The 57,671-nt window shown below is 62.8% G+C and carries 49 protein-coding genes and 5 tRNA genes (1 of these 54 cut by a window edge); 22 read left to right on the top strand and 32 right to left on the bottom strand.

Features of this window, described 5'->3' with window-relative positions; translation table 11 throughout:
* Positions 1 to 304 precede the first annotated feature (304 nt).
* From dapC to cls, 6 genes are all read left to right on the top strand, one after another.
* On the top strand, positions 305 to 1,522 hold the full coding sequence (dapC, locus tag P3T17_RS03300) for a succinyldiaminopimelate transaminase (protein WP_429404679.1): 1,218 nt from the start codon (positions 305 to 307) through the stop codon (positions 1,520 to 1,522).
* A 65-nt stretch (positions 1,523 to 1,587) separates the two neighbouring features.
* Complete coding sequence (gene dapD, locus P3T17_RS03295) at positions 1,588 to 2,415, top strand: 2,3,4,5-tetrahydropyridine-2,6-dicarboxylate N-succinyltransferase (protein WP_074264268.1); 828 nt, start codon at positions 1,588 to 1,590, stop codon at positions 2,413 to 2,415.
* The gene (locus P3T17_RS03290; RefSeq protein WP_429404677.1) at positions 2,415 to 2,780 is read left to right on the top strand and encodes an ArsC family reductase; all 366 of its coding nucleotides are present in this window, start codon (positions 2,415 to 2,417) and stop codon (positions 2,778 to 2,780) included. The genes dapD and P3T17_RS03290 overlap by 1 nt, the downstream gene beginning before the upstream one ends.
* A gap of 136 nt (positions 2,781 to 2,916) precedes the next feature.
* Complete coding sequence (gene dapE, locus P3T17_RS03285) at positions 2,917 to 4,056, top strand: succinyl-diaminopimelate desuccinylase (RefSeq protein ID WP_429404675.1); 1,140 nt, start codon at positions 2,917 to 2,919, stop codon at positions 4,054 to 4,056.
* Between the two features lie 36 nt (positions 4,057 to 4,092).
* The gene (gene prmB / locus P3T17_RS03280; RefSeq protein WP_074264266.1) at positions 4,093 to 4,977 is read left to right on the top strand and encodes a 50S ribosomal protein L3 N(5)-glutamine methyltransferase; all 885 of its coding nucleotides are present in this window, start codon (positions 4,093 to 4,095) and stop codon (positions 4,975 to 4,977) included.
* A gap of 130 nt (positions 4,978 to 5,107) precedes the next feature.
* On the top strand, positions 5,108 to 6,547 hold the full coding sequence (gene cls, locus P3T17_RS03275) for a cardiolipin synthase (RefSeq protein WP_074264265.1): 1,440 nt from the start codon (positions 5,108 to 5,110) through the stop codon (positions 6,545 to 6,547).
* Positions 6,548 to 6,589: 42 nt separating this feature from the next.
* Here cls and P3T17_RS03270 read toward each other — a convergent pair whose 3' ends face one another.
* A complete protein-coding gene (locus P3T17_RS03270; protein WP_429404673.1) occupies positions 6,590 to 7,069 on the bottom strand; it encodes a glutathione peroxidase in 480 nt (159 codons plus the stop codon).
* A 229-nt stretch (positions 7,070 to 7,298) separates the two neighbouring features.
* On the opposite strand from P3T17_RS03270, the gene P3T17_RS03265 reads away from it, so the two are divergent.
* Together P3T17_RS03265 and P3T17_RS03260 are read left to right on the top strand one after the other, a co-directional pair.
* Positions 7,299 to 9,269, top strand: a complete 1,971-nt coding sequence (locus tag P3T17_RS03265) for an ATP-binding cassette domain-containing protein (RefSeq protein ID WP_429404671.1) — start codon at positions 7,299 to 7,301, stop codon at positions 9,267 to 9,269.
* Positions 9,270 to 9,435: 166 nt separating this feature from the next.
* Positions 9,436 to 10,503, top strand: coding sequence for a CaiB/BaiF CoA transferase family protein (locus P3T17_RS03260; RefSeq protein ID WP_429405489.1), 1,068 nt, complete (start codon positions 9,436 to 9,438; stop codon positions 10,501 to 10,503).
* A 76-nt stretch (positions 10,504 to 10,579) separates the two neighbouring features.
* Here P3T17_RS03260 and P3T17_RS03255 read toward each other — a convergent pair whose 3' ends face one another.
* From P3T17_RS03255 to alr, 3 genes are all read right to left on the bottom strand, one after another.
* Positions 10,580 to 10,843, bottom strand: a complete 264-nt coding sequence (locus tag P3T17_RS03255) for a DUF2866 domain-containing protein (RefSeq protein WP_074264262.1) — start codon at positions 10,841 to 10,843, stop codon at positions 10,580 to 10,582.
* A gap of 141 nt (positions 10,844 to 10,984) precedes the next feature.
* The gene (gene radA, locus P3T17_RS03250) at positions 10,985 to 12,361 is read right to left on the bottom strand and encodes a DNA repair protein RadA (protein ID WP_074266025.1); all 1,377 of its coding nucleotides are present in this window, start codon (positions 12,359 to 12,361) and stop codon (positions 10,985 to 10,987) included.
* An 8-nt stretch (positions 12,362 to 12,369) separates the two neighbouring features.
* A complete protein-coding gene (alr, locus tag P3T17_RS03245) occupies positions 12,370 to 13,440 on the bottom strand; it encodes an alanine racemase (protein ID WP_074264261.1) in 1,071 nt (356 codons plus the stop codon).
* 218 nt (positions 13,441 to 13,658) lie between these two features.
* Between alr and lplT the strand changes: the two genes are divergently transcribed.
* Positions 13,659 to 14,966 (top strand): lysophospholipid transporter LplT, encoded by a 1,308-nt coding sequence (gene lplT / locus P3T17_RS03240; protein WP_074264260.1) that lies wholly within the window; start codon positions 13,659 to 13,661, stop codon positions 14,964 to 14,966.
* A gap of 15 nt (positions 14,967 to 14,981) precedes the next feature.
* Positions 14,982 to 15,788 carry a bifunctional hydroxymethylpyrimidine kinase/phosphomethylpyrimidine kinase gene (gene thiD / locus P3T17_RS03235; protein WP_429404669.1) on the top strand — a complete coding sequence of 269 codons (807 nt, stop codon included), beginning with the start codon at positions 14,982 to 14,984 and terminating at the stop codon, positions 15,786 to 15,788.
* A 42-nt stretch (positions 15,789 to 15,830) separates the two neighbouring features.
* Here the strand turns inward: thiD and P3T17_RS03230 are convergent, their stop codons facing one another.
* Genes P3T17_RS03230 through tsaB form a run of 4 tightly spaced genes read right to left on the bottom strand, consistent with a single transcriptional unit; the run spans position 15,831 to position 19,195 of the window.
* On the bottom strand, positions 15,831 to 16,832 hold the full coding sequence (locus P3T17_RS03230) for a DUF1853 family protein (protein ID WP_429404668.1): 1,002 nt from the start codon (positions 16,830 to 16,832) through the stop codon (positions 15,831 to 15,833).
* Positions 16,832 to 17,866: a uracil-DNA glycosylase gene (locus P3T17_RS03225; RefSeq protein WP_429404667.1), complete on the bottom strand. Its 1,035-nt coding sequence runs from the start codon at positions 17,864 to 17,866 to the stop codon at positions 16,832 to 16,834. Before P3T17_RS03225 ends, P3T17_RS03230 begins: the two co-directional genes overlap by 1 nt.
* Positions 17,853 to 18,347, bottom strand: a complete 495-nt coding sequence (rimI, locus tag P3T17_RS03220) for a ribosomal protein S18-alanine N-acetyltransferase (protein ID WP_074264256.1) — start codon at positions 18,345 to 18,347, stop codon at positions 17,853 to 17,855. Before rimI ends, P3T17_RS03225 begins: the two co-directional genes overlap by 14 nt.
* The gene (tsaB, locus tag P3T17_RS03215) at positions 18,344 to 19,195 is read right to left on the bottom strand and encodes a tRNA (adenosine(37)-N6)-threonylcarbamoyltransferase complex dimerization subunit type 1 TsaB (protein WP_429404665.1); all 852 of its coding nucleotides are present in this window, start codon (positions 19,193 to 19,195) and stop codon (positions 18,344 to 18,346) included. Before tsaB ends, rimI begins: the two co-directional genes overlap by 4 nt.
* A 197-nt stretch (positions 19,196 to 19,392) precedes the next feature.
* Here tsaB and P3T17_RS03210 point away from each other — a divergent pair, with 197 nt between their 5' ends.
* Positions 19,393 to 19,662, top strand: coding sequence for an acyl-CoA-binding protein (locus tag P3T17_RS03210; RefSeq protein ID WP_074264255.1), 270 nt, complete (start codon positions 19,393 to 19,395; stop codon positions 19,660 to 19,662).
* Positions 19,663 to 19,712: 50 nt separating this feature from the next.
* Here the strand turns inward: P3T17_RS03210 and P3T17_RS03205 are convergent, their stop codons facing one another.
* Entirely contained in the window at positions 19,713 to 20,081 is a 369-nt protein-coding gene (locus tag P3T17_RS03205; RefSeq protein ID WP_143787492.1) for a hypothetical protein, read from the bottom strand.
* On the opposite strand from P3T17_RS03205, the gene P3T17_RS03200 reads away from it, so the two are divergent.
* Together P3T17_RS03200 and aceA are read left to right on the top strand one after the other, a co-directional pair.
* Entirely contained in the window at positions 20,080 to 21,705 is a 1,626-nt protein-coding gene (locus tag P3T17_RS03200; RefSeq protein WP_429404663.1) for a DEAD/DEAH box helicase, read from the top strand. The two genes, P3T17_RS03205 and P3T17_RS03200, sit on opposite strands and share 2 nt — an antisense overlap.
* 396 nt (positions 21,706 to 22,101) lie before the next feature.
* On the top strand, positions 22,102 to 23,409 hold the full coding sequence (gene aceA, locus P3T17_RS03195) for an isocitrate lyase (protein WP_074264253.1): 1,308 nt from the start codon (positions 22,102 to 22,104) through the stop codon (positions 23,407 to 23,409).
* Positions 23,410 to 23,726: 317 nt separating this feature from the next.
* On the opposite strand, the gene P3T17_RS03190 is transcribed toward aceA, so the two are convergent.
* Both P3T17_RS03190 and P3T17_RS03185 read right to left on the bottom strand, forming a co-directional pair.
* Positions 23,727 to 24,161 carry a universal stress protein gene (locus P3T17_RS03190; RefSeq protein WP_074264252.1) on the bottom strand — a complete coding sequence of 145 codons (435 nt, stop codon included), beginning with the start codon at positions 24,159 to 24,161 and terminating at the stop codon, positions 23,727 to 23,729.
* 245 nt (positions 24,162 to 24,406) lie between these two features.
* A complete protein-coding gene (locus P3T17_RS03185) occupies positions 24,407 to 25,309 on the bottom strand; it encodes a LysR family transcriptional regulator (protein WP_429404661.1) in 903 nt (300 codons plus the stop codon).
* 176 nt (positions 25,310 to 25,485) lie between these two features.
* On the opposite strand from P3T17_RS03185, the gene P3T17_RS03180 reads away from it, so the two are divergent.
* A complete protein-coding gene (locus P3T17_RS03180; RefSeq protein ID WP_429404659.1) occupies positions 25,486 to 26,322 on the top strand; it encodes a (S)-2-haloacid dehalogenase in 837 nt (278 codons plus the stop codon).
* Between the two features lie 122 nt (positions 26,323 to 26,444).
* Entirely contained in the window at positions 26,445 to 28,043 is a 1,599-nt protein-coding gene (aceB, locus tag P3T17_RS03175; protein ID WP_429404658.1) for a malate synthase A, read from the top strand.
* Positions 28,044 to 28,175: 132 nt separating this feature from the next.
* Here aceB and P3T17_RS03170 read toward each other — a convergent pair whose 3' ends face one another.
* Positions 28,176 to 28,577, bottom strand: a complete 402-nt coding sequence (locus P3T17_RS03170) for a gamma-glutamylcyclotransferase family protein (RefSeq protein WP_074264248.1) — start codon at positions 28,575 to 28,577, stop codon at positions 28,176 to 28,178.
* Between the two features lie 196 nt (positions 28,578 to 28,773).
* Here P3T17_RS03170 and P3T17_RS03165 point away from each other — a divergent pair, with 196 nt between their 5' ends.
* Positions 28,774 to 29,670, top strand: a complete 897-nt coding sequence (locus P3T17_RS03165; RefSeq protein ID WP_429287126.1) for an AraC family transcriptional regulator — start codon at positions 28,774 to 28,776, stop codon at positions 29,668 to 29,670.
* Between the two features lie 95 nt (positions 29,671 to 29,765).
* Here P3T17_RS03165 and P3T17_RS03160 read toward each other — a convergent pair whose 3' ends face one another.
* The 6 genes from P3T17_RS03160 to xylA form a co-directional block, all read right to left on the bottom strand.
* Positions 29,766 to 30,230, bottom strand: a complete 465-nt coding sequence (locus tag P3T17_RS03160) for a GNAT family N-acetyltransferase (protein WP_074264247.1) — start codon at positions 30,228 to 30,230, stop codon at positions 29,766 to 29,768.
* 299 nt (positions 30,231 to 30,529) lie between these two features.
* Positions 30,530 to 31,729, bottom strand: coding sequence for a sugar ABC transporter permease (locus tag P3T17_RS03155; RefSeq protein ID WP_429404656.1), 1,200 nt, complete (start codon positions 31,727 to 31,729; stop codon positions 30,530 to 30,532).
* Entirely contained in the window at positions 31,726 to 33,285 is a 1,560-nt protein-coding gene (gene xylG / locus P3T17_RS03150) for a D-xylose ABC transporter ATP-binding protein (protein WP_429404655.1), read from the bottom strand. Before xylG ends, P3T17_RS03155 begins: the two co-directional genes overlap by 4 nt.
* Positions 33,286 to 33,400: 115 nt before the next feature.
* Positions 33,401 to 34,429 carry a D-xylose ABC transporter substrate-binding protein gene (gene xylF, locus P3T17_RS03145; RefSeq protein ID WP_122155180.1) on the bottom strand — a complete coding sequence of 343 codons (1,029 nt, stop codon included), beginning with the start codon at positions 34,427 to 34,429 and terminating at the stop codon, positions 33,401 to 33,403.
* A 279-nt stretch (positions 34,430 to 34,708) separates the two neighbouring features.
* Entirely contained in the window at positions 34,709 to 36,187 is a 1,479-nt protein-coding gene (gene xylB, locus P3T17_RS03140) for a xylulokinase (protein ID WP_429404653.1), read from the bottom strand.
* Positions 36,188 to 36,355: 168 nt separating this feature from the next.
* Positions 36,356 to 37,678 carry a xylose isomerase gene (gene xylA / locus P3T17_RS03135; RefSeq protein WP_429404650.1) on the bottom strand — a complete coding sequence of 441 codons (1,323 nt, stop codon included), beginning with the start codon at positions 37,676 to 37,678 and terminating at the stop codon, positions 36,356 to 36,358.
* A 274-nt stretch (positions 37,679 to 37,952) separates the two neighbouring features.
* On the opposite strand from xylA, the gene P3T17_RS03130 reads away from it, so the two are divergent.
* The 4 genes from P3T17_RS03130 to P3T17_RS03115 all read left to right on the top strand — a co-directional run bounded on the left by P3T17_RS03130 (position 37,953) and on the right by P3T17_RS03115 (position 42,915).
* Positions 37,953 to 39,170, top strand: coding sequence for a XylR family transcriptional regulator (locus tag P3T17_RS03130; RefSeq protein ID WP_074264241.1), 1,218 nt, complete (start codon positions 37,953 to 37,955; stop codon positions 39,168 to 39,170).
* A 73-nt stretch (positions 39,171 to 39,243) separates the two neighbouring features.
* Positions 39,244 to 40,314: an aldose epimerase family protein gene (locus tag P3T17_RS03125; RefSeq protein WP_074264240.1), complete on the top strand. Its 1,071-nt coding sequence runs from the start codon at positions 39,244 to 39,246 to the stop codon at positions 40,312 to 40,314.
* Between the two features lie 93 nt (positions 40,315 to 40,407).
* Positions 40,408 to 40,947 (top strand): hypothetical protein, encoded by a 540-nt coding sequence (locus P3T17_RS03120; protein WP_429404649.1) that lies wholly within the window; start codon positions 40,408 to 40,410, stop codon positions 40,945 to 40,947.
* Between the two features lie 249 nt (positions 40,948 to 41,196).
* On the top strand, positions 41,197 to 42,915 hold the full coding sequence (locus P3T17_RS03115; RefSeq protein WP_429404647.1) for a fibronectin type III domain-containing protein: 1,719 nt from the start codon (positions 41,197 to 41,199) through the stop codon (positions 42,913 to 42,915).
* A gap of 46 nt (positions 42,916 to 42,961) precedes the next feature.
* On the opposite strand, the gene P3T17_RS03110 is transcribed toward P3T17_RS03115, so the two are convergent.
* From P3T17_RS03110 to P3T17_RS03075, 8 genes are all read right to left on the bottom strand, one after another.
* Entirely contained in the window at positions 42,962 to 43,906 is a 945-nt protein-coding gene (locus tag P3T17_RS03110; RefSeq protein WP_074264237.1) for an AEC family transporter, read from the bottom strand.
* Positions 43,907 to 44,142: 236 nt separating this feature from the next.
* Positions 44,143 to 45,861 carry an NAD-dependent malic enzyme gene (locus P3T17_RS03105; protein WP_429404645.1) on the bottom strand — a complete coding sequence of 573 codons (1,719 nt, stop codon included), beginning with the start codon at positions 45,859 to 45,861 and terminating at the stop codon, positions 44,143 to 44,145.
* 293 nt (positions 45,862 to 46,154) lie between these two features.
* The gene (locus P3T17_RS03100) at positions 46,155 to 47,330 is read right to left on the bottom strand and encodes a diguanylate cyclase domain-containing protein (RefSeq protein WP_429404643.1); all 1,176 of its coding nucleotides are present in this window, start codon (positions 47,328 to 47,330) and stop codon (positions 46,155 to 46,157) included.
* Positions 47,284 to 48,072, bottom strand: a complete 789-nt coding sequence (locus tag P3T17_RS03095) for a hypothetical protein (protein ID WP_429404641.1) — start codon at positions 48,070 to 48,072, stop codon at positions 47,284 to 47,286. Before P3T17_RS03095 ends, P3T17_RS03100 begins: the two co-directional genes overlap by 47 nt.
* 156 nt (positions 48,073 to 48,228) lie before the next feature.
* Complete coding sequence (locus tag P3T17_RS03090; protein WP_429404639.1) at positions 48,229 to 48,942, bottom strand: hypothetical protein; 714 nt, start codon at positions 48,940 to 48,942, stop codon at positions 48,229 to 48,231.
* A 396-nt stretch (positions 48,943 to 49,338) separates the two neighbouring features.
* Entirely contained in the window at positions 49,339 to 50,853 is a 1,515-nt protein-coding gene (locus tag P3T17_RS03085) for an aldehyde dehydrogenase (RefSeq protein ID WP_429404637.1), read from the bottom strand.
* 16 nt (positions 50,854 to 50,869) lie between these two features.
* The gene (locus tag P3T17_RS03080) at positions 50,870 to 52,261 is read right to left on the bottom strand and encodes an MFS transporter (protein ID WP_429404636.1); all 1,392 of its coding nucleotides are present in this window, start codon (positions 52,259 to 52,261) and stop codon (positions 50,870 to 50,872) included.
* 51 nt (positions 52,262 to 52,312) lie between these two features.
* A complete protein-coding gene (locus P3T17_RS03075; RefSeq protein ID WP_429404634.1) occupies positions 52,313 to 53,041 on the bottom strand; it encodes an enoyl-CoA hydratase/isomerase family protein in 729 nt (242 codons plus the stop codon).
* Between the two features lie 69 nt (positions 53,042 to 53,110).
* Between P3T17_RS03075 and P3T17_RS03070 the strand changes: the two genes are divergently transcribed.
* A complete protein-coding gene (locus P3T17_RS03070) occupies positions 53,111 to 53,869 on the top strand; it encodes a GntR family transcriptional regulator (RefSeq protein WP_083611391.1) in 759 nt (252 codons plus the stop codon).
* Between the two features lie 200 nt (positions 53,870 to 54,069).
* Here P3T17_RS03070 and P3T17_RS03065 read toward each other — a convergent pair.
* The 6 genes from P3T17_RS03065 to gltX form a co-directional block, all read right to left on the bottom strand.
* Positions 54,070 to 54,146 (bottom strand) — tRNA-Asp (locus P3T17_RS03065).
* A 19-nt stretch (positions 54,147 to 54,165) separates the two neighbouring features.
* Positions 54,166 to 54,241 (bottom strand) — tRNA-Glu (locus P3T17_RS03060).
* 60 nt (positions 54,242 to 54,301) lie between these two features.
* A tRNA-Asp gene (locus P3T17_RS03055) sits at positions 54,302 to 54,378 on the bottom strand.
* A 106-nt stretch (positions 54,379 to 54,484) separates the two neighbouring features.
* Positions 54,485 to 54,560 (bottom strand) — tRNA-Glu (locus P3T17_RS03050).
* A 155-nt stretch (positions 54,561 to 54,715) separates the two neighbouring features.
* A tRNA-Ala gene (locus P3T17_RS03045) sits at positions 54,716 to 54,791 on the bottom strand.
* 109 nt (positions 54,792 to 54,900) lie between these two features.
* A complete protein-coding gene (gene gltX, locus P3T17_RS03040) occupies positions 54,901 to 56,310 on the bottom strand; it encodes a glutamate--tRNA ligase (protein ID WP_429404632.1) in 1,410 nt (469 codons plus the stop codon).
* Positions 56,311 to 56,699: 389 nt separating this feature from the next.
* Between gltX and P3T17_RS03035 the strand changes: the two genes are divergently transcribed.
* Positions 56,700 to 57,671, top strand: partial view of a patatin-like phospholipase family protein gene (locus P3T17_RS03035; protein WP_429404630.1) — the 5' portion only. Its footprint extends 3 nt past the window's final position; only the first 972 of its 975 coding nucleotides appear in the window; its start codon is at positions 56,700 to 56,702; its stop codon lies beyond the right edge, outside the window.

Genomic DNA, 57,671 nt, shown 5'->3' with positions numbered 1-57,671 from the left:
GTTAGCTGACCCGCCGCTTGAGCTGTCACCCGAACTGCCGCCTGAACTACCACCTGCATTCTGTCTCCCGGTATCTATTTGCGCGGCCGTCTGAGATAGGCCGCTTCGCCTGCAGTCTTCGCGCGCGGCGCCCGAGTGATCCAGCGGGGCCCGCCAGGCGCCAGGCCCGTCGCACCACGCTATAATCACCGATCCGCCGCCTGTGCCGTCATTTCACCGTCCCGATCGATGCGACGATGATTGCCGCCGCCGCGCGTGCCCCTCACCTGTCTCCGCCCGTTTTCGATCAGGCTCGATCCGCCAAGTGAACCCGCTACTCGACACCCTCCAGTCCTATCCGTTCGAAAAGCTGCGTCTGCTTTTCAAGGACGTCACGCCGCCAGCCGCTCTCTCGCACATCAGCTTCGGCATTGGCGAACCGAAACATCCGACCCCGGCGCTGATCCGCGACGCGGTGATCGCTTCGCTCGGCGGCCTGGCGGTGTATCCGGCCACGCTCGGTTCACCGGCGTTGCGCGAGTCGATTGCGAACTGGATCACGCAGCGCTACAACCTGCCGCCCGTCGATCCGGCCACTGAAGTGCTGCCGGTTGCCGGCTCCCGCGAGGCCTTGTTTGCGCTCGCGCAGACCGTGATCGACCCGAAGCGAAACGCAACGGGCGAGCCCGCGATCGTACTCTGCCCGAACCCGTTCTACCAGATCTACGAAGGCGCAGCTTTGCTGGCCGGCGCGCAGCCGTATTTCGTCAACAGCGATCCGGCCCGCAATTTCGCCTGTGATTATTCGGCCGTGCCAGCCGACATCTGGGCACGCACGCAACTGCTCTACGTCTGTTCGCCGGGCAACCCGACCGGCGCGGTGCTGACGCTCGAGGACTGGCGCGAACTGTTTGCACTGTCCGACCGTTATGGCTTCGTGATTGCCTCCGACGAGTGCTACTCGGAAATCTATTTCGACGAAGCCAAACCGCCGCTTGGCGCGCTCGAGGCAGCGCACAAGCTGGGCCGCGGCTTCGAGCGCATCGTGATGCTCTCGAGCCTGTCGAAGCGCTCTAACGTGCCGGGCATGCGCTCGGGCTTCGTCGCCGGCGACGCGGCGATCCTCAAGCAGTTCCTGCTATACCGGACATACCACGGCGCCGCCTTGTCGACCGTGTACCAGACTGCGAGTATCGCGGCCTGGAACGACGAGACGCATGTGCGCGAGAACCGCGCGAAATACGTGCAGAAATTTGCCACCGTTACGCCGATGATTGCCGACGTGCTCGACGTGCGCCTGCCCGATGCCGCCTTCTACCTGTGGTGCAATGTAGCGCGCACTGGCCTGACGGATACCGAGTTCGCCCAGCGTCTCTACGCCGACTATAATGTGACGGTTCTGCCGGGCTCGTACCTCGCGCGCACTGCGCACGACACGAACCCCGGCCGCAATTTCGTGCGCCTCGCGCTGGTCGCCGATGTCGACGAGTGTACGGAAGGCGCGCAGCGGATCGTCGATTTTTGCCATGCGTTCGCGCGCTAAACGCGCCCGGCATGCAGCCCCTCTTCCTCAGACTTCAACTCTTTAATCCTCGATAAGCCACGAATATGTCGCAACAACTTCAGCAGATCATCGATACCGCCTGGGAAAACCGCGCAGACCTGTCGCCGAAGGCCGCCCCCGCCGACGTGCGTGAGGCCGTCGCACACGCCATCGAGCAACTCGACAAGGGTCTGCTGCGCGTCGCCGAAAAGAAAAACGGCGAATGGGTCGTCAATCAATGGCTGAAGAAAGCGGTGCTGCTATCGTTCCGTCTGGAAGACAACGCGCCGATGCCGGCTGGTGGCTATTCGCAGTTCTACGACAAGGTGCCCTCGAAGTTTGCGAACTACACCGCTGAAGACTTCGCCGCCGGCGGCTTCCGCGTGGTGCCGCCCGCCATCGCGCGCCGTGGCTCGTTCATCGCCAAGAACGTCGTGCTGATGCCGTCGTACACCAACATCGGCGCATACGTCGACGAAGGGACGATGGTCGATACGTGGGCCACCGTCGGCTCGTGTGCGCAGATCGGCAAGAACGTTCACCTGTCGGGTGGCGTGGGCATCGGCGGCGTGCTGGAGCCGCTGCAGGCCAACCCGGTCATCATCGAAGACAACTGCTTTATCGGCGCACGCTCGGAAGTCGTGGAAGGCGTGATCGTCGAAGAAAACTCGGTGATCTCGATGGGCGTGTACCTCGGCCAGAGCACCAAGATTTACGACCGAGAAACCGGCGAAGTCACGTATGGCCGCATCCCGGCAGGTTCGGTGGTGGTGGCCGGCAACCTGCCGTCGAAGGACGGCTCGCATAGCCTCTACTGCGCGGTGATCGTCAAGAAGGTCGACGCGAAAACGCGCGCCAAGGTCGGTCTCAACGAGTTGCTGCGAGGCGATTGATGGCACGCGCCAACAAGACTGTCGTCTACGGCATCCCGAACTGCGACACCGTGAAGAAAGCCCGCGTGTGGCTGGAAGAGCACGGCGTCGAGTTCGAGTTTCACGATTTCAAGAAGGCCGGCGTCACCGCACCGCTCGTGCAGGACTGGCTCAAAGACGTCAAGCTCGACGCCTTGCTGAACCGGCGCGGTACGACATGGCGTGGTCTGTCGGACGACATGAAGGTCGCCGCGGACACGGAGTCGGGCGCGATTGCGTTGATGATCCACAAGCCTTCGGTGATCAAGCGGCCGGTGGTCGTGGTCAACGGGCGAGTCAAGACGCTCGGTTTTTCTGCGGAAGAGTACGAGACGTTGTTCGGCTGAGGTTGTTTTTTCGCCTGAGCGTTGACGAACGGACGCCCGTGACCTCTGGCGCCGCATGCACAAGAAGCTGTTGCCGGCTGCGGCGGTTCACTCGCAGCCGGCATTTTTTCATTTCAAAGTGGCTAGTACTGAATCCATGTCCGGCACCCTTGCCCTTACCGAACAACTGATCGCGCGCGCTTCCGTTACGCCCGACGACCAGCATTGCCAGCGCATCCTGATCGAGCGCCTCGCGGCGCTCGGCTTCGAGTGCGAGACCATCGAATCGCATGGCGTGACGAACCTCTGGGCTGTCAAACGCGGCGTCGACGGCACGCGCGGCAAGCTGCTCGTGTTCGCCGGCCACACCGACGTGGTGCCGACCGGCCCTCTCGAACAATGGAGCTCGCCGCCCTTCGAGCCGACCCATCGCGACGGCATGCTCTACGGACGCGGTGCGGCTGACATGAAGACCTCGATTGCAGGCTTCGTGGTGGCAAGCGAAGAGTTCGTGGCGGCGCATCCGGCGCATCGCGGCTCGATCGCGTTTCTGATTACGAGCGACGAGGAAGGTCCCGCCACCGACGGCACCGTGAAGGTCGTCGAAGCGCTGAAGGAGCGTGGCGAGCGACTCGACTACTGCATCGTGGGCGAGCCGACTTCGAGCGCACAGTTCGGCGACATGGTGAAGAACGGCCGGCGCGGCTCGATGTCCGGCAAGCTCACGGTCAAAGGTGTGCAAGGGCATATCGCCTATCCGCATCTGGCGAAGAACCCGGTGCATCTGCTGGCGCCCGCGCTGGCGGAACTCGTGGCCGAGCGCTGGGACGATGGCAACGAATACTTCCCGCCCACCACATGGCAGGTGTCGAACATCCACAGCGGCACGGGCGCGAGCAACGTGATTCCGGGCCACGCGGAGGTAATGTTCAACTTCCGTTTTTCGACAGCGAGCACGGTTGAAGGGCTGCAAAGCCGCGTGCACGCCATCCTCGACAAACACGGTCTCGAATACGATCTGCAATGGTCGGTGAGCGGTCTGCCGTTCCTGACACCGCGCGGCGACCTGTCGAACGCACTCGCCAAGGCAATCAAGGACGAAACCGGCGTAAGCACCGAACTGTCGACCACGGGTGGCACCTCCGACGGCCGTTTCATTGCCCGCATCTGCGAACAGGTGGTCGAGTTCGGCCCGCTGAACGCCACCATCCACAAGATCGACGAGCATATCGACGTCTCCCATATCGAGCCGCTCAAGAACGTGTACCGGCGCGTACTCGAACAACTGATCGCTTAAGCCGCTTAACCCAGGCCCGCCAAGGACACCCCCGCGATGACGCTCCCGTTTTCCACCGTCCGCGATCTGCTGCGTTTCGCAGTGACGCGCTTTAACCAGGCCGAACTGTCGTTCGGCCACGTGTCGGCCAACGCTTACGACGAAGCCGCCTACCTCGTGCTGCACTCGCTGCATCTGCCGCTGGATCTGCTCGAGCCGTTTCTCGATGCGAAGCTGACCGCGGCGGAAATCGACGCCGTGTTGAGCGTGATCGAGCGCCGTGCCGCCGAACGCGTGCCGGCCGCCTACATCACGCAGGAAGCGTGGATGCATGGTTTCCGTTTCCACGTGGACGAACGCGTGATCGTGCCGCGCTCGTTCATCGGAGAACTGCTGCAGGACGGCTTGCAGCCGTATGTCGAAGATCCCGAGCAGGTCGGCGCGGTGCTTGAGTTGTGCACCGGTTCCGGGTGCCTCGCGATTCTCGCCGCGCATGCATTCCCGAACGCCGATATCGACGCCGTCGATCTGTCGAAGCCAGCGCTCGAAGTGGCGACGCGCAATGTCGACGAGTACAAGCTCGACGATCGCATTGCCCTGTTTGAAGGCGACCTGTTCGAACCGTTGCCTGAGCGCCGCTACGATGTGATCATCGCCAATCCGCCGTACGTCAACGCGGAGTCCATGGCGACGCTGCCGGCCGAGTACCGGCATGAACCGGAGATGGCGCTGGCGGGCGGCGCGGACGGCATGGACATCGTGCGCCGGATTATTGGCGAGGCACGCAACTGGCTGACCGAGGATGGCGTGCTGGTGATCGAGATCGGCAACGAGCGCGCGAATGTGGAAGCGGCGTTTGGCGGCCTCGACCTCGTCTGGCTGTCGACCAGCGCCGGAGACGACAACGTGTTTCTGATTCAGGCGGCTGATCTGCCGGGGTAATTTGCCCGGAACAGCAAAGAATCCACCGAACCCGACCGCAAGGCGAACGGGTTCGGTAAGATGAGCGCGATCGACTTCCCTGCCCTCATGCCGAACCATCGGGAAGCGCATAAAAATTCCCCGCGCGCCTATGCAATTCGACCTCCTTCATATCGCACCGCTCGTCCTTCTCGCCCATCTGCTGGGCGTGATCGCGGCGTGCCATGCCATTCTCAACACGCGTACCTCCCAGGGCGCGGTGGCATGGGCGGTATCGCTGGTAGCCATGCCGTACCTGACGGTAGTGCCTTACCTGTTCCTCGGACGCAGCAAGTTCCGCGGTTACGCCGACGCGCGCCGTATCGAAAACGAGTCACTGCGCACCCAGGCCCATCCCCACGCGTGGGACGAGCAGGCCTCGTCAGCCGGGCGGCCAACCGACGAGCTCGGCCCCCGGCTCGTAAGCTCGCTGACGCGTCTGGGCGGCATGCCATTCCTGCCTGGCAACTCCGTGCGCACGCTGGTGAACGGCGAGGCAACCTTTGCCGCGATCCTCGAAGCCATCGACCAGGCACGCAGCTACATCGTCGTGCAGTTCTTCATCGTGCGCGACGATTCGCTCGGCGAGATGCTGAAGGACGCGCTGCTCGCCAAAGCAGCACAAGGTGTGCGCATCTATTTTCTCTACGACAGCATCGGCAGCTTCGATCTGCCGCACAGCTATGTGGCCAGGCTACGGGCCGGTGGCGTCGAAGTGCATCCGTTCGCCACCAACCGGCGCTTCGTCAACCGCTTCCAGCTCAACTTCCGCAATCACCGCAAGATCGTCTCGGTGGACGGCGAGCGAGCGTTTGTCGGCGGACATAACGTCGGCGTGGAATATCTCGGCGCCAAGCCACCGCTTTCGCCGTGGCGCGATACGCATATCGAGGTGCGCGGGCCGGTGGTCGCCAGCATCCAGTTCGTGTTCACGGAAGACTGGTACTGGGCCACCCAGACGCTCCCGCCGCTCGATATGCCGTCTTACGAAGCGACCGATGAGGGCATGCATTGCATCGTCATGCCTACCGGTCCCGCCGACAAGCAGGAAACCTGTTCGCTATTCTTCGTCGAAGCAATCAACGCGGCGCGCGAGCGGATCTGGATCACCACGCCTTATCTCGTGCCAGACGAAGCGGTGTTTTCAGCACTGCGGCTCGCGGTGCTGCGCGGCGTGGACGTGCGCATCCTGATTCCGAGCCGGCGCGACCACTACGTCGTGTTCGAAGCATCAAAGCTCTATGCCTACGACTCGGTCAACGCCGGCATCCGCATCTTCCGCTACCGGCCTGGCTTCCTGCATCAGAAGGTGGTGCTGATCGATACGGTCGCCGCGGCAATCGGCAGCGCGAATCTCGACAACCGCTCGTTCCGGTTGAACTTCGAGATCATGGTGCTGACCGTGGACCGCGGCTTCGCCACCGAAGTCGAAGCGATGCTCACGCGCGATTTCGCCGAATCCTACGAGATCGACCGTAACGAGTACCGCCAGGCGCCTGCATTCAGACGCGTGACGATGCACGTTGCAAGGTTGTTCTCGCCGATTCTTTAGGAGCCGGGATCGCCTGTGTTGCGCAGGCGCCGCCGCCCGCCCCTAAAGCAGCTTTTCGATCTCGCCGGTGATCGATTCGGGTTTGGTCACAGGCGCATAGCGTTTGACGACCGTGCCATCACGGCTCACCAGAAACTTGGTGAAATTCCACTTGATACCCTCTAGCCCCAGCAGACCGGGCGCCTCACCGGTCAGATAGCGGTACAGCGGGTGCGCGTTGGCACCGTTCACGTCGATCTTGTCGAACATCGGGAAGCTCACGCCGTAGTTCTTCTCGCAGAAGCTGCCGATCTGCGTTGCGTCACCTGGCTCCTGTTTGCCGAACTGGTTGCACGGGAAGCCGAGAATCTCGAAGTCGCGCCCCGCGTAGGTTTCGTACAGTTTCTGGAGTCCCGCATATTGCGGAGTGAAGCCGCATTCGCTCGCCGTATTGACGATCAGCAGCACCTTGCCGCTATATCGGTCAAGGCTCACTTCCTCGCCGCCGAGCGTGCGCGCCGAGAACGAATAAATTGACGTCATGGTCCCCTCCGTTGTCGACCGGATTCTAGCGCTTCAGATGCCCCCCGAGTTCGCTCTTTAGCGCGCTACTCCGGTCCCATGCAAAGCGCTGACTCCAGTCCCATGCAACATAGTGGTGAAAGGCGTCAGTCTAAGCTAAAACCCCCACTGGCACAGTTAGCCGAATGGCCGATGCCTGGCTCGCCTCCGGCGGTCTAAAATAGCGTTTTTTCCAAGCCGGCCCCTCTTAGTGATCCGCTTTAACCAGTTCAGTCTCGCGCGCGGCACCAAGCCGCTCTTCGAACAAACCACCTTCACCCTGAACCCCGGCGAGAAAGCCGGGCTGGTCGGGGCGAACGGCGCGGGCAAGTCGACCCTGTTTGCCGTGCTGCTCGGCGAACTGCACGCGGACGGCGGCGACTTTTCCATGCCACCCGCCTGGCAGATCGCCCATGTGGCGCAGGAAACCCCCGCCGTCGACAAGACCGCGCTCGCCTACACGCTGGACGGCGACGCCGCGCTGCGCGCCATCGAGGCAGCGATTGCTGCCGCCTCGGCCGCACACGACGGGGCCGCGGAAGGCGAAGCACACGCGGCCTTTGCCGACGCCGACGGCTATACCGCCCCGGCGCGCGCCGAAGCGCTGCTGCTTGGCCTGGGCTTCACGCTCGAGCAGACGCGCTTGCCGGTGACAAGCTTCTCCGGCGGCTGGCGCATGCGCCTGAACCTGGCTCAGGCGCTGATGTGCCGCTCCGACCTGCTGCTGCTCGACGAGCCGACCAACCACCTGGACCTCGACGCCATCGTCTGGCTCGAAGACTGGCTGCATCGCTATCCGGGCACGCTGATCGTGATTTCGCACGACCGGGAATTTCTCGATTCGGTCTGCAATGTCACGCTGCATCTGGAGCAACAGCAGATCAAGCGCTACGGCGGCAACTATTCGCAGTTCGAAATCCTGCGCGCCCAGCAGATCGCCCTGCAGCAAAGCGCGTATGAGAAGCAGCGGCGCACAGTCGAACATCTGCAGAGCTACATCAACCGCTTCAAGGCGCAGGCTACCAAGGCACGCCAGGCGCAGAGCCGGGTGAAGGCACTTGAAAAGATGGAACTGATCGCGCCGGCCCATGCTTCATCGCCGTTCACGTTCGAGTTCCGTACACCTGACTCCGCCCCCAACCCGATGATGGTGATGGAGAGCGTGCGCTGCGGCTATCGCAACGAAAGCGGCGAGATTCCGATTGTCGAGCACGTCACGCTGTCGATCCAGAACGGCCAGCGCATCGGCCTGCTCGGCGCGAACGGCCAGGGTAAATCGACGCTCATCAAGACGCTCGCGGGCACGCTCGAAGCGCTCGGCGGCGACGTTCGCGAAGGCAAGGGGCTGCGCATCGGCTACTTCGCGCAGCATCAACTCGAAACGCTGCGCCCGCAAGACTCGGCGCTGCAGCATCTGGCCCGGCTTGCGCCCGACACGCGAGAGCAGGAGTTGCGCGACTACCTCGGCGGCTTCAACTTCTCCGGGGAAATGGCGACTGCCGCGATCGCACCGTTTTCGGGCGGCGAGAAAGCGCGTCTCGCGCTGGCGTTGGTTATCTGGCAAAAGCCGAATCTGCTGCTGCTCGACGAACCGACCAATCACCTGGATCTGGAAACGCGTCACGCGTTGACCATGGCGCTTGCCCAGTTCGAAGGCACGCTAATCCTCGTCTCGCACGATCGCCACCTGTTGCGCGCTACCACCGATCAATTCATGCTGGTGGCGAAACACCGGCTGCAACCGTTCGACGGCGACCTCGACGATTACCGCGACTGGCTGCTGCAGCATGCTGCCGAACAGCGCGCCGCGCTGAAGGCCGGGAGTGCCGGCAACGCGGCAGGCGCAGCGAATAGCGGCAGTGGCAGCAATAGCGGCAATGGCGAAGACAACGCTGCAAACCGCAAGGAGCAGCGCCGTCAGGACGCCGAAACGCGCCAGAAGCTCTCGCAGCTGAAAAAGCCGCTGCAGAATCGCATTGGCAAGATCGAAAAGGAAATGGACGCGCTGAACGCCGAAAAAGCGACGCTGGATGCGTTCGTCGCGGATCCGGCGAGTTACGATCCTGAACAGAAGACCAGGCTGACGGAGGCGATCCGCCGTCAGGCGGATGTGAATGCGCGCCTCGAAGCGCTCGAAGCCGAATGGCTCGATACTCACGAGGAACTTGAACAGATCGGATGAGGACGCTGCGCTGGGCGCGCCGGCTTCAGAATAAGCGCCCCGCCCTGTCGCTTCGCGCTAGTCCCCGGGGGCGCGCTCCCTAAGGGGACTTACTGCGGGGCGGCAAACTTTGGGTGGTCTGGCGTTTTCCAGAGAGAGGAGGTTGGCATTGACGTCTCCCGCTGCATTGCATGGCCTGCGCGTCCTTGACCTGACGCGCCTGCTGCCCGGCCCGGTCGCGGCTCTGCGTCTGGCGGAAATGGGCGCGGATGTGCTGAAGATCGAAGCCCCGGGCGCCGGAGACCCGACGCGCACGATGCTGCAGGCCTCGAGCGACCGGGTCGCCGGCCGTCCCGGTGCCTTCTATCGCATGGTCAACCGCGGCAAGCGCGAGACGCGTCTCGACCTCAAGTCGGAAGCGGGACGCACCGTACTGCGCGCGCTGGCCCGGGAAGCCGACGTGCTGATCGAGAGCTTCCGGCCGGGCGTGATGGACCGGCTGGACATCGGCTACGACAATCTGAGCGTGCTCAATCCGAAGCTCGTCTACTGCGCTATCACCGGCTACGGTTCGACGGGCCCATTCGCCCGTCAGGCCGGCCACGATCTGAATTACGTCAGCTACGCAGGCGTCCTCGAGCAACTGGCGGCCCGCGACGGCGTACCGATCCTGCCGAACTTCCAGATTGCCGATCTGCTGGGCGGTGCCGCAAGCGCGGTCGAGCAGATTCTCGCGGCGCTGTGGCAGGTGGCGCGTGGCGGCAACGGCCGCTTCGTCGACGTATCGATGACACACGCCACCCACGCGAACAACTTCCTCGCCCGTGTCTCGCTCGCCAACGACGGCGCCGCGCCGCCAGCCGGCGGTGGTCTGCTCAACGGTGGTGTGGCCTGCTACAACCTGTATCGGACGCAGGACGGCCGCTGGCTCGCGGTTGGAGCGCTCGAACTCAAGTTCTGGGAAACGCTGTGCCACGCGCTTGATCGTCCGGAATGGGCGTATCGGCATTGGAGCGTGGGGCAGGCCATCGGCGGACCCGATGCGCTCGCGTTGATACAGGACATGACCACCCTGATCGCTGGCCGCCCGCTGGAAGATTGGGTGCGCTTGCTGGAGCCGCTCGATTGCTGTGTGTCACCGGTGCTGACGCCAGCGGAGGCAGCCCAACATCCGCTATTCAATCCCGAAGCGGAACCGAGCGCGGACGAAGAAGCCAGTGAGGCGGCCGATGACGGAGACGGGCTGTCAGGCTAAAGGCGAATCAAATCGCGGGCCTCAGGCACAGGTCCAGCTCAGGCAGCACCCAGCTCCCGCCCCCGCCCCGCCGCATCTAACGCCGCGGCAAAGTCTGACGTGGCGCCCGTTCGTCGTCGTACAACATGTATTTCCGTCCCTCGACGTGACGGTCGATGGTGGCACGCACTTCATCCGCGGTGACGTTTTCAGCCACGACGCGGCGCGAAATCTGGCCCGTGGTGTCGATCCATTCGACGATCCGGCACGCGCCACCCCAAGGCTGGCGGATGGGCGCAGACACGCGGCAACCGCGGACTTGCATGGGACGCTCGGGCACTGTTTCGTGAGACTGTTTCAAGGCGCGATCCTTTTCCGCTCAAGAGGGATGGCAGACCTGACCAGCTTAGGGAATACGAGTGTTGCGTGGGTTACATCCAATACGCGGTTATTTACGGAGCATTACGCGGCGCCTGCTGCAAAAATGCTCCGCAAACGACGCCTACTCTAGCGTTCTGATACGGTCGATAGCCTGTTCGAGCCGGTCTACCGCAATAACCTGTAAGCCGTCGATCGGCTGTTTCGGCGCATTCGCCTTAGGAATCAACGCGATCGAGAAGCCCAGCTTGGCCGCTTCCTTGAGGCGGTCCTGGCCGCGCGGCGAGGGCCGGATCTCTCCGGCGAGCCCCACTTCGCCGAACACGATCAAACCCTTGGGTAGCGGTTTGTTACGCATCGACGAATGAATCGCCAGCAGCACCGCGAGGTCCGCCGCTGGCTCCGTGATCTTGACGCCGCCCACGGCGTTCAGAAAGACGTCCTGATCGAAGCAGGCAATCCCGGCGTGCCGATGCAGCACCGCCAGCAGCATCGCCAGACGGTTCTGTTCCAGCCCCACCGCGAGGCGGCGTGGGTTCGGCACATTGGCCGCATCCACCAGCGCCTGCACTTCGACGAGCAGCGGCCGCGAGCCTTCCTGCGTCACCAGCACGCACGAGCCCGGCACGACCTGCTCGTGCTGCGAGAGAAACAGCGCCGACGGATTTGCCACGCCGCGCAGTCCGCGCTCGGTCATGGCGAACACACCGAGTTCGTTGACTGCGCCGAAGCGGTTCTTGAACGCGCGCACGAGGCGGAACGACGAATGCGTATCGCCTTCGAAATACAGCACGGTGTCGACGATATGCTCGAGCACTCGCGGGCCCGCCAGATTGCCTTCCTTGGTCACGTGGCCGACCATGATGATCGCGGTGCCGGATTGTTTGGCAATCCGCGTCAATTGCGCCGCGCATTCGCGCACCTGCGCGACCGAGCCTGGTGCCGACGTGAGCGCCTCGGAGTAGACCGTCTGGATAGAATCGATCACGGCGACCTCAGGCCGTTCGCTTTCGATGGTCGCCTGGATTTTTTCGAGCTGGATCTCGGCGAGCAGTCTGAGTTCACTGGCCTTGGAGCCGGGATCGAGCAGCGAAAGCCGTTGCGCCCGCAACGCAATCTGCGCAGCCGATTCTTCGCCGCTGATATAAAGCGCGCGCCGCTCGTGGGCGATTTCCCCGAGCGACTGCAGCAACAAGGTCGATTTGCCGATTCCAGGATCGCCACCGATCAGCACCACCCCGCCCGGCACCAGGCCGCCGCCCAGCACGCGATCGAATTCGCTGACGCCGGTCGAAAAGCGCGGCACGTCCGACGCCTCGATATCCGCGAGGCGCTGCACTGGGGCACTTTTGGCGAGCGACTGGAAACGGTGCGCGGACGGCGACTCGGCCACCGTCTCCACCAGCGTATTCCATGCATGACATGCCGGGCACTGGCCCTGCCACTTGGGCGCCTGCCCGCCACATTCGGTGCAGGTGTACATCGTCTTCGGTTTAGCCACGCGCCCGCCTATTCCGCTCGCACCGGCACGCGCGGCGCCACCGCACACATCAGCTCGTAGCCAATCGTGCCGCACGCCTTGGCGACGTCGTCGATCGGCAGTGCGTTGCCCCACAACTCGACGCGCGAACCGACACCGGCCGTCGGGCACGGCGTCAGGTCGACGGTCAGCATATCCATCGACACCCGGCCGACGACCCGTGTCCGTATCCCATCGACGATCACCGGCGTGCCATCCGGCGCAACTCGCGGATAGCCGTCCGCATAACCGCACGCCACCACGCCGATGCGCATCGGGCTGCGCGCCTTGAAAATCGAGCCATAACCGACGGTCTGGCCCTCGGCGACGTTCTGCACCGCGATCAGCTCCGAGGCGAGCGTCATGGCGGGTTGCAGTCCCGTACCCTCGATCGCAGCGGTGAAGCCCGACGGTGAAGCACCGTACAGAATGATGCCCGGGCGCACCCAGTCGAAATGCGACGACGGGTGCCATAGCGTGGCCGCCGAGTTGGCGAGGCTGCGAGCCCCCGCGATGCCCTGCGCGCCGCGCTCGAACGTGTCCATCTGATGGGCGACGCCGCGGTCGCTGTCAGCGTCCGAGAAATGCGTCATCAGCGTAATCTGACCCACTCCCTGACACGCACGCGCCCTCTCCCACGCCGCCCGGAACCGCTCCGGCGTATAGCCGAGGCGATTCATGCCGCTATTCATTTTCAGCTGGATATTGACGGGTTTAGACAGGCGCGCCATTTCCAGCATGCGCAACTGTTCGTCCGAATGCAGCGCCGTGCTGAGGCTGTAACGATCGATCACATCAATGTCGGTGGGGCGAAAAAAGCCTTCGAGCAAAAGAATTGGCCCGGCCCAGCCCAATTCACGCAACTTCACGGCTTCTTCGAGGTCGAGCAATCCAAAGCCGTCCGTTGCGCGTAAACCGGGAAAGGCTCTTGCGAGGCCATGTCCGTACGCATTGGCTTTGACGACAGCCCAGATTTTCGAATTTGGGGCATAACGACGGACGACGGCGAGGTTATTGGCGAGCGCTGCGGTGTGAATCGTGGCTGAGAGGGGGCGCGGCATGGGATGTTTTCGTAAAGACGCTTGCGAATCAGGAGCTTACAGTGCGTTTTCAGCGCTCAGGAGCCCGCTGGGCGGTGCGATCAAGGATTCTGCTAGTCCGAATCCAGCTATTTTCGTGATATAAAGCCGTGCGCACAACCCATTTCGAACGGCATAAGCCCGGACGCCTTGCACACGGCCGGGGCGGACAGACCGCAGCGAGGACAGCATCGCATCAGATGAAAAAAGGTTTTTACACCATCATGGCCGCGCAGTTTTTTTCGTCGCTGGCCGACAATGCGCTTCTGATCGCTGCAATTGCACTGCTGAAAGATCTTCACGCCCCAAACTGGATGACGCCGCTGCTCAAGTTGTTCTTTGTGCTGTCGTACGTCGTCCTCGCTGCCTTCGTCGGCGCCTTCGCCGATTCGCGTCCGAAAGGGCGTGTCATGTTCGTCACCAATACCATCAAGGTGGTCGGCTGCTTCACGATGCTGATCGGCGCGCATCCATTGATTGCGTACGGTATCGTCGGCTTTGGAGCAGCGGCCTACTCGCCCGCCAAATACGGCATCCTCACCGAACTGCTGCCGCCTGACCGCCTCGTCGCCGCCAACGGCTGGATTGAAGGCACCACGGTCGGTTCGATCATTCTTGGCACCGTATTAGGCGGTGCGTTGATCAGCCCGCATATCGCCTCGCACATTCTCAAGCACCACATTCCGACCGTCGACACGCCAGCCGAAGCGGCCATGCTGGTGATCATGGCGATCTACGTGGTCGCCGCACTCTTCAATCTGCGCATTCCCGACACCGGTGCCCGCTATCCGAAACAGGAGAGAGGCCCAGTCAAGCTCGTCACCGATTTTGCGGACTGCTTCCTGATTCTCTGGCACGACAAGCTGGGACAGATATCGCTCGCGGTCACCACGCTGTTCTGGGGTGCCGGCGCGACGCTGCAGTTCATCGTGCTGAAGTGGGCCGAAGTGTCGCTCGGCATGTCGTTGTCCGAAGGCGCGATCCTGCAGGCGGTCGTGGCCGTCGGCGTGGCAGCGGGCGCGATCTTCGCGGCCTCGCGCGTGCCGCTCAAGAAGTCCCTTTCGGTATTGCCGGTCGGCATCGCGATGGGCATCGCGGTGATGATGATGGCCTTCTATACGCGCAACCTGTTTCCCGCTCATTGGGGCTTTTACTTCGGCCATATGCACGTGTCGGGCTATCTGATCCTTGCGTATATTTTCCTGATGATCGTTGGCGGCCTGTCGGGATTTTTCGTGGTACCGATGAATGCGCTGTTGCAGCATCGCGGCCACGTGCTGCTTTCCGCGGGTCACTCTATCGCTGTGCAAAACTTCAACGAAAACCTCTCGGTGCTCGTAATGCTGTGCCTGTACGCGGTGCTGGTGTGGCTCGACGTGCCGGTGTCGGCGGTTATCGTGCTGTTCGGCACCTTCGTGTGCGTGATGATGTGGTTCGTGATGCGGCGCCACCAGGCGAACCAGCGCGCGTTCGACTCGGTCGCGCTGATCGGCGAAGTGAAACACTGACGCAGCAGCACTTTCATGACTCAACGGATTCCCAACGTCCTGACGATCGCCGGCTCCGACTCCGGCGGCGGCGCCGGCATTCAGGCCGACCTCAAAGCCTTTTCGGCGCTCGGTGCCTACGGCGCGAGCGTGATTACCGCGCTGACGGCGCAAAACACACGCGGCGTGACGGCGATTCATACGCCCGAGCCGGCATTCGTCACGGCGCAACTCGACGCGGTCTTCGACGATATCCGCATCGACGCGGTGAAGATCGGCATGCTAGCGAACGCCCAGGTGGCGCGGGCTGTCGCCGAGGCGCTACGGCGGCATCGGCCGAAGCACGTCGTGCTCGATACCGTGATGATCTCCAAGAGCAATCACGCGCTGCTGTTACCCGACGCGGTGGCCGTGGTGCGCGACGAGTTGCTGCCGCTCGCCGACCTGCTGACGCCGAATCTGCCGGAAGCGGCTGCCTTACTGGGCCTTACCGCTGCCATCGACGAAGCAGGCATGATCGAACAAGGCGAAGCGTTGCGGGCGCTCGGCGCCCGCGCAGTGCTGATGAAAGGCGGCCATCTCGCGGCTTCCGACAGCCCGGACTGGCTCGTGCAGGAGTCGGGCACGCTGCGACTCGGCGCGCGGCGCGTGCCGGTGACGAACACGCATGGGACCGGCTGCACGCTGTCATCGGCGATTGCGGCGCTGATCCCGCAGCGCGACGACCTCGCGGGTGCTGTAGCGGATGCGAAGGCGTATCTGACCGGCGCGCTTGAGGCCAGCGATCAACTCGACGTCGGCCGTGGCGTCGGGCCCGTGCATCATTTTTATCGCTGGTGGTGAGTTGAGCCGGCCGGTGTCGCTGCGAGCGGCACCCGCTGAGGTTCACTGCCGCGCGAATGCCTGCGCTTTCTGCGGCCAGTCGTCCGGCACGATAAAACCACGGGAGCGCTCGACCCAACGGCCCGCGTCGTCGATCCAGAAGGCCGCGACCATGGTCGGGCCGTTTTGATGCGCCACGCGCTCGTTCAGGGCAAGTGCATCGACAAATGCAATACCTTCCGCTTCCGCCGCCCCCGGCTCATGCCTGCGCGGCGCGAGCCACTCTAGCCGCGGCAAAACCCGCCACGCCTGCGCATGGCCGGCCGCGAAAGCCGGCCAGTCCGTGCGCGTCGTCCACCAGCCTCGTGCATGGGCCGGATCGATTTCCGCGGGCTCGCCGGCCGGCTCGTCCCGTTCATGCCGTTGCCATTGCCCTAGCGGGTAGAACAGCCAGCCCTTGATAAACATCTGCGGTTCCCACGGACCCACGTGCCCCAGTGAGGCGAACTCGACGCGCGCGCTGAGCGGCAACTGATGATCGAGCAGGTGGCTCAGTTTCAGATCGAAGCGGTCCTGCAGATTCGGGCCGACATAGTCCGCCAGTTGCGCGCGCGAGTCTCCCGCGTGCAGATAACACTTGACGGCCAGTTCCCAGTGCAGACGCCGACCCGCTTGCGTCTGCACCAGAAAGTCACATTCACCTAAGGTCAGACCCGCGCGCCGCAGAGGTACGTTCGCCGCGATGAGACGCGCGGTGGGGCCATGCTGCAGGAACCATGCGAGCAGACACTCCGCGTAACGGCCAAGACGGGTGAGGCGGGCCGCTGCGATGTCGCGTTGCAACCCGGTCGGATCGGCATCGAGCGCGTGCAACCAGGCGATTGTGGCAGCGAGCTCGTCGGAGGTTTCGAAGGCGCTGGCGAGCATCCCCACTGGTGGTTGCTCGCGCAACAGATCCGCGCTGAACAGTAGCCAGGCGAGATCGCGCACTACCGGCTGGCACAGCGCATCCCATTGCGCCGCAGGCACAGCGGCCGGAAGCGCGGCCGGCCGGATCGCGTTCATCAGTCGGCCGTTGTTCCGGCAGTCGTTTCGGCCGCCTTGAGCCACGTGTCGCGGGCGAGACAAAGATCCGCCCACGCCTTCGACTTGTCGGCCAGGCTGCGCAGCAGATAGGCCGGGTGATAGCTCACGATGACCGGCACGCCCTCATAGGTATGCACGCGGCCGCGCAGCGACGAAATACTCGCATCGGTCTTCAGAAGACTCTGTGCTGCGAAACGGCCGAGCGCAACGATCAGCTTCGGCTTGACGAGCGCGACCTGACGCTGCAGATACGGCTCGCAACGCATGACCTCGTCTGGCTCGGGATTGCGGTTGCCGGGCGGCCGGCATTTGATCACGTTGGCGATGTAGACGTTGGTGTCACGCGCGAGCGTCAGCGAACGCAGCATGTTGTCGAGCAGCTTGCCGGCCTGGCCAACGAACGGCTCGCCCTGACGATCCTCGTTTTCGCCTGGCGCTTCGCCGATCAGCATCCAGTCGGCGTTGCGATCGCCGACGCCAAATACCGTGTTGGTGCGCTTCTCGCACAAGCGGCATTGCTGGCAGCCAGCCACGCGTTCGGCGAGCGCATCCCAGTCGAGGGAGTCGACCGACGACGGCTTCGCGCGCGCCTCGGCGGGTACCAGGGGCGCCCCGGACGGCGGCTGGGTCGGCAGGTCGTCGAACCAGGCGAAATCGTCGTCAGGCGGGGCGGACGATGAGGCAGCGCCGGAGCGGGCGGTATCTACAGTCTGTTCGGGACGCGCAGCGGGTGCACGCGGCGTCGTGGCGGACGTGCCGCGTTCGGGCGCTCGCGGCGGCAGGTCGTCCTGGCGCACCGAAGAACGCGGATCAGCTTCGACACGCTCGGCAGGCACGGTCTCCTGTCTGAGGCTTTGCGGCACACGACTGACGCCTGCAGCAGGCGCTGCAACTGCAGTTTCAGGTGCCGCGGCCGCTGGCGCAGCCTCGCCGTCACTCGCCTGCCCCATTCCGCGACGCACCCACATCGGTGCAAGGCCGAACTCTTCCAAAGCGGATTCATGCAGCGCCATCTGCGCCCTCCCTGACAAAAGAAAAACGCATCACGATGGCATCCTCCCGGCTGCGATGCCGCGCCGGATAATAGTTCTTGCGACGGCCGATCGAAGCGAAGCCGAAGCGTTCATAGAGCCGGATAGCCCGGTGGTTCGAAGGCCGGACTTCGAGCAGCAGCCCGTCAAGTTTTTCGTTGCGCGTGATACGCACCGCTTCGCGCAGCAGCGACAGGCCCGCGCCCACACCTTGCGCGGCGGGCGCCACGCACAGATTCAGCAGATGCATCTCGTCGACCACCGGCATCAGCACGCAGTAGCCGATCAGGCTACCCGTGACATGACGTAGGCACACGCCGAAATAGCCGTTGCGCAGCGAATCTTCAAAATTGCCGCGGCTCCATGGAAATTCGTACGCCGCTTTTTCGATGATAGCGACCTCGTCGAGATCGCCTTCGGTCATTGGCGACATGTAGCGGTCCGCCAGCAACACGCCGCTCATCGTCCGCCCTCGCCTTGCGATGTTGGGTGCGACGATGCCTGGTTCGCTGATTGATTCGCTACCTGAGGCGCCACATGTTTCGCAGCCTGTTCCGCCTTTGCCGCTTTCTCAGCCTTATCCGCCATCCGTTCTGCCGTAGTCTGCGCAACCTTGTTTCGCACATACTCGGGCGCGGCAAGCTCTGCCGGAACCGTACGGCCTGCGCGTAGCGCACGCAGCGCCGCAAACGCGAGCGGCAACGCATGCGGGAGCGCGTCACCGTCGATCACCTGCGCCACCGTTGTGGCCACAAGGCGCGCGCCGAACGCTGCAGCAGCGTTACCCGCCAGCGTAAACGGCTCATCGGGCAAGCTCAGGCGGTCCGGCGCATCAAGTGACGCCGGCTGGACGGTGCGCCATTCGCCTTGTGCGTCATCCCATGCGTAATCGGCCCAATACACCTCGTCCATGCGGGCGTCGAGCGCCGCCAGCACCCGCTTGACGGACGGATCGCGCAAACGCGCGCTCTCGGCGCAGGCGAGCAGCGTACCGATTGGCACCACCGGGCAATTCAGGCCGAAAGCGAGCCCCTGGGCAACACCGGTCGCAGTCCGCAGGCCCGTGAACGATCCAGGCCCCGCCCCGAAGGCAATCGCGTCGCAATCAGCGAGCTTGAGGCCGGCTTCGTCGAACAGTTCGCGGATTGCGGGCAACAGGCGCGTGCTGGACACCGCACCGGTCGCCTCATGACGCACCCACGTGCGCGGTTCGGAGGCGGAGGCGCCCGCCGCGTCGACGGCGGCGGACAGAAGCGCGACCGAGCAGAATTCGGTCGACGTATCGAGGGCAAGCAGCACAGTTCGGGTCATGACCGCTATTGTAATGCGACGTCCCCAGTTGCCGGACAGGCAGCGTGCACGCAGCCGCGCAGAACGGCGCATAGGCTTGCGCGAAGCGCCCCGCTCGCCACGCCGTTTGGAGTAATCGTTCGAGCTTCGTTCGATGCACCGGGCGAGGTCGCTTGTTATGATCGTCGGCCCATCTTGAATTTGCCACGGAGAAACACATGAGCGACGTCGACGCGCAATTCGCGAAAGCCCACGAAGAAGTGCAACAACTGCCGGAACGTCCGGGCAACCTGACGCTGCTGCGCCTGTACGCGCTCTACAAGCAGGCCACCAAGGGCGATGTGCAGGGCGACAAGCCGGGCTTCACCGATATCGTCGGCAAATACAAGTACGACGCATGGGCCGCGCTGAAAGGCACGGCACAGGACACCGCCAAGCAGCAGTACGTCGAACTGGTCGAATCGCTGAAAAGCGGCGCCTCGGCCTGAGAGCGGTCGCCAGTTTAGGTAGAACCGCCGCTTTCCTTCACGGAAATGTCTTAAACATGTGGCGCAGTGCAGCAAAAGCCGTTACAATCCTGCCTGCGCTTCACTGCTTTGCCCGGCTTTCTCCAGCGGCCTTTGCGGCGCAGCGCCTCGTAGCGTTTTGCTCCAATCCAGTTTAGAACCTGTCCCCTCCTGCCTAGCCCCCTACGGGCGATCATGTACCAGGCTGGCGGCACGCCGTGTTGGCATGTCGCAACCGATACAGCTTCTAACGAAAAGCTCGCCTTCATTGTCGCGAGCTGCCCCCGTTTTTCGATTTGCTCGCTGCTTCTTTGCTCGCTGAATCCGACGACTTGGGTATGCCGATTGGCGCCGACGTATTTATTCCGTGCATCACCCAGGATCGTTTCAAGGATTCTCATGACTTCGAGCAATACCCCCAGCAGCCCGTTGAACGCCATCGCCGACCAAGCCCTCGGTCTCGCCGCCAGTGACGCAGCACCCGCACAAGCCGCAGCCGTTGCTGCAGCGCCGGAAGCCGTCGCAGCCGAAACCGCAGCACCGGCCGGCCCGTCGTTCGCGTCGCTCGGTCTGTCCCCGGACGTCGTCTCCGCACTGACCGCCGCTGGCTACCAAAACCCGACCCCGGTTCAGCAACGCGCGATCCCCGCTGGCATCGCCGGCCGCGATCTGATGGTCTCGAGCCCGACCGGCTCGGGCAAGACCGCCGCGTTCATGCTGCCCGCCATCGAGCGTTTCTCGCAACTGCAAAAGGCGCAAGCCAGCCAGCCGCGTGAACCGCGTCCCGCTGACGGCGCCCGCACGCGCCGCCCGCAGCCGGTTGCCCGTCCGACCATGCTCGTTCTGACGCCGACCCGCGAACTCGCAATGCAGGTCACCACCGCCGCTGCCACGTATGGCAAGCACCTGAAGCGCCTGCGCACCGTCAGCATTCTCGGTGGCGTCGCTTATGGCCAGCAGCTGATGCTGCTTGCGAAGAACCCGGAAATTCTGGTTGCTACGCCGGGCCGTCTGATCGACCACCTGGAACGCGGCCGTATCGATCTGTCGCAACTGCAGATCCTCGTGCTCGACGAAGCTGACCGCATGCTCGACATGGGCTTCATCGAAGACATCGAAACGATCGTTGCCGCTACGCCGGCTTCGCGCCAGACCATGCTGTTCTCGGCCACGCTCGACGGCAAGATCACTTCGCTGACCGGCCGTCTGCTGAAGGACCCGGAGCGTATCGAGATCGTCCAGCGTATGGAGCAGCGCACCAACATCGCGCAAACCGTTCACTACGTCGACGACCGCGATCACAAGGACCGTCTGCTCGACCATCTGCTGCGCGACTCCGGCCTCGACCAGGCTATCGTTTTCACGGCAACCAAGATGGACGCCGATCAACTGGCTGGCCGTCTTGCCGACGCTGGCTTCGAATCGGCTGCACTGCACGGCGATCTGCCGCAAGGCGCACGTAACCGCACGATCAAAGCCCTGCGCGAGCGTCGTGTGCGCGTGCTGGTCGCAACTGACGTCGCAGCTCGCGGTATCGACATCCCCGGCATCACGCACGTGTTCAACTACGACCTGCCGAAGTTTGCTGAAGACTACGTGCACCGTATCGGCCGTACCGGCCGTGCTGGCCGCTCGGGTATCGCCGTGAGCCTCGTGCATCACGCGGAACAAGGCGCGTTGAAGCGCATCGAGCGTTTCGTGCGTACGCCGCTGGCGGTCAACGTCGTCGAAGGCTTCGAGCCGCGCAAGTCGGCTCCGTCGGGCAATGGCCGTCCTGGCTTTGGCGGCCGTGGCCGTCCGGGCGGTGGCAACGGCGGTGGCCGTCGCTTCGGCAGCGGCAGCGGTGCTGGCAAGCCGGCCGGTAATGGCGGCGGCGCCCGCACCGGCAACGGTGGCGGCAATGGCGGCGGCTGGGCCGGCAAATCGGCCGGCGGCGGTTCGCGCGAAGGCTTCGGCGGTTCGCGCGACGGTGGCTACGGCGCACGCCGCAGCGACGGTCCGCGTACGGCGCGCCGTGGTAGCTGAATAAGTAGTTAAATGGGCGATGGACGGCCATGCGCCGCCCTCAACCCAGACGAAACCGGTGCTCGTGCACCGGTTTTTTTTCGTCCGGATTTTGGTCGCACACAAAATTTCACGATGTGGAAAATTTTTTTGCCTCGTAAAAAATCGTGCTGCGTGGCACAACGAGACTATTGCAGCAGGGAAAATCACGTTTCTCAATGCGAAACAAATTTAATAAGTAATTGATTTTAAACAATTAAAAATCTCACAGAACATGTGACGTGTATCTATTGCGCGCACTTCGATTTGCCTAGACTCTTATACAAGACTTCCCGAAACGAAACGCCTTCGCGGCACGGCGCTTCGAGAAGAAAGAGTTCACCGATCCACTATCCAGGCAATCCAAGGAGCAAAACCATGACGTCACGCCAACAGCAAGCACAGCAACTCCAGCAGCAATGGGAAACCGATCCGCGCTGGAAGGGCATCAAACGCACCTATAGCGCAGATGACGTGGTGCGCCTGCGTGGCTCGGTGCCGGTTGAGCACACGCTCGCCAGACGTGGCGCGGAAAAACTGTGGGAAAGCGTCAACAACGAGCCGTTCGTGAACTCGCTCGGCGCCCTGACCGGCAACCAGGCCATGCAGCAGGTGAAGGCCGGCCTCAAGGCGATCTATCTGTCGGGCTGGCAGGTGGCGGGCGATGCCAACGTCGCCGGCGAAATGTACCCGGACCAGTCGCTGTATCCGGCCAACTCGGTGCCGCTCGTGGTCAAGCGCATCAACAACACGCTGACGCGCGCCGACCAGATCCAGTGGTCCGAAGGCAAGAACCCCGGCGACGAAGGCTATGTCGACTTCTTCGCGCCGATCGTGGCCGACGCTGAAGCCGGTTTCGGCGGCGTGCTGAACGCGTTCGAACTGATGAAGGCCATGATCGAAGCGGGCGCTGCTGGCGTGCACTTCGAAGACCAGCTCGCCTCGGTGAAGAAGTGCGGCCACATGGGCGGCAAGGTGCTCGTGCCGACCCGCGAAAACATCGCCAAGCTGACCGCGGCGCGTCTGGCCGCGGACGTCTCCGGCACGCCGACCGTCCTGCTCGCCCGCACCGACGCGGAAGCCGCCGACCTGGTCACCTCGGACATCGACGACAACGACAAGCCGTTCCTGACCGGCGAGCGCACCGTCGAAGGCTTCTACCGCACGCGCCCGGGCATCGAACAGGCCATCTCGCGCGGCCTCGCATACGCGCCGTACGCCGACATGATCTGGTGCGAAACCGGCAAGCCTGACCTCGCATTCGCGAAAAAATTCGCCGAGGCGATCCACAAGGAATTCCCGGGCAAGATGCTCGCGTACAACTGCTCGCCGTCGTTCAACTGGAAGAAGAACCTCGATGACGCGACGATCGCGAGGTTCCAGAAGGAACTCGGTGCGATGGGCTACAAGTTCCAGTTCATCACGCTGGCTGGCTTCCACGCGCTCAACTACTCGATGTTCAATCTCGCGCACGGTTATGCCCGCAACCAGATGACCGCGTTCGTCGAAATGCAGCAGGCGGAATTCGCAGCGGCCGAAAAGGGCTTCACCGCGGTCAAGCACCAGCGCGAAGTGGGCACGGGCTACTTCGACGCCGTGACGCAAACGGTCGAACGCGAGGCCTCGACGACTGCGCTGCATGGCTCGACGGAAGACGAACAGTTTTTCGACAAGAAGGTGGCGTAAGGCGTTGGTCGGCACAAACCATGGTTCAAACCAGGTCTGTGCCGGCTAACAACTTGAAACGGGGGCTTGAAAGTAAAAGCCCAGGCGAATCGACAGGCAGGCAGACAGACCGAAAAGTGGTCCCGCCAGAGGACCGCAATCAGGGAGGAGACAGTCAAGCCGGAGAAGGCCTGCAAGCGAGACCCACAAGGTCTCCAGACGGGCCCGGGCGGACCGCGGAATCTGAGAGAAAAGTAGATGGCACAGCTAACTATGATATGCCGCAGGCAGCGCGCCGGCTTCATCCCGCCGGCGCGTTTTTTCCAGGCCGCGTTCATTTACCGATACACGATCACCGGAATCTTCGTGTGCGTGAGCACCCGCTGCGTCTCGCTGCCGATCAACAGGCTGCCGAGTCCGCGGCGTCCATGCGAGGCCATGAAGATCACGTCGCAACCACCCTTTTCGGCCGCCTCGATGATGCCGAGATACGGCGCCGGATGCACGCTGGTGAGGCTTCTGACGATCACCCCAACGTTGCGCCCAGCCCACTCGACCTCCCGCAGATGCACGCGCGCTTCGCGCTCGCTGCGCTCCAGGAAATCGCCGGGCGGCTCGATCACCACTTCGGAGAACGGCGAGTAGGGATATTGCGGCAAGCAGGCATACGCGGTGACATCCGCGCCGATCGCCTGAGCAAGATCGATTGCGCCTTCGATCGCTTTTCGTGACAAGTCTGAACCATCCGTCGGAACCAGGATGTGTCTGAACATGGTGCCTCCGTCGTCGACTGCGGCTGGACCTGCAAAGCGGCGGCAATGTATTGCATCGCATCGGCCACCGCCAAGCAGGTCTTCAGGACAGCGAAAGCCGGGCCGAACCCGAACCTTACGAAACGGAAAACGCGCCGCCCCAATCGATTGTAGTGCGCCTGAGTCGACACGACGCCCGCTTGCGGGTCTGTCCGCATATCGGAAACCCGCGCGGGGCTTCGATCCGGTCTATGGCGGCCCCGCCCTCACCCCCAATAACCGGGATGACCGTAGGTATGTTTAAGAAAGTCCAGGAACAGCCGCACCCGCAACGGCAGATGGCGGCGCTGCGGAAAAACGGCGTGAATACCGATGGGCGGTGCGGCGAACTCATCGAGTACGCTGACGAGCCGTCCGGCCGCGATATCGGTGCCCACTTCCCACCACGAACGCCACGCCAGCCCATAACCCTCGAGACACCACTCGTGCAGCACCGCGCCGTCGGAGCATTCCATCGTGCCGGACACCTTGATCGAGACGACCTTGTCGCCCTGCTGGAACACCCAGCCGCGCTGCTGGTTGGCGCTGGCGCCGAGTGCAAGACAGTTGTGATGGACCAGGTCGGCGAGGCTTTGCGGCGCGCCGCAGCGTGTCAGATAGGCCGGCGACGCCACGCAGACTCGGCGGTTTTCACCGAGCCGCAGCGACACCAGCGACGAATCCGGCAATTCCCCCAGCCGCACTGCGCAATCGAAGCCCTCGTTGACCAGGTCCACCAGCCGGTCGGACAGATCGAGTGTGATCGAGACGTCGGGATGTGCCACGGTAAATGCCGGCACCAGCGGCGCGACATGGCGCCGCCCGAAACCGGCCGGCGCCGATACGCGCAGGTGGCCACTCGCCTTCACGCCGCCCGCCGAGACGCTCGCCTCGGCGTTCTGCATATCGTTGATGACTCGCTGGCAGTCTTCGAGGAACGCCGAGCCCTCGAAGGTCAGCGTGATCTTGCGCGTGGTGCGCACCAGCAGTTTCACGCCCAGCCGCTCTTCGAGCGCATCGATGCGGCGGCCGATGATGGCAGGCGCTACGCCTTCGGCCTGCGCCGCCGCCGACAGGCTACCCTTGGCCGCGACGGTGACAAAAGTCTCGATCTGCTTGAAACGGTCCATGAAGTCGCTGAAGCGGGACGCCGGATGCGGGCAAGAGCCCCGGCGTCCGCACCGAAAGTAGGAACGGGATCCAGATTAGGTGGGTGAAAGTAAAAGATCAAGTGATGTTTAGCCTCTTTTTAAGCGTGAAGTATCACTAATACAATCAGTTTGACCTCGAATTGGAGCGCACGGCAATGTCGGCCACAACGACACTCTCCCCTAAAGCAGTCATTTTCGACGCCTACGGCACGCTGTTCGACGTGCATTCGGTCGTCGCTGCGGCGGAGCAAATGTTCCCCGGCCACGGCGATGCGCTCTCGCAGCTATGGCGGCAGAAGCAGATCGAATACAGCCAGTTGCGCACGCTTGCCGATCCCACCGGCGCACGCTATCAACCGTTCTGGAACATCACGCGCGATGCTCTGCGCTTCGCCGCGCACAAGCTCGGCCTCACGCTCAATCGCTCGGCGGAAAAGCGTCTGATGGATGAATACGCGTGCCTGTCGGCGTTCCCGGATGCAGTGCCCGCGCTGCGCCGGTTGCGTGAGCCGCGCGAGCGGCATGCCGAAGCGGCAAAGGCGCCACAAGCAGTTGCAGACGTTCAAGGCACTCTGGGCGCGCAATCTCAGTCAGCCGCGCTCGGCCTGGCCATTCTGTCCAACGGCAATCCGCAAATGCTCGACATCGCCGTCAAGAGCGCCGGCATGAGCGGACTGTTCGATCACGTCCTTTCAGTCGACACGGTCCGCGCCTACAAGCCAGCACCCGCCGCCTACACACTCGGCACGCAGGCATTCGGCGTCGAGCCGGACGAGATCGTGTTCGTCTCGTCGAACGGCTGGGACGCGGCCGGCGCGAACTGGTTCGGCTACACCACGTTCTGGCTCAACCGGCAAGGCGTCCCCGCTGAAGAGCTAGGCGTCACGCCCCATGGCACGGGCGGGAGCATGAACGATCTGCTCGCTTTTTTGCACACCCTCACAGCACCCGACGAGAGCCGCAGCCGCACGCGCCACAGCCCTGGCGCATGACGGCAACCGCAACCGTACCGGATGCCTGCAACGCAGTTCCACCCAACCTCGCGCATCTCAATCGCTGTTTAACCGCATTTGAAAATTTGCAGCTTTGCAATCTGACCGACCAAGGAGAAAACATGGCGAATCCGCTTTCATCGCAGTTGCCGCAGGGCATGGAAATTACCGGCGAGATCAAGCCCGGCTATGAAGCGATCCTCACCCGCGACGCGCTCGAACTCGTCGCCGCGCTGCATCGCACGTTCGAGCCGCGTCGCCAGGCGCTGCTGAAAGCTCGCGTCGAACGCACCAAACGGCTCGATGCCGGCGAGCGTCCGGACTTCCTCGCCGAAACGAAGAGCATCCGCGAAGGCGACTGGAAGATCGCGCCGCTGCCGCAAGACCTGCAATGCCGCCGCGTGGAAATCACCGGGCCGGTCGAGCGCAAGATGATCATCAACGCGCTGAATTCCGGCGCGGATTCGTACATGACCGACTTCGAAGATTCGAACGCACCGAGCTGGGACAACCAGATCACCGGCCACATCAATCTGAAGGACGCCGTGCGCCGGACCATCTCGCTCGAACAGAACGGCAAGTCGTACAGGCTCAACGACAAGGTTGCGACGCTGATCGTGCGTCCGCGCGGCTGGCACCTCGACGAGAAGCATGTGAAGGTCGACGGTCAGCGCGTCTCGGGCGGCATTTTCGATTTCGCACTGTTCCTGTTCCACAACGCGAAGGAACTGGTCGCACGCGGCTCAGGGCCTTACTTCTATCTGCCGAAGATGGAGAGCCATCTCGAAGCGCGTCTGTGGAACGAGATCTTCGTTGCCGCACAGGAAGCGGTCGGCGTGCCGCGCGGCACGATCCGCGCAACGGTGCTGATCGAAACGATCCTCGCCGCGTTCGAAATGGACGAGATCCTGTACGAACTGCGCGAGCACAGCTCGGGGCTGAACGCCGGCCGTTGGGACTACATATTTTCAGCCATCAAGAAGTTCAAGAGCGACCGCGATTTCTGCCTCGCCGACCGCTCGCAGATCACCATGACGTCGCCGTTCATGCGTGCTTATGCGCTGTTGTTGCTGAAGACGTGCCATCGTCGCAATGCGCCGGCCATCGGCGGCATGAGCGCGCTGATTCCGATCAAGAACGATCCGGCCGCAAACGACAAGGCTATGGGCGGTGTGCGCTCGGACAAGGCGCGCGATGCCGGCGACGGTTACGACGGCGGCTGGGTCGCGCACCCGGGTCTCGTGCCGATCGCGATGGAAGAGTTCGTCAAGGTATTGGGCGACCAGCCGAACCAGATCGGCAAGCAACGCACCGATGTCGAAGTAAGCGCCAGGGATCTGACCGACTTCCGTCCGGAAGCGCCGATCACCGAAGCGGGTCTGCGCAACAACATCAACGTGGGGATTCACTACCTCGGCTCGTGGCTCGCGGGCAATGGCTGCGTGCCGATCCACAACCTGATGGAAGACGCCGCTACCGCGGAAATTTCGCGCTCGCAGGTGTGGCAATGGATTCGCTCGCCGAAGGGCGCGCTCGACGACGGCCGCAAGGTCACCGCAGAACTGGTGCGCGAACTGTCGAAGCAGGAACTCGGGAAGGTGAAGCAGGCGGTGGGCGGCGATACGCAACCGTATGACCGCGCGGCGGAAATCTTTGAGGAGATGTCGACCTCGGAGCAGTTCACCGACTTCCTGACGCTGCCGCTGTACGAAGAGATCTGAAGTACGTTTCCATGCCGCGCTGCTGCCCAATGCAGCAGCGCGGTTCGCAAGGCTGACCGACCGGACGGCCCAGCAGGCTCAGGCTTGCCGGGCCGTTTTTTTATGGCGGCGAGTGCGACTCGTGCGAGCGTTCTAACGCGAGCGGCGATACGCAACCCAGTCGCCCGAACGAATCTCGGGCAAGCCCTCCACCGCTCGTTCCGTGACCGGGTAGAAGCGGCAGGCAAGCGGTACGCCGTCCACGTCGACCGTCACCTCACGGGCCAGAAACAGGCCTTCGACACCCGGATAAATCTCCTCGATTTCATCGAGCACGGCGACCAGATCCGGATCGATTTCATAGACATCGCCATGCACGGGCGAACCCGCCTCGCTGGGCACGAGCCCGGGGTAGGCGCCGAAGTCGAACAGACGGCCGCGCACCGTGGCCGTACCGAGCAGCGTGGGCTCAGCAATGTCGTGCCGGGCAGCGGCCTGGCTGATGTCGTTGATCTCGCCGGCCCGCAAGGTGCCGTACACGAAAACCTTCTGCATCGTAGGGAATCCTCTCGCTTGAATTAAGCCGGGGCCACTGATGCCTCTTCTCGCCCGGCGAAACGGATCGGATGCATTATGCCTGCGCCATCATCGCCAGCGGTCCGCGAAAAAATCACCGCTTAAGAGTCTTGCCGCGCAACGCCCTACAATGGGAGCCAACAAACCGTTCCGGGTTCCGCCCGGTGTCGCCGTCATGAATGCATCAGACGCTCTCCCGCTTTCGACTCAGGTCGAGTTCTCCGATATTCCGCCGGAGTTCGCGCCAACCCGTACCCATCCGATCCGCGTGCGCTCACGGCCCATGGCGGCCGGCGTGCACATCGCCCGTCACACCCATGCCTGGGCCCAGGTTGCGTATGCATCGCGCGGCGTGCTGCGCGTCGGCACGCAGGGCACCACGTGGATGGTGCCGCCGTCGCGCGCGATCTGGATGCCGCCGCACGTGACGCATGAGGTGGTCATCGTCGAGGAGGCGTTCTTGCGGACGCTGTATATCGACGAACACGCGGCGCCGCCGGGACTCGACGCATGCCGCGTCGTCGAAGTATCGAATCTGTTGCGCGAAGTCATCGCCGCGCTCGATGAACCCGGCCTCTCGGCGACCCGCGAACAGGTGCTCGGAGCGCTGGCGCTCGACGAGCTGACCCGCTCCGAGCCGCTGCCGCTGTCTGTGCCGATGCCCAACGAAAAGCGCCTGCGCGCGCTGTGCGAAGCGGTGATTGCCAACCCCGCCAATACGGATTCGCTCGAACAGTGGGCCGCGAGTGTCGGCGCGAGTACCCGCACGATTGCGCGGCTGTTCCGTCAGGAGCTGGGCGTCAGCTTTTCGCAGTGGCGTCAGCAGGCGCTGCTCGCCCGCGCGATTCCGCTGTTGAGCCAAGGCAGGCCACTTGCGCACGTCGCGCAGGAGCTGGGTTATCAGAGCCAGAGCGCGTTTTCGGCGATGTTCCGGCGCGCGTTCGGCAGGAGTCCACGCGCGTTCATGGAGCGGGGTGCGGAACGCGTCGAGAGCGAGCGCGGTGCAGAAGCCAGTGAGGATGACTTGCCGGATGGCGCGCAGATGGCGGATGCGCCGGAGTTCGACCGTTGACTGGCGCTGAATAAACGACTTGCTACAGAAACCAGGCAAGCGGGACTTTGAGCGGTACCCCAACCGGCGCGAGCGGCAACGCCGCCCGCTACACGCTAAACGCGCCTCGCCAGGTGGCGAATCGCGCCCAGTTGCGCCAGGCGCGGCCCGGCAAGCTTGTAACCCATGCGCAGATAAAGCCGCGCAGCGGGATTGTCGACGAACACTCGCAGTTGCAGCTCGCGCAAACCTCGCTCACGCGCCCATTGATGCGAGATCTCCAGCATATAGGTGCCCGCGCCTCGGCGCCGGTAGCCATCGGCGATCTGCACGTCACGGATATGCAGCGAGTCGCCCTCCTCCGTGATACGCAGCACGCCGGCTGCGTGACCGTCCATTTCGAGAATGTAGTTTTCCGACTCGCGCCAGCTTCCAAGAAACAGATCGCTGCGCCAGACGAGGTGGTGCCGTTTGTAGTAGCCGCCCATGTTGTTGCGCGTCAGCGCTTCGGCGAACGCGAAGTCGTCCATGCTGGCCTTGCGCAACTGGAACGGCGACGGAGCTTCGGTAGGGACGAACATGACGCGGCGGGCAAATGATGATCCGCACAAAGGTAAAACACGCCGCGCGCGCTGGCAATGGCTGTTTGTCCCGAGAACGGGGAAGACCGGCGAAATGACGCAAAAAGCCGCCATGAAAGGCCACTAAGACCGCTTGAGGCGCAGTGATTGCGTGAGCGGCAGGTGCAGAAGTTGACGTTATGCTTACACGCGTATCACCGGCGTTCGCGCGGCACGCCATGCAGACGCCCGGCGCGTGCCGTTCGACAATCCGTTGCACCGCATCATGCTACGCGCACTCGCTATGCCTCATGCGCGTATCACCGCCGGTTCGATCCCGACACCACATCGATCCACACCGCCAGCACGAGGATGCTGCCTTTGACGATCATCTGCCAATAGGCATCCACGTCGAGCATGGACATGCCGTTGTCGAGACTCGCCATCACCAGCGCGCCGATCAAGGCCCCGTACACCGTCCCGGAGCCGCCACGCATCGACGTACCGCCGATAAAGCACGCCGCAATCGCATCGAGCTCGCCCATCGATCCCGCCGAGGGCGAGCCCGCCGCCAGGCGCGCCGTATTGACGATGCCGCCGAACGCGCACATCAGCCCCATCAGCGCGAAAATCGCCAGCTTCACCCGGTTCGTGTTCACGCCTGATAGCCGCGTCGCCTCGAGGTTCGAACCGACGGCATAAATGCGTCGGCCGAACACGGTTTGCGTGGCGATCCACGTAAAGATGCCGAGCAACGCCAGCAGCAACAGCACCGGCACGGGAATGCCGCCGTAGCGGTCGAGCGTCGCCACGAACGCCAGCAGGATCACCCCGGCGCCTACGATCTTCGCCGCGTCCTGCCAGACGGGTACGACTGGCAACTGGTAGCGTTGACGGTTGCGCCGCTGCCGCACGGTCAGGAGCGCCAGCAACGCAAACAGCACGACCGCAAGCGTATCGCCCGCAAACTGCGGCAAATAGCCCTGTCCGACGAACACAAAGCTGTCGGACACCGGTGCGATGGTGGAACCGCCCGTCACGCCGAGCAGAATGCCGCGATACGCCAGCATGCCGCCAAGGCCCACGATAAACGACGGCACGCGCCGGTACGTCGACCACCAGCCGTTGAAGAGTCCCACCAGCACACCGAGCACCATCACCACCGGCGCGGTGACACCGATTGGCCAATGCCGGTTGACGTCGAGAATCGCCGCGACGCCGCCGAGCAGACCGAGCAGCGAGCCCACCGACAAATCGATCTCGCCCGCAATGATGACGAACACCATGCCGCACGCCAGCATCCCGGTGATCGACATCTGCCGCAGCAGATTCGACAGATTGCGCGGCGTGATGAACGCGCCGCTGGTGAGGAACGAGAAAAAGATCCAGATTGCTGCTACCGCGAACAGCAGCGCGAGAATCTTGTAGCGTGCGAACAGTTGCTGCACGCGCTGCGCGCCGCCGAACGAAGCGTTCGCCGCAGCGTCTTTGGGAGGTTGGGAAGTGACGTCGGGAGTCATGCTGCGCTCGCTTCGGTTGGGTTCGTGGTTCGCTGCACCGGACGGATCGCCGCCGTGAGAATATCTTCTTGCGTGAGGCCGTCGTTGATGAAATCGCCTCGCAATTCGCCCTCGCCGATCACCAGCACGCGATCGCTGATGCCCAGTACCTCGGGCATCTCCGACGACACCATCACGATCGACATGCCGCGGTGCGCGAGTTGCACGATCAGTTTGTAGATTTCGTATTTGGCACCGACGTCGACGCCGCGGGTCGGCTCGTCGAGGATCAGCACCTTCGGATCGGTTAGCAGCATGCGGGTAAGCACGGCCTTCTGCTGGTTGCCGCCAGAGAGGCTCGCAATCGACAGCATCGGATGCGCCGCGCGCACCGAGAGCCGCTTCATCTCCGTATGAATGGTGTCGAGCTCGGCCGCCGAATCGATTCGCGCGCCCCTGGCAAAGCGCTGCAACACCGACAGCGTGATGTTGTGCCCCACGCTCAGGTGCGGCACGATGCCGTGGCGCTTGCGATCCTCGGGCACCATGCCGATGCCGGCGCGAATCGCATCGGCCGGTGCGCGTATTTTCAGGGGCTTACCGTCGAGCAGCACCGTTGCCTCGCTCACGCCGGGATAGGCGCCGAAGATCGCCTGCATCAGCTCCGTGCGCCCCGCTCCCACCAGGCCCGCCACGCCGAGTATCTCGCCGCGTCTTAAGGTGAACGACACATCGTCGACCCGTTTGCGGCGCGGATTGGTCACGTCGAAACACGTCACGTGGCGTGCCTCGAAGATCACGTCGCCGAGTGGCCGCGGCTCGCGCGGAAACAGATTGGTAATCTCGCGGCCCACCATCATCGCGATGATGCGGTCGGTGGTCAGCGCGCGCATCGGTTCGGTGGCGACATGCCGGCCATCGCGGATCACGGTAATGGTGTCGCAGACGGCTTCCACTTCGTCGAGCTTGTGCGAGATATACACGCAGGCCACACCGCGCCGCTTCAGATCGCGCACGATGTCCAGCAGAATCTGCGTTTCCGAACTGGTGAGAGACGACGACGGTTCGTCGAGAATCAGCAGCTTCGCACGCTTGTTGAGCGCCTTGGCGATCTCGATCAGCTGTTGATGGCCGCCGCCGTAGTTCATCACCGGCTGCGCCACATTGATGCCTTCGATATGCAGCTCGCGCAGCAGTTCGTCGGCGCGCTGGAACATCGCGGCGTAGTTCATGCGGCCGCCCGGCAACGTGATCTCATTGCCAAGAAAGATGTTCTCCGCCACCGAGAGCTCCGGCACCAGCATCAACTCCTGGTGGATGATCACGATCCCGGCGCGCTCCGTGTCGCGCACGTTCATGGCCTTCAGCGGCTGCCCTTCCCAGAGGATCTCGCCATCCCAAGTGCCGTACGGATAGACCCCGGACAGCACCTTCATCAGCGTCGATTTGCCCGCGCCGTTCTCGCCGCACAGGCCGACGCATTCGCCCGGCGACACGGCCAGATCGATACCGTCCAGAGCCTTCACGCCGGAAAACGCTTTGACGATGCCGTGCATCGCCAGCAAAGATTGCGTCATTCGCTTTTGCCTCGCTGCAAAGCGCGCGACGACGCGGTTGCGCTCAACACGCAACAGGCGCCATCGCGCGCGGTCCCGCTTATGGGCCCATTCATTGGCCCACTCATTGACCTGCTTACTGGCTCGCGAGCTGCGCCTGAGTGTAGAAGCCGTCCTTTATGACGACATCCACATTGCTCTTGGTCAACAGCGTCGGCTGTAGCAGAATGGTGTCGACCTTCTTCTTGCCGTTGTCGTACTGCGCGTTGTAGGCAGGCTTGTCGCCCTTCGCGAGTTGCACGGCAAGGTTCGCGGCCTGGCTGGCGATCAGCTTGAGCGGCTTGTAGACGGTCATCGTCTGCGTGCCGTCAATCAGACGCCTGACGGCTGCGAGGTCCGCGTCCTGGCCCGATACCGGCACCTTGCCAGCCATGTGCTGCGCTGCCAGCGCCTGGATCGCACCGCCCGCCGTGCCGTCGTTCGACGCCACCACGGCATCGATCTTGTTGTTGTTCGCGGTCAGCGCATCTTCCATGATGCGCAGGGCCGTGGACGCACTCCACTCCGGCACCCACTGCTGACCGACCACCTTGATATCGCCGCGGTCGATAGCAGGTTTGAGGATCTTCATCTGACCTTCACGCAGCATCTTGGCGTTGTTGTCCGTGGGCGCACCTCCGAGCATGAAGTAGTTGCCCTTCGGTTGCGCGTTGTAGACGCCCTGGGCCTGCAATTCGCCGACCTTCTCGTTGTCGAACGAGATGTAGGCGTCGATATCGGCATCGAGAATCAGCCGGTCGTACGACACGACCTTGATGCCTGCCTTCTTCGCTTCGGCCACCACATTGCCGAGCGTCTTCGAATTGAACGGCACGATCACGATCACATCGACGCCGCGCGAGATCAGGTTTTCGATCTGCGAGATCTGCCGCTCTTCACTCGCATCGGCTGACTGAACCGAGACCTTGGCGCCGAGTTTTTCGGCTGCGGCCACGAAATAATCGCGGTCGCGCGACCAGCGTTCGACGCGCAGGTCGTCGATACAGAAACCGATTTCCGGATGATCCTTGCTTGCATGCGCCAGCGGTGCAGCGAGCGACAAACTGGCGAGCACGGCTCCGCACACCAGTGAACTCAAAACGGAACGACGCGTTGAAAATTTCATGTCTCACTCCTCTCTTTTATAACCGGCAACACCGGGCTAACGGCCTGCGCGGCGAACCGCGCGGCCGGATACACGACTAACGATGGACTACCCCTTAGTACCCCTTACCGGCGCGGCCATTGCGGCTGCGCATTGCTTTAAGCTCTTCTATTCGACGTCCTGGCGGGCGACGTTTTCACCAAGGCGACGCTTCCCTCCGCGAGATCTCACCGGGCAACACCTCACCGCGCGACGTCTCGCCGCGACCAGGCATCAGACATGAGACTCAGGCGCTCCGCACTACGCGTCTGCGGCAAACACAGGCTCAAGTGCCCGGTACAGCGCATGAAACGTCGGACGACGTTCATTGCGATACCACGCGTGACGCACCATGTCAGGTTCACGTACGGCGAGAATTTCCGGCGTCGGGCAGATAGCCTCAAGCGGCGCACCAGGTTCGAGCGCCAGATGCGCAAGCCGTGCCGCGCCCAGCGCCGGCCCAACCTCACCGCCCGCACGCAAGGTCAGCGGACGCCCGGAGACATCCGCCAGCATCTGGGTCCAGTAAGCGCTGCGCGAGCCGCCACCGATTACCGAAATATCGTCAGGCACGAGACCGGCAGCGTGCAGTGCATCCATGCCGTCGAGCAAGGCAAAGCCGACGCCTTCGAGCGTGGCGTTCGCCAGATCCGCACGGCTGGTCTGCGGCGCGAGGCCATAGAACACGCCCTTCGCGTTGACGTTGTTGTGCGGCGTGCGCTCGCCGGTCAGATACGGCAGAAACCACGGCCGCCGGTCGCGTGCCTGAGCTTCGGCATCGGCGAGCAGTGCGGCCACATCGGCGTAGCCCGTCAGTTGTGCAGTGAAATCGAGGCAACCGGCAGCGTTGAGCATCACCGACATCAGATGCCAGGTCTGCGGCAAGGCATGACAGAAGCTATGGACTGCTGACGCAGGGTTGGCGAGGAAGCCGTCGGAGACCGCGAAATACACACCGGATGTGCCGAGCGAAAGCATCGCCTGCTTCGGCTTGACGATACCCACGCCCACGGCACCGGCCGCGTTGTCGCCGCCGCCTGCGATCACGGGAATCTCACCGAGTCCCCATTCGCGTGCGAGTTCGGCTTTGAGCGTGCCCGTCACGCGGTTGCCTTCGAACACTTCGGGCATCTGCTCACGCGTGAGTCCGCAGGCGGACAGCAACGCGCCGCTATAGTCGCGCTGCGCCACATCGAGCCAGAGCGTACCTGCAGCATCGGAAGGATCGGTGGCGAAGCCGCCGGTCAGGCAATAGCGCAGATAGTCTTTCGGCAGAAGCACCTTGGCGATGCGGGAAAAAATCTCTGGTTCGTGTTTGCGGACCCAGAGCAGTTTGGGCGCCGTGAACCCTGGCATGGCAAGATTTCCTGCCACCGTTCGAAGTTGCGGCACGGCTGTTTCGAGTTCGCGGCATTCGGCATCCGAACGTCCGTCGTTCCATAGAATCGCCGGTCGCAATACGTCGCCTTGCGCGTCGAGCAGCGTTGCGCCGTGCATCTGGCCCGTCAGACCGAGTGCCTCGATCTGCGTTGCGCCAATCCCGGCGGCGCGCGCCTGTTCGAGCAGATCGCCAACCGCCGCCCTGGTGGCATTCCACCAGTCGTGCGGATCCTGTTCAGACCAGCGCGGCTGTGGCCGGCTGACGGTCAGCGCGTGCGCCGCCGTGCAGCGTACGCGGCCATCGCGGTCGAGTAGCACGGCCTTGACGCCTGACGTGCCGAGGTCGATACCGATGAACATGTCTCCATCCTCGTTTTGCGCCAGTATGCGCAATCGCCAACGGCTGCGCGATTGCGAAACTGGCCAGTCGTCCTAACGTTTTTTCATGCCCATCGAGTGGGCTCTGCGTGTTCCACGTCATCGCGCACGGCACGGCGCTTTAACGCAGCGCCACGCCGCGTCGCGCGCTCAGCGCAGACCGTAGACAGCCTGGTTGACGATGTTTTCCAGCCGCTCCTGCTGGCCGCTCGCGTGCTGCGGGTTGACCCCGCGGCCGACCGCGTCGCCAGCAAGCTCCGACAGCGAATAGCCGCCAGAAAGGATTTTGCGGCCGAACTCCGTCTCCCAGCCGGCGTAACGCTCGCGCTTGAACTTTTCGAGCCGGTCGTTTTCGATCAGCACGGCAGCCCGCTCGACCGCGAGCGCGAGGTTGTCGATCGCGCCGATATGCCCGAAGAACAAGTCTTCCGCATCGACGCTCTGACGCCGCACCTTGGAGTCGAAGTTCATCCCGCCGGTCGAAAAACCGCCGTGCCGGAGGATTTCATAAAGCGCGAGCGTCAGTTCCTCGACGCTATTCGGAAACTGGTCTGTGTCCCAGCCGTTTTGCGGATCCCCGCGGTTGGCATCCACGCTGCCGAAAATGCCGAGTGCAAACGCCGTGGCGATCTCGTGATGGAACGAGTGCCCCGCCAGCGTCGCATGATTGGCCTCGATATTGACGCGGATCTCGTTCTGCAGGCCGTATTGCGTGAGAAACCCATGCACGGCGGCGACGTCGTAATCGTATTGATGCTTGGTCGGCTCCTGCGGCTTCGGCTCGATGAGCAGCGTACCCTTGAAGCCGATCTTGTGCTTATGCTCGACCACCATGTTGAGAAACCGCGCAAACTGATCGCGCTCGCGCACCAGGTCGGTATTGAGTAGCGTGTCGTAGCCTTCGCGGCCGCCCCACAGCACATAGTTCTCTCCGCCGAGCCGTTGCGTGGCGTCGAGCGCATGGCGTACCTGGGTGGCGGCAAACGCAAACACATCGGGGTTCGGGCTGGTTGCCGCGCCGCCCGCATAGCGCGGATGTGAGAACAGGTTGGCCGTGCCCCACAGAAGCTTGACGCCGGTATCCTGCTGCTTGCGCGCCAGATAGTCGCTGATGCGCGTGAAATTCTCGCTGTACTCCTTGATGCTCGCGCCTTCCGGAGCCACGTCGGTATCATGGAATGTATAGTAAGGGGTACCGAGCTTCGAGAAGAACTCGAACGCGGCGTCGGCCTTCTGATGCGCGCGCTCCATGGCGTCGCCGGGCTGCTGCCACGGACGCACGAAGGTGCCCTGCCCGAAGATATCGACACCCGGCCATACGAACGTATGCCAGTAGCACACGGCAATGCGCAGATGCTCTTCGAGCGTCTTGCCGAGCACACGTTTAGTGCGGTCGTAGTGATGGAAAGCGAGCGGATTGTCCGATTGCGGACCTTCGTAGCGAACGGCGGGAATGTGTTCGAAGTAGGACATGAGTGTCTCCATTAATTGTTGCAGTGCAACCCGTGCGGCAGCGCCTGGCCGGGTTCGACAAGCTGTCGCCATGCTGCCGCGCGCGGCCTGTGCCCGCAATTGCGAAATTGCGCAGCATGGTTAATGTTTCTCACCGCCCGCGCTATTGGCGTGCACACGCAATGCAATCCGGGCCTAAAATAACCGGACACTTAAAAACCGGCTCGGCCAGGCTAGCCGCGCCCCATATGGAGACAATGGCCCGCCGGCTCGCCACGCCGCCGCGCCATCGACGATGACCCGCCCCCAGACGCCGCAAAGACCCCATCGGATCGCGCTGCTGTTCAACGCGAACAAGGTGTATGACCGCCAGATCATTAGCGGCATTGGCAATTACCTGCTCTCCACCCGCGTTGCGTGGGACCTGTTTCTCGAAGAAGACTTTCGCTGCCGGCTGACAGGCATCGAGCGCTTCGACGGCGACGGCATCATCGCGGACTTCGACGACCCCGCAGTCTGCGAAGCGCTGCGCGGCTGCCCGCTGCCGGTGGTGGCGGTCGGTTCGTCGTACGAGGACGAGACGCACTACCCGCCCGAACTGCCCTACATCGCGACGGATAACACCCAGCTCGTCTCGCTCGCCTATACCCATCTGATCGGTGCGGGCTTGCCGCACTTCGCGCTCTATAGCCTGCCGCAGGCGCCGGAGAACCGCTGGGCGCAGCAGCGCGAGCTGGCCTTCGTCAGCCTGCGCGCCGCCGAAGGCCGCAGCGCCGAGGAGATCGACGACGAGATCTACCGTGGCCTGTCCACCAGCGCACCGTCGTGGAACCAGGCCATCGAACAGCTCACGGGCTGGCTCGAAAAACTGCCCAAACCGGTCGGCATCATCGCGGTCAGCGACGCCCGCGCACGGCAACTGCTGCAGGCCTGCCTGACCGCCGGGATAGCCGTGCCCGAACAGGTCTCGATCATCGGCATCGACAACGATCCGCTGAGCCGCACTCTCACACGCATTCCGCTGTCGTCCGTGATTCAGGGCACCGAGGAAATGGGTCGCACTGCCGCTCACCTGCTGCATCAGATGCTGCACGGCGCGCGCTTTCCGGGCCGGCGCATCCGCGTGCCGCCGGTCGGTATCAACGTGCTCGAATCGACCCGTCACCAGCCGCTTACGAGCCCTTATGTGATGCGCGCGCGGCACTTTATCCGCCAGTACGGTTGCCAGGGTATCCGCACCGAACAGGTGGCCGATTACGTCGGCGTGTCGCGCTCGTCGCTCGAAGAATATTTTCGGCGCGAATTGCAATGTACAGTGCATCAGGAGATCCTGCGTCACAAGCTCGATGCCGCCAAGGCGATGCTCGCGAGACGCGACGCCTCGAGCGCGGAGGTTGCGATCCGTTGCGGCTTTACGTCCTTGCAGTACATGTATGCGGTGTTTCGCCGTGAGCTCGGCTGCACGCCCCGGGAATATCAGGAACGTACCAGGTCCGCGGCTGCACCAGGCTAGGCACAGTCACACCGGCGTATGCTCTGCGTGCGCTTTTGAAATCCCGCTTTCGCAATCTTTTTCTCTCGCCGATATGATCAGTCACGCACGCTTCTCGACCGAACCCTGGGGCAATGTGCCCGGCGGCGACCCGGTCCAGCTCTTCACGCTGCGCAATGCGCATGGCATGAAGGTCAGTATCAGCGACCTGGGCGCGACCCTCGTGTCGTGGCATGCGCCGGACCGCGCCGGCCGGCTCGGCGATATCCTGCTCGGCCACGATACGCCCGCCGAGTACCTGGCCTCCACAACTTACATGGGCGGCCTGATCGGGCGCTGGGCCAACCGCATCGAGGCGGCACGCTTCGCGCTGGACGGCATCGAGTACACGCTCGACCGCAACGAGGGCAACAATCTGCTGCATGGAGGCAGTACCGGCTTCAATCGCCTGTGCTGGGAGGCGGCCGAGGACAACGGCTCGCTCGTCATGCGACTTGAATCGCCTGAGGGCGATGCGGGCTTTCCGGGCCACGTGAGCGTTCAGGTCCGCTACACGCTCGATGACGAGGGCACGTTGACGATCGCCTACGAAGCCATCACCGACGCACCCACGCCGCTCAACCTGACGAGCCACGGCTATTTCAATCTGACCGGCCAAGCCGCCGCCGACGTCCGCGGTCATGTGGTCTCGATCGACGCCGAAGCTTTTTTCGAGGTCGACGCGCAGATGATTCCCACGCGCCGCGCAGAGGTTGCCGGCAATGCATTCGATTTCCGCCAGAGCGCGCCGATCGGTGCGCGCCTGGATTGGCCGAATACCCAGCTCGCACTCGCAGCTGGCTTTGACCATTGTTACGTACTGCCTGAAGTCAAAGACAGCACGCGGCCGGTTCGCGAGGTGGCACGTGTCTACGAGCCCGCGAGCGGACGCGAGCTCAGCGTCCTGACCGATCAATGGGGCCTGCAGTTTTATACCGGCAATCACCTCGAAGGCGAGCAAGGCCGCGGCGGCCACACCTATTCGAAGTACGCCGGACTTTGCCTCGAAGCAGGCGGCTTTCCCAATCAGATCAATATGGCCGACAACGCACAGGTGGTGCTACGGCCCGGCATGGAATACCGCCATGTCACGCAATATCGCGTCGGCGTGCGCACCGGCGTCTAAGCGGTTTCTCCTGATCGGCTAGCCGATTTCAAGCTTTAAATAGGCGTGATAGAGTCCTGCGGTGCCGTCGCTCTGGCGGCCATCGCAAAGCGATTGACTGCGCGCTTTCAGTTAAAGCAAAGGAGAACCAAAATTTACAAGAGCCTTAAAGCCGTTGTTGCTGCAACGGTTTCTCTCATCTCCCTGGGCGCCTTCGCGGGCAACGTCGGCGGTGCCAGCAGCAACCTGCAGTCCGCTAACACGGTCAACGTGACTGGCGCGTCGAATTCGAACAATGGCGGCGAGAAGAAGGACCGTGAGACGCTGTCGATCGCCGTAGTCGATAACAACGGGCCGGTCGCCGATGCGAAATGCGTATTGACTAACAGCAAGGGCGACTGGTCAGTCACCGCTCCGGATAGCGTCGACGTGCGCCGCTCGGACTCGGATCTGCAGATCAAATGCGAGAAGTCAGGCTACGACCCCGTCACGACGACGATCAAGGCGGCGACCACGCAGATTCCGCGCCCGCAATTTCACTTCGCAGCAGGTAACAGCGACGATGGCGATAGCGACGACGCCATGATTACGGTGCCGCAGTATGCGCCGTCGATCACCGTGACGTTTGGCAGCAAGCAGGCTAACGCCAACTAAAAGCTTCGCCTGAAGGGTTGGCGCCGGGCCGCATGTCCGGCGTCAATGTGCACATCAGTGGTCGATCCGCAGATGTCGCACGCGTGGTGCCGGCAGCGCTGTCACAACACGGAAAGACAGTTCTGCGAATAATGTGGTTGCGGTTGCGCGCTTCGAGTCACGGCAAGCCGCGCTGGACTGCTGCCTATGCAGTCCGGCCAGTGATGCCGTCCGCGCGCTGTCCTCCCAACCCACAGGCCGAGCACCGACATGTCGAACAAGAACTCCCCCGCTGCCCATCTCGCTTCCGACACCGCTTCCAGCACGTCCCGCCCCGCCGATGTCCTCGCGGCCGTCTCGCGCCGTGGCTTCCTCAAGCTCGCAGGCGCTTCCGGACTGGCGGGCGCCACCGGCAGCTTCGCCGCTACGGGCAAGGCTGCCACGACGAATCCGGACGGCACGCCCGAGCAGATTCATCTGACCTGGGGCAGCGATCCGACGAGCGAGGTGGTGGTCTCGTGGGCCTCGCTTGCCACGGCGTCCAACCCCCGGGTGCAGTTCGGCGCCGCAGGCGAGGCACAGCAAACCGTGCACGGCGTGCAACGCATTTATACGGATGGCATAAACGGCGCTACGGTGTTCACATATCACGCCCGCCTGCGCGGCCTCAAGCCAGCGAACACTTATCAGTACACGGTCACGGCCGACAACGACAGCAACGCCGCACAACCGTTCACCGCGAGCTTCCAGACGGCGCCGCGCGGACGCACGCCGTTTCGCTGGACCACCTACGGGGATCTCGCCACACCCAACACCCAATGGGTACTCTCGTATCCGCAAAGCCGTTTTGCCGTGCAGGCCGTCGAACGCTTCCAGCCGCTGTTCCATCTGCTCAACGGCGATCTCTGCTACGCGAACCTGAACCCGACGCATCAACCCGACGTGTGGCGCGACTTCGGCAACAACTGCCAGAGCTCGGCGGCCAATCGTCCGTGGATGCCGTGTCCGGGCAATCACGAACTCGAATTCAATAACGGTCCGCAAGGTCTCGCCTCGTATCTGACGCGTTACACGTTGCCGGAGAACGGCACGCAGTTTGCCGGTCACTGGTACAGCTTTCGCGTGAGTTCGGTACTGTTTATCTCGCTCGATGCTGACGACGTGGTCTATCAGGACGCAGCGGCCTTCGTGGCGGGTCCTGATCCGCTGGTGCCGGTGGCCAGCACAGGTCATGCGCCGATCGAAGCGGGCACGTCGCTCTACGTGCGTGGGTACAGCAAGGGTATCCAGACCCGTTGGCTCGAAGAGACGCTGCGTCATGCATCGGAAGATCACGAGATCGACTGGATCGTCGTGCAGATGCACCAGGACGCGCTGACTTCGTCGAAGACCGGCAATGGTTCCGACAAGGGCATTCGCGAGGCGTGGCTGCCGCTATTCGACCGTTACGGTGTCGACCTCGTGGTATGCGGGCATGACCACGACTACGAACGCAGCTATCCTGTGCGCGGCTGCAACCATAACGCCGGCGTGGATGCGACCACGGGCGCCGTGGTGGATACGCTGCAACCGCGTCCCGTGCCGCAGGCAGATCCGGCCAGCACTACTTTCGATACCAGCCATGGCACGATCCACCTGATCCTCGGCGGCGGCGGCACGAGCGCACCACTCGATGTCTATGGCGAAGACAACACGAACGGTTTGCCGCAAGCGAAGGTCTTCACCAGGCCGAACCGTCCCATCCCAGGCACGACTGCGAACACGTTCGTGCGCAACCCCGCCGATGCGCTGGAAGATGCGATCTGGTCGGCGCAACGCGATACGGGAACGGGTTATGGCATTGCCGTGTTCGATCACGATCCGGGCGAGCACGGCGGCACGACGATCATCACGATGAACTACTATCACGCGCCGGGTGCGGATCAGACGCCTACGGCCAACTACACGCTGTTCGAAACCATCACGCTGAGCAAGAAGCGGCGCGCTTAGGCCGTTTGCTGCTGGCCGCATCGGTGTGCCGGCGCGGCGGTGTCGCTCAGAAGAAGTAGGCGATCAGCAGTCCTTCGATAAGGACACCCAGGATCGTACTGATCAGGATCGTCGAAGTGGCGTCGGCCGTATACGTATTGCTCTTGAGCGCGAACATGGCGGCCGCGGTAGCAGTCGGCACGGCGCCGGTGATCACGGCCTGGTGCGCGGGCGCCCCGACCACGCCGAACAGCACCGCGCCGAGCGCCATGATCAACGGCTGCAGGAAGTTCTTGATGCCGAGATTGGCGAGGACGTTGGCGTTAATCTTGAAACGCTCGCCATACAGCATCAGTCCGAGCGCAAAGAGCGAGGTGCCTCCCGCGGCCTTGGCGATCAGATCGATCGACGTGAGCACGGGACCGGGCAACGTGACATGGGCGAAGCTGAGCACCATGCCGGAGATCGGCAGCCAGACGATCGGATTGATCACCGCACGCGCAATGCTCTGGCCAAAAATGCGCAGGATATCCGGCCGCTGCCCCTCATTCTCGCCAGTGCCACCGAGGTTCGTAAGGACGATGGTCAGCGGCAGCATGAAGATGCTGGTGATGAGATTGCCGACCAGCACCGCCAGAAATCCTTCGGGCCCGAACACCGCGGCCAGAATCGGCGCCCCGAAATACGCCATATCGGGGAAGGCGCACACCAGCGCCTGCATCGTTGCCGTACGCAGGTCGTGTTTGAACACGAAGCGCCCCACCGCAAGAGCGATCAGGTAGGTGCCCATCAAACCTAGCGTCAGACACAGCGCAAAACCCACGTTGTGCAGCTTTTCGGGCGATGTCTTCACGGCGCCTTCAAACAGCGCGAACGGTAGCGCGAAGCGGATCACGAGTGTCGCCAGCACGCCGGCATCGTCATGCTTCAGCAGACGGATCCGGGCCGAGAGCCAGCCTAGCATGATGACAAATGCAACCGGCAGCAAGCCATTGAGAATCGTGTCGACCACAGCGTGGCTCCTGTTGTTGTGTGGCCTGTTGTACGGCCTGGTTATTCGATCAGGGTTATGGTCCGTTGTGCGACTCGCGCCGCGTGCCTCGCGGTTACGCCAAAGCACACACGCAGACATCCACCGGGCGGCCCCGTGTAGGGGCACGCTCTTCGGCACACCTTGCTGCACCGAGCGGCCAGGTGTCTACCTCGCGGAAGCTTCAGAGCCGCCTTGTGGACACCCACGCAGCCGGCTTACGGCGTACTGCCGTCGATACGGTTATAAGGCACGTAGTGAGGTGTCCATACCTTGTTACGGATCAGACCGTCTATCTGATCCGTTTCGACGCCCTGGGTCAGCCCTTCCTTGTGCGCCTGTAGCGCCACTGCAAGCGCAACCGTGATCGACACTTCGCGCAAAGAGGTCACCGGCGGCAGCAGGTTTTTGTTGGGATCGTTACGGGCCGGCGAAGCCGCAGCAAGCGCTTTCGCCGCCGCCATGAACATCTGGTCGCTCACACGTGAAGCCTTGACCGCGATAGCGCCCAGACCGACGCCCGGGAAGATATAGGAGTTGTTGGTCTGATCGACCTTGAACTTGGCGCCATTGCGCTCGATCGGCGGGAACGGACTGCCCGTGCCGATGACGGCCCGGCCATCGGTCCAGGTCTGCAGATCTTCCGGCGTCGCTTCCGCGCGCGAGGTGGGATTCGAGAGCGGAAAGATCACGGGACGCTTGTTGATTTCGGCCATCGCCCGGACCACCGGTTCGGAGAACGCCCCAGCCTGCCCCGACACGCCGATCAGCACCGTCGGCTTCGCATTGCGCACCACGTCGAGCAAGGCGACGCGGTCCGGATGATCGAGCTTCCAGTCGGCAATCGCCGCCTTGTCCTGCAGAAACGGTTGCTGGAACGACGCGATGCCGTCCATGCCTTCAACCAGCAGGCCATCGCGATCGACCATGAAAAAGCGTTTGCCGGCCTCGCTATCCGACAGGCCGGCATCGGTCATCGCCTTGCGGATCAGACTCGCAATGCCGCAACCGGCCGAGCCCGCGCCCATCACGGCAATGCGTTGTTCCGTCAACGGCACGCCGGTGACATTGACCGCCGCGAGCAGTGTGCCGGTCGCCACTGCCGCAGTGCCCTGCACGTCGTCATTGAACGTACACAGACGATCGCGGTAGCGTTCGAGCATGCGCGTTGCGTTGTTCTTAGCGAAGTCTTCCCATTGCAGCAGCACATGCGGCCAGCGCTTTGCGACGGCGCTCACGAAGGCCTCGATAAAATCATCGTACTCCTCACCGCGGACGCGCTCGTGACGCCAGCCGATGTACAGCGGATCATTCAGGCAGTCGGGATTGTCCGTGCCGACGTCGAGCATGATGGGCAGCGTCGTCGCAGGATGAAGACCGCCGCAGCCGGTATAGAGCGCCAGTTTGCCGATCGGGATGCCCATGCCGCCCGCGCCCTGATCGCCGAGACCGAGAATGCGCTCGCCATCCGTTACGACGATGGCCTCGACCTTGTCGAAGCGCGGGTGGGCAAGGATCTCCTCGATGCGGTTCTTGTGCGGCATGCTCAAAAACAGGCCACGAGGCTTGCGGAACAGACGGCTGAATTGCTGGCAACCGGCGCCGACCGTCGGCGTGTAAACGACGGGCAACATCTCTTCGAGGTTCTGCACCAGCAACGCGAAAAACAGCGTTTCGTTGGTATCCTGCAGATCGCGCAGGAACGCGTAGCGCTCAAGGTCCGTCCCAAATGCACGCAACACCTGCAGACGTCGCGACACCTGCTCTTCGAGGGTGCCGATAGTGGGCGGCAAGAGTCCGTGCAGATCGAAGCTGTCCCGCTCCGCCTCGCTGAACGCGGTGCCCTTGTTCAACAGCGGGTCGGCGAGCAGTTCATAACCGGAACGCGAAGTGTCGAGGGACGCGGCGTCCGCCTCGGTCGTCGATACCTGGGGCATGGCAAATCTCCTGGGAAGCGATGGGATCAGCAACGACAGTCTGGCTGCAGTCCATCCGGGTTGCGCTGAGGTTGCACTGTCAGAGTGGGGCTTGTCACAAGGTCGACATGGAACGTACCCGCATCGCAAGCGGAATGACCGTAATCAGTCTAGGCGGTGAAAGCGCCGGTGTCTGTCAATTTCACGCGAAATTTGTGATTCCGCACGGTGGCCGCACCACGGGCCTCTCGCCGATCGGCAGCGTCACCCTCTCGATACCTTCGGACAGATTCGCGCAGCCGATGCCGCGTGGATCAAAGTGCCTCGGAACGCTCGACGGGCAGCGCGAAAGCGTAGCCGTTCTTGCCGTTGCGTTTGACCTGATACATCGTCTCGTCCGCAGCGGCGAGCAGATGACGGTAGTCTTCGACAGGTTGCGGAAAGCTTGCGATGCCGATGCTGGCGCTGACAAAGCCGATCCGCATCTGCTCGCCCGTATCGATGACACAGGCGATCAGGCGCTCCGCAATCGAGCCGAGTTCAGCGTCCATGGAAAAGCCGCGCACCAGCACGGCGAACTCGTCACCGCCGATTCTCGCCACCACATCGACCGGACGAACCGACTTGCGAAAGCGCCGTGCTACGGCGATCAGGAATTCATCGCCGGTGCGGTGACCGCGCGAATCGTTGACCTGTTTGAAGCCGTCCAGATCGATATATAGAACGGCAAGCGTGTGCCCGAGTGGATCACTCCTCGCTACCGGCGGGGTTCGCGCAAGCGTGTCAAACAGATGACGCCGGTTTGGCAGCCCGGTCAGCGGATCGTGCAATGCGGCGAACTCGAAACGGTGCGACTCGCGTGCCAGTTGCCGCGTGCGCTTCGCGTACATGCCGAGCGCCGTGACCAGCGCGCTGAAGATCAGCGCCGACAACACCATCAGTGTTCTCGCGACATGCGAGATCCGCGTGTGCAGATCCGCGCTGACGAGATCGCGCCGCGTGCGCCAGTAGGCCGACTGCGAGCGCAACAAGGCATCCGTATCGTCGAAGTTGGCGTCGGGCGAGAGTGCCCTCTGAGAGATGTGCGGCGCGCCCGCCGGATCCACGTTCACGATCGCAGCGACGGACGCGAGACGGGCTGCAAGACCGATACGCGCATTTCGATAGTCCTGCGGCTCCGCGTTGCTGTCTCCACTATCTCCGGTTAGCGGCTGGCGAGCAGTGGCGAGATCGCGCGCGCTTTCGGCGCGTCCGAGAGCGTCGAGAACCAGCCCCGTATATTCCTGCTTCAACTGATCGGAGAAGATGGCCTTGATCTGCACCGCAAGCAGGAGGAGCCCGGCCAGCAGGCACAGCAAGGCAATCCCCGCCAGCGCAGCCGGCCCCCAGCCGAAGCGAACCGTAAAGGCCGGCTTGCTTGCGGCAGGCGCTGCAAGGCGCGGCTCACGAGTGGGCGTAGAGGTCCTGGTCCTGCTGGCTTCCGTTGCCATGCTGCCGATAGTTTCCACGATGAAAATACGATTCCATGCGTGCTAGCAAGCCGGTATTCGGCTTGGCGCGCACCAGCGGACGATGCCGGATCTGCTTCACACTACCGCTCGTCATCGTGGGCCGTGCGCTGCTTGCATGCGGCGCGAGGGCATCGGAGGAAGGCGTGTCGCTTGAATCGGGCTGGGCGGGTAAAGCCGAAGGGGGTGGCGCTGTTTCATCCGCGTCGGCTAGCGTGGTCTGAGAGTCCGCGGACGGTGCAGCTGCGCCTACCCGACCTGACCACGTTGTTGGCGTCTGCACTGGTGCGGCTGTTGTGGTGGTCATGGCGGTCGTCGGGGTCGCCGAAAGCGGCGGGTCCGGCACGAAAGCAGCGGCGGCCGATAGCATCTGTTCCGGAGGTGCGGCTGTGAGCGTGGCTGGGACCGTGGCCGCGACACGCGTCGAGAGCGCCTGTTGCGCCGTAGCCATCGCTCGCGTATAGGCGCGCTGATCCTGATCGAACCAGACGCCATACGCGACCGTGGCCGCAACGCCCACCGTCAGCGCACTCGCCGACGCAGCCCAGAGCGCGAGGCGCCCAAACCGCGCAGGCGGCATGGCGTACATGGGATCGAGGTCAGGATCGAAGCGTTGACTGAAGTCTTGCCCAGAATCTCCAGGGGGACCGTCCGCGCGACTATCCACGGGACGCTCCGCAGGGCTATCCGCCCCCGATTCTGGTGGTCCGGTATGCTTGGCCATGGCGATAAACTCCGAACCCGTCGTCGACATCGCGACAGATTGTGTTCTGACGAGCGCGCAACATTGCTACTGTAGTCCCTCGGCGCATGAAATTCATCCACTGATAGCGATAGCCGTGGGATGGCCGTAGACCAGCAGTTAGCGTGCCCGCGCGCCTTATTGCGCTTCGCGCTTCCGGCACAGCATGATGCGGCGGGAATTGAACCAGCGGGGCAAACCCGGCCAGGGTTGATTCACCGCTTGTTCTATATCGAAGCTTTCGGCAAGCGAACGGCGAAACGCCTTGAATCTGAAACGCACTCCGCCTGTCTGGCGCGAGAGCTTCGCGACCCGGCCGGACTCTCTTACGCCCGGCTCGTCGGCCCGGCGCGCTTCTGCCATGCGTTTGCGCGAGACGGTTGCGCGCCCGTAACCGACGGGCACGCGCACGATGAAATATCCGTTCGGTTTCAGCACCCGATTTGCCTCGGCGAACAGACAACCGCACTCCAGTTCGCTGAGATGGTCACACGTATCCATAACGGTCAAGGTGTCGAGCGAGCCCGCTTCGAGCAAGCGGATGGAGCGGACATAGCGGCGGCCGCCGAATTCCGGTGAACCATATAGTTCGCGGCCGAAGGCGTGCAGATCAGGGCGCCGTTGCGGCGAGTCGTCTACATAACCGAGTTGCTGACCGCAGCCCACCATCAGTGCGTCGTGACAGTCGAGAAAGCTGGTGATCCTGAGCGCAAAATCGATTCCCTCAAATGCGTTTTGCTCTCCGGACAGCCAGTAATGGAATGTTTCACGATCGATGGGGGCCGGTTCGGCCAGATCGACGGAAACGGGTTCCGCTACATCGTCCTTGAGCACTGTTTGCGCTTCCGACATATTTCACACTCCATTTACCCACACCCGACCATACTCGGTTGCTAACCCGGTCAATGCAACCGCGTACGCCAGGCAGTAAACGTCAAGACACTGGCGCATATCGACGAAACGGTAATCTGTTCTCCTGGTCTCGCAGATGGGTAAAAAACGTCGCGCCAATTATGTGCACACAATGGATGTGCTTAATCATTTCTTAAGTATGTGTGCCCACTTTTGTGCACGATCGATCGCGGTGAAAGAGAGGCGGAAGGATCGTAAGCAAGCTGGGGCCGCCGCCAGGCGACCTGGTATACATGCAAAATGCCGCGCGGTGCTCGAGGGCGCCGCGCGGCATTTGATCAAGGGATCAATTGTCGATTATCTAGCCTGAAACCTAAGCACTACTTTGCATATTCATCAATTGAGCCGCTTCAGCTGGCCATCGTCCGCATACCAGTCGACTGTCGTACCGCTTGTGTTGACCGTCACGGCCCGCGGTTCGCTGAACTGGTCGAACGATTCGATGCCGGTCTCGCGCCCTACCCCACTGTTCTTGAAGCCGCCCCACGGCGAAGCTGGGTCCAGACGATGGTGATCGTTGATCCAGACCATGCCGAAGATGAGCTTGCTCGCCACACGGTGAGCACGTGCCACATCCTGTGTCCAAACCGAAGCAGCGAGTCCGAACTGCGTGTCGTTGGCGATGCGCAGTGCGTCCGCCTCGTCCTTGAACGGCATGATCACCGTGACCGGCCCGAACACTTCGCCTTGACCGAGTTCAGACTTCGGGTCGACGTCATAGAACGCGGTGGGCTCGAGATAGAAGCCCTCGTCGCGCAGGTGCGCCGGAATACCGCCGCCGCTCAGCACTTTCGCGCCTTCCGCGATTCCTCGCTCCAGCATCGCAAGGATGCGCGTGCGCGAACGCGCCGAGATCACCGGACCGAGTTGTGTGTTGATGTCGGCCGGATCGCCGACGCGGATCGATGCGACCTTCGCCTTGAATTTCTCGAGGAACGCTGCATAGATCGTTTCCTGAACCAGAATGCGCGCGCCGCATACGCAGGTCTGTCCCGCACCGATAAACGCCGCGAACGCGGCGCCATTCACCGCGCGATCGAGGTCCATGTCGTCGAACAGCATGACCGCCCCCTTGCCGCCCAGCTCGAGCGTCGTCAAAGCGAAAGTCTGCGCAGCCGCTTCACCGATAGAACGCCCCACTTCCGTACCGCCGGTGAACACCACCTTGGCAATCAGCGGATGACGCGCCAGCGCCGCGCCCGCTTCCTTGCCCTCGCCGTTCACCACATTCACCACGCCGTCCGGAACGCCGGCCTGCTGCAACAGTTCGACGAGCCGCACGGTCGTGAGCGGGGTCTGTTCCGAGGCCTTGATGACCACGCTATTGCCGGTCGCAAGCGCTGGGGCGAGACTCTTCGACAGAATCATCAACGGATGGTTGAACGACGTCATCAACGCACACACGCCGAGCGGCACGCGCTGGGTATAGCAGAGATACGGGCCTTCGATAGGGATCACGTCGCTGCGACGCGTCAACGCAAGTGCCGCGAAATAGCGGTAGAACTGCGGCAAGCGCGAAATCTGCGCACGCGTTTCGACGAGCGGACGCCCGTTGTTGAGCGTTTCGAGCTTGTAGAAATTCCCCAGATCCGCTTCGAACAGATCTGCAAAGCGGTTCAGCACGCGGGCACGTTGCTGGACCGAAAGATCGCGCCATACGCCACTTTCGAAGGCCGTGTGTGCGCCTTGCACCGCGCGATCCACGTCTTCTGCCGATGCCGCTGCGAGCTGCCCGATCACCGCGCCGTTGGCCGGGTTGATGATATCCATGGTCTTGCCCGAAGCCGCATCGACGAACTTGCCGTCGATGAACAGCTGTGCGTTCAGGTATTGCTTGTTCACTGCATCCATTCCAGATTCTCCGTATTTACTTAAGCGGGGACACCCGCGCATCCGCACCGACCTCGTGGCGCGCAGTCGCGCCGCTCGGCTGAATATCTTCGAGGCGCTGGCCCGTCGACTCGACGCCAAGCGCTCCCACCACCACGATCTGAATCGCCAGCAAGCCGATCATCAAGGCCAATACGCCGATCACACCGTAGTGCGCGAACAGGGCGACCACGATGAATGGCGTGATGATCGTCGCCCCGCGGCCAAGGGTGTTGCAAATACCGGACGCGCGCAGCCGGACTTCGGTCGGAAAGAGCTCCGGAACGTAGATGGCAAACAGTAGCGCGACCAGCACATAGATGGGAATCACGAGCAGCAATCCGACGATAGGCAGTAGCACTTCATTGCTCACGAACGGATAGATCGAGCCGAACACGATGGCGAATAGCGACGCGCCGATAATGGTTTTCTTGCGGCCCAGCCGGTCGGCGGTCAACGCGCCGAAACCCGAACCGAGCGGCGCACCCAGCGACATCACGAGCGCGAACCCGAACGACTTTGCGATGCTGAAGCCCTGATGCACGAAGAAGGTCGGCAGCCACGTCACGAAGCCGTACAGCAGCGTGTTGATGACGATCAGCGTCACGCAGCCGACGATCATCCGCGGGAGCATGACGCCGCTGAACAGCGAGCCGAGTTCGCGCGACGGTGCGATGAGCGGCCTCTGCACCGGCACAGGCAGTGGCGCGTTGCAGTGCTCGGCTTTCACCTCGGCTTCGATTGCCGACAGAATCGCTTCGGCTTCCTTATCATGTCCAGCGGACTCGAGCCAACGCGGCGACTCCGGTAACGACTTGCGCGCATACCATACGCCGATCGCACCGATCCCGCCGAGCACGAACATGCCGCGCCAGCCGAGCACGGGAATCAGCAGGAGTCCGATCAACCCTGCGACTGGCAGTCCGGATACCACGAAGACGGCCATCAAGCCCTGCAGCTTGCCCCGCGATGCGGGCGGAGCGAACTCCGTGAGCGTCGAATAGCCGACCACGTTTTCCGCGCCGAGACCGAGCCCCATCACGAAGCGGCAGGCGATCAGCACGATCATGTTCGGCGCGAGCGCGGCGCCAAGCGATGCCACGCCGAACACCATCAGGTTGGTCTGGTAGGTGAAGCGCCGGCCGTACCGATCGCCTAGAAAGCCCGTTGCCAATGAGCCGAGCATCATGCCAAGGAAGGTCAGCGACACGAACAGCGCGTTCTGTCCGAGCGTCGAAAAGCCGCTTTTCAGCGTGGCGCCCAGCACCGTCGACGCCACATAGATATCGAAGCCGTCGAAAAACATGCCGATGCCGATCAGCCACATGATGCGGCGATGAAAACCCGACATCGGCAAGCGGTCGAGCCGCGCCCCTGCGTTCACACTCATTTCCGTCTCCTGCAGACCTGCCTGGCCTGTCGAATGGGTTGGCGCAACGGCCTACTTGCCCTGCAGACGCAGCGCTGCGACCGTCAACGTTTCGGTGGCGCAGCGGAAGTTGTGTTCGATCGTACTTTCCTGTGCGGACTGGAAGAACGCCTTGCACTGGCGGGCGCCCGTGTCGTCGAGTGCGAGGACACGCTCGGCGAGCGCTTCGGCTTCGGCCTGCAGCAATTCTCCGGGGACCACGCGGGTGACGAGGCCTGCGGTAAGCGCAGCTTCGGGTGTGATTTCATCGCCGAACAGGACCATCGGGAACACGTGCTTGGGTAACGAGTAGCTGCCGAGATAGGCCATGATCGCGGCGGGCGGCAGACCTTTCCTCATCTCAGGAAACGCGAGACTCGCGCTGCTCGATACCAGCGTGAAATCGCACAGGATGGCGAGGCCCAGGCCAAAACCGAAGGCATTGCCCTGCACTTCGGCAATGGTGATCAGCGACGACGCCCGCAGCAGACGCTTCAACTCGATCAGTCGCGAGACTTCCTGATGGATTGACACCGCATCGCGTCCGGCCCGCTCGCGGCCGGTGCAAAAGACCTCGCCACGCGCGCGAATGCGCAACACCCGGGCGGCCGGCATGACGGCTTCTGCCCGCAAGACGGCAATCATCGCGTCGAACATCGGCGCCGTGACTTCATTGCCCGCTTCCGGATTGTTCAGCGTAAAGGTAAGAACCGGCCCCGTCCGATCGATCAGGACCGGCTGCGGCAGAGATGCGTTATCCAAAATAGTCTCCTCGCGACTAGCTTGCTGTATAATCTGTATACAGCGTATTCAGCCTATACCGGGATGTCAATGACTTCGTCGACGAAAAGTAAATTGCGGGAATCAGCGGTAGCGACACCGGAGCAAGCGCTCGATGCGATCGGCCGTAAATATCACTCGCGCATGCGCACCGTGGATGCGCCAAGCGATTCATTGAGCGACGGCGTCGTCGTGCCGGCGTTGCGCGAGGCGATCGTTGAAGGCGTGCTCGCGCCTGGCAGCAGGCTTTCCGAGGTGCAGGTCGCGAAGCAGCTGAACGTGAGCCGCACGCCTATGCGCGAAGCGTTTGCGCAGCTCGAGCGTGAAGGGCTGGTTACGGTGGTGGCGCGGGTTGGTGCGTTTGTTCGGTCGGTGTCGCTGCGTGACGTGGCAGAGATTTACCGGGTGCGTATGGCGCTCGAATGCCTGGCGGTGCAGCTTGCCGCTGAGCGGATCACGGCGCTCGGCCGCGCGCAACTCGAGGATGTAACGGACGCCATGCAGGCAAGTCTCGCGGCAAACGATCCCGCAAGCTATGTCGATGGTCTCGACCGCTTCTACGCGATCGTCATGACGCTCGCCGACAACCGTACGCTGCAGGCGACCCACGCGAGCCTGATTGGCCCCGTGCGGCGTTTGCGGCGCATCGCGATGTCGCGTGGTGGCCGCATGCGCGTGTCGTGCGAGCTGGCAGTAAAGATCAAGAACGCGATCGTCTCGGGCGATCCGATCGTTCAGGACCTGATGCGCGAACAGTTGCGTGGCGCCTGTGAAGCGGCGACCGATGTGCTGAAGGAAAGCGAAGTGTAGTTTGCTTACTGTTAGGATTACCTGGTAATTCGTACAAGCGAATTGTGCCGGCCATCAAGCCCATCAACAACGTTGAGACTCAGCCGGACAAACCACACGACGAACTGGAAAGTTACTTCGGACGATGAGCGCAGAACCCCTATTCACAAGGCCCTGCGCTATCTGTTTGAACAGTTCCGAACGGAACGTTTTGAGCAATCTGGCGGAGCGGACGGGACTCGAACCCGCGACCCCCGGCGTGACAGGCCGGTATTCTAACCAACTGAACTACCGCTCCAGATTTTGTACGCCGTCTTTGGCGTCCCCTAGGGGATTCGAACCCCTGTACTCACCGTGAAAGGGTGATGTCCTAGGCCTCTAGACGAAGGGGACAACGTACGCTTACACCTTTAATGAAAAAGCCCGTTCAAGTTCACATGAACGGGCTTTGTCTGGCGGAGTGGACGGGACTCGAACCCGCGACCCCCGGCGTGACAGGCCGGTATTCTAACCGACTGAACTACCACTCCAGTCTTTACACCCAGGCTTGCGAGCGTCGGTTATTTCTCTGCAAGCTGCACCGCTTTTTTTGCCGTCGAACCTGCTTCATTCGAACATTAAAGCGACGCTGATGTTTGGCGTCCCCTAGGGGATTCGAACCCCTGTACTCACCGTGAAAGGGTGATGTCCTAGGCCTCTAGACGAAGGGGACATAATCTTTTCAGATCTGTCTTTATCTTGCTGCTAATTGACGTTAAATTCAGCCAGTAAGCAGCGAAGACCAATATTCTAACTACATTGTTACTGCTTGTGAAGTCTTTTTTGCTACCGCATCCGGACACCGGAAAAGACTTCAATCTGCTCTGATGGTGGAGGTAAGCGGGATCGAACCGCTGACCTCTTGCATGCCATGCAAGCGCTCTCCCAGCTGAGCTATACCCCCTTGCAGAACAGAAACGAGATTTTAGAGAGCAAACCTCGCTTTGTAAATACCCTCTGAGTGATTCCATGCGACTTTTTTCAGGAGTCGCATGCAATCCCTCTCACGCCGCTCAGGCCGACGCTTTTTCGAGGCGGCTCACCACCACATCGCGGCCAAACAACATCAACACCGCATCGATCGATGGTGTGTGCGTCGTACCTGCTACGAGCAGACGCACCGGCATGGCAAGCTGCGGCATCTTCAGCTTGTGGGCGCCGAGCGTGGCCTTGAATGTGGCCGAGATGCTCTCCTTGGTCCACTCCGCGCTCTTCAACGCAACCGCGAGTTCGGCGATGGCCGGCCGCACCGCATCGGTCACATGCTGTGTGAGCGCTTCCGCTTCGGGCGCAGGCGTGCGATAGAACATCGCGGCGTTCTCCGCGATCTCCTTGACCGTCGTAGCGCGATCCTTCAGCAGGCCCACGACGGCGACGAGATCTGCGCCTTGAGCAATCGTTGCTTCCTCGATGCCCAGCTCCGCGAAGAACGGTCGCGTCAGTTCAGCCAGACGTGCGTTGTCTGCTTCCTTGATGTAGTGCGCGTTGAGCCACTTGAGCTTGTCGTGATCGTACTGAGCCGGCGACTTGCCGAGGTGCTCGAGGTCGAACCATTCGACGAACTGTTCGCGCGAAAAAATCTCCGCATCGCCGTGCGACCAGCCCAGTCGCGCGAGGTAATTCAGCACGGCTTCCGGCAGAAAACCGGCATCGCGATAGCCCATCACGCTCATCGCGCCATGACGCTTGCTCATCTTTTCGCCCTGCTCGTTCAGCACGGTCGGCAAGTGCGCGTAGACCGGCGGCTCGCCCCCCAGCGCGCGCAGGATGTTGATCTGGCGCGGCGTGTTGTTGACGTGATCGTCGCCACGAATCACGTGAGTGATACGCATGTCGAGGTCGTCCACCACCACGCAGAAGTTGTAGGTCGGCGTGCCGTCCGGACGTGCGATCACGAGATCGTCGAGCTCTTCGTTCGAGATCTCGATAGGGCCTTTCACCGCGTCGTCCCACGCCACGACGCCCGTGAGCGGATTGCGAAAGCGCATCACGGGCTGTACGCCTGCCGGCGGCGTCGGCAGCACCTTGCCGGGTTCCGGGCGCCAGGTGCCGTCGTAGCGCGGCTTTTCGCCGGCCGCACGCTGACGCTCGCGCAATGCGTCGAGTTCTTCGGTCGACATGTAGCACGGGTAAGCCAGCCCCTGCTCGACCATCTGCTTGACCACTTCGCGATAGCGGTCCATGCGCTGCATCTGGTAGAACGGGCCTTCGTCGTAATCGAGCCCGAGCCACTCCATGCCTTCGAGGATGGCATCGACGGACGCTTCCGTGGAACGCTCCACATCGGTGTCCTCGACCCGCAACACGAAAGCGCCCTTCGTTTTGCGCGCGAACGCCCACGGATACAGCGCAGAACGGATGTTGCCGAGATGGATGTAGCCAGTGGGGCTCGGTGCGAAGCGGGTGCGAACGGAGGTGGTCATAAGCGGTTACTCGGAAGGCAGGCGCCGGCGCGCGGCAGTGAAACACCAGCAGGCGCGGCAGCGGAACGCGTCCATGCGGCAACAGTCGCCGCGCACGGAGGCGGATGAAAAATGCAAGAGCCGAATTATACCTTCCGACGGCCTGTTCCCAGCCCTCGCGCGCGCGAAGCGCGGCGTCGTGACAGAGGTTTGCGCGAGTCCTGTCGACGCATCTGTAACGTTTTTTCACGCGTAACGCGCCGTCATCAGGCTTTGATTTATGATGTGCGCGCGCCGTGATTCACCTCGATTGCGGCGCCGTAAAAAGAACGCCACGGGCGATCCTGTTCGCTTGAAACGCGGCCGCTCTGGAACCCTCTGTGGGACCGGCGCCGTTGCTGGAGAAATCGTTGACACAGTCCACCCCACGCCTTACCCGCCGCAGCTTCTCGATTGCCGCGGCGTCCGCTGTCCTGACCGCCTGTACAACGGCTGGCAGCCGGCCGGAGACCGCCTCGCAGCCGCCGCTCAATACCGCGTCGACCAATCCGCCGGCCACGCCATCTGTCGTCCCGCCGCTCGCCCGACCGCAGCGGCCCATTCGCATCGGCCTGGCCCTGGGTGGCGGCGCGGCGCGCGGGTTCGCGCATATCGGCGTGATCAAGGCGCTCGAGGCGCGCAACATTCAGGTGGATCTGGTGGCGGGCACCAGTGCCGGCTCGGTGGTGGGCGCGCTCTATGCCTCCGGCATGAACGGCTTTGCGCTCAACAAGCTCGCGCTGACCATGGATGAAGCCTCGATCAGCGACTGGGCCATGCCGTTTCGCACGCGCGGCTTCCTGCAGGGCGTGGCGTTGCAGAATTACCTGAATACGACGCTGAACAACCGTCCGATCGAAAAGATGGCCAAGCCGCTCGGCGTGGTCGCCACCGATCTGAACAGCGGCCAGCCGATCCTGTTCCAGCGCGGCAACACGGGCATCGCCGTGCGCGCCTCGTGCAGCGTGCCGTCGATCTTCGAGCCGGTGACGATTGGCGGCCATGAGTACGTCGACGGCGGTCTGGTGAGCCCGGTGCCCGCGTCGTTCGCCCGCAAGATGGGCGCGGACTTCGTGATTGCCGTGGACATCTCGCAGCGCCCTGAAGCGGGCCTCACGACCAGCTCGTTCGACGTGCTGCTGCAGACCTTCACGATCATGGGACAGACCATCAAGGCCTACGAGCTCGACAAGTACGCGGATGTCGTGATCCGCCCGAATCTCGCGGCCATGAGTGGGAGCGACTTCTCGCAGCGCAACGCGGCCATTCTGGCCGGCGAGGAAGCCGCCGCGAAGATCATGCCGGAGTTGCAACGTAAGCTTGCGGCGAGCCGCGTCGCGGTA

Origin of the sequence: Paraburkholderia sp. GAS82 (assembly GCF_050436285.1) — a bacterium.
GTDB lineage: Bacteria > Pseudomonadota > Gammaproteobacteria > Burkholderiales > Burkholderiaceae > Paraburkholderia > Paraburkholderia phenazinium_B.
This window is presented reverse-complemented; position numbering and strand designations above follow the sequence as displayed.

Coding starts and splice junctions, on each gene's coding strand:
- dapD (WP_074264268.1), top strand. CDS start 1,588: ATGTCGCAACAACTTCAGCAGATCATCGATACCGCCTGGGAAAACCGC.
- P3T17_RS03290 (WP_429404677.1), top strand. CDS start 2,415: ATGGCACGCGCCAACAAGACTGTCGTCTACGGCATCCCGAACTGCGAC.
- dapE (WP_429404675.1), top strand. CDS start 2,917: ATGTCCGGCACCCTTGCCCTTACCGAACAACTGATCGCGCGCGCTTCC.
- prmB (WP_074264266.1), top strand. CDS start 4,093: ATGACGCTCCCGTTTTCCACCGTCCGCGATCTGCTGCGTTTCGCAGTG.
- cls (WP_074264265.1), top strand. CDS start 5,108: ATGCAATTCGACCTCCTTCATATCGCACCGCTCGTCCTTCTCGCCCAT.
- P3T17_RS03270 (WP_429404673.1), bottom strand. CDS start 7,069: ATGACGTCAATTTATTCGTTCTCGGCGCGCACGCTCGGCGGCGAGGAA.
- alr (WP_074264261.1), bottom strand. CDS start 13,440: ATGCCGCGCCCCCTCTCAGCCACGATTCACACCGCAGCGCTCGCCAAT.
- lplT (WP_074264260.1), top strand. CDS start 13,659: ATGAAAAAAGGTTTTTACACCATCATGGCCGCGCAGTTTTTTTCGTCG.
- thiD (WP_429404669.1), top strand. CDS start 14,982: ATGACTCAACGGATTCCCAACGTCCTGACGATCGCCGGCTCCGACTCC.
- P3T17_RS03230 (WP_429404668.1), bottom strand. CDS start 16,832: ATGAACGCGATCCGGCCGGCCGCGCTTCCGGCCGCTGTGCCTGCGGCG.
- P3T17_RS03225 (WP_429404667.1), bottom strand. CDS start 17,866: ATGGCGCTGCATGAATCCGCTTTGGAAGAGTTCGGCCTTGCACCGATG.
- rimI (WP_074264256.1), bottom strand. CDS start 18,347: ATGAGCGGCGTGTTGCTGGCGGACCGCTACATGTCGCCAATGACCGAA.
- tsaB (WP_429404665.1), bottom strand. CDS start 19,195: ATGACCCGAACTGTGCTGCTTGCCCTCGATACGTCGACCGAATTCTGC.
- P3T17_RS03210 (WP_074264255.1), top strand. CDS start 19,393: ATGAGCGACGTCGACGCGCAATTCGCGAAAGCCCACGAAGAAGTGCAA.
- P3T17_RS03200 (WP_429404663.1), top strand. CDS start 20,080: ATGACTTCGAGCAATACCCCCAGCAGCCCGTTGAACGCCATCGCCGAC.
- P3T17_RS03205 (WP_143787492.1), bottom strand. CDS start 20,081: ATGAGAATCCTTGAAACGATCCTGGGTGATGCACGGAATAAATACGTC.
- aceA (WP_074264253.1), top strand. CDS start 22,102: ATGACGTCACGCCAACAGCAAGCACAGCAACTCCAGCAGCAATGGGAA.
- P3T17_RS03190 (WP_074264252.1), bottom strand. CDS start 24,161: ATGTTCAGACACATCCTGGTTCCGACGGATGGTTCAGACTTGTCACGA.
- P3T17_RS03185 (WP_429404661.1), bottom strand. CDS start 25,309: ATGGACCGTTTCAAGCAGATCGAGACTTTTGTCACCGTCGCGGCCAAG.
- P3T17_RS03180 (WP_429404659.1), top strand. CDS start 25,486: ATGTCGGCCACAACGACACTCTCCCCTAAAGCAGTCATTTTCGACGCC.
- aceB (WP_429404658.1), top strand. CDS start 26,445: ATGGCGAATCCGCTTTCATCGCAGTTGCCGCAGGGCATGGAAATTACC.
- P3T17_RS03170 (WP_074264248.1), bottom strand. CDS start 28,577: ATGCAGAAGGTTTTCGTGTACGGCACCTTGCGGGCCGGCGAGATCAAC.
- P3T17_RS03165 (WP_429287126.1), top strand. CDS start 28,774: ATGAATGCATCAGACGCTCTCCCGCTTTCGACTCAGGTCGAGTTCTCC.
- P3T17_RS03160 (WP_074264247.1), bottom strand. CDS start 30,230: ATGTTCGTCCCTACCGAAGCTCCGTCGCCGTTCCAGTTGCGCAAGGCC.
- P3T17_RS03155 (WP_429404656.1), bottom strand. CDS start 31,729: ATGACTCCCGACGTCACTTCCCAACCTCCCAAAGACGCTGCGGCGAAC.
- xylG (WP_429404655.1), bottom strand. CDS start 33,285: ATGACGCAATCTTTGCTGGCGATGCACGGCATCGTCAAAGCGTTTTCC.
- xylF (WP_122155180.1), bottom strand. CDS start 34,429: ATGAAATTTTCAACGCGTCGTTCCGTTTTGAGTTCACTGGTGTGCGGA.
- xylB (WP_429404653.1), bottom strand. CDS start 36,187: ATGTTCATCGGTATCGACCTCGGCACGTCAGGCGTCAAGGCCGTGCTA.
- xylA (WP_429404650.1), bottom strand. CDS start 37,678: ATGTCCTACTTCGAACACATTCCCGCCGTTCGCTACGAAGGTCCGCAA.
- P3T17_RS03130 (WP_074264241.1), top strand. CDS start 37,953: ATGACCCGCCCCCAGACGCCGCAAAGACCCCATCGGATCGCGCTGCTG.
- P3T17_RS03125 (WP_074264240.1), top strand. CDS start 39,244: ATGATCAGTCACGCACGCTTCTCGACCGAACCCTGGGGCAATGTGCCC.
- P3T17_RS03115 (WP_429404647.1), top strand. CDS start 41,197: ATGTCGAACAAGAACTCCCCCGCTGCCCATCTCGCTTCCGACACCGCT.
- P3T17_RS03105 (WP_429404645.1), bottom strand. CDS start 45,861: ATGCCCCAGGTATCGACGACCGAGGCGGACGCCGCGTCCCTCGACACT.
- P3T17_RS03100 (WP_429404643.1), bottom strand. CDS start 47,330: ATGGCAACGGAAGCCAGCAGGACCAGGACCTCTACGCCCACTCGTGAG.
- P3T17_RS03095 (WP_429404641.1), bottom strand. CDS start 48,072: ATGGCCAAGCATACCGGACCACCAGAATCGGGGGCGGATAGCCCTGCG.
- P3T17_RS03090 (WP_429404639.1), bottom strand. CDS start 48,942: ATGTCGGAAGCGCAAACAGTGCTCAAGGACGATGTAGCGGAACCCGTT.
- P3T17_RS03085 (WP_429404637.1), bottom strand. CDS start 50,853: ATGGATGCAGTGAACAAGCAATACCTGAACGCACAGCTGTTCATCGAC.
- P3T17_RS03080 (WP_429404636.1), bottom strand. CDS start 52,261: ATGAGTGTGAACGCAGGGGCGCGGCTCGACCGCTTGCCGATGTCGGGT.
- P3T17_RS03070 (WP_083611391.1), top strand. CDS start 53,111: ATGACTTCGTCGACGAAAAGTAAATTGCGGGAATCAGCGGTAGCGACA.
- gltX (WP_429404632.1), bottom strand. CDS start 56,310: ATGACCACCTCCGTTCGCACCCGCTTCGCACCGAGCCCCACTGGCTAC.